Below are 55,898 nucleotides of genomic sequence, written 5' to 3' on the forward strand. Positions count from 1 at the left end.
GCATCCTGCCGGTAAGCGGTCATAATCGGGGCTCGGGAACCACCGCCGACCACAGGATCGCCGCGCCGGCGCCGATGCTCGTCCACAAGGCGCGATCTTCGCTTCGGGTCTCGCCTTGGCGGCAAGGCTGCCGGACTGAGCAGCAGTTCGACGTTGCCGGCGGAGCCAACCCCCAGAAGGCCGAAACCGAGCCGCCGGCAGAGGGCGCGGAACCGGCGATCGTGCTCGCGGCCCTTGCCGCGGGCCGACATCCTCGCCGCGAGCCAGACCTCATCGCATGCCGCGGCGCGATCGACACCTTGAAGTATGAGTTCGAGGTTGAACTGCAACTTCAATTCGCAAATGACGACCACGGGCGGCTCGCCGTCACGCAGTCCCACGACATCGCAACCGCCAACTTCACCTTTGACGGTGAATTCCAGGCTCTCAAGAAACCGCTTCACCGGGATGTAAAGAGACGTTTCCTGCATACCGGAGCCATAGCCGATTCGAGCCGGGTTCGCCCAGAGTTGCTGAAAAACACGCCATCTGGACGGGGAAAGCGAAATGGCGCTCCCAAGATCTTACCTTTGTAGAAATCCTTCCAAAAATTGACATCATCGCCAGAATTTGTAATTTCTCTATCAGCGGCTGAATACGGAAAGGGAGAGGTCCGGTGTCGATCCGCGAAGAGTTGGCGCATACCACCCTGGCCCTCACATCCGCGGAAGCCAAGATCGTGCAGGTTCTTCTGGCCGACTATCCGATGTCCGGGCTCGGCACCGCCACGCGCCTGGCAAAAGCAGCGGGCGTCAGCGATCCGACGGTCATGCGCCTCATGGTCAAGCTTGGCTATGGCGGTTTCGCCGCCTTCCAGGCCAAGCTCCTGGCGGAAATCGAAGCCCGGCTGCATTCCCCGCTGCTGATGATGGAGGCAAAGCGGCCTGCCAATTCGAGCGAAGGCACGGTCAACGACTACTTCCATTCGGTGTCCGATAGCCTGGAGCGGACGCGCACGGCGGTTCCCTCGCAAAGCTATGGCCGCGCCGCCAGGATGCTGCTCGACTGCAAGGGTCAGGTCGTGCTGCTCGGTGGACGCTTCAGCCGGCACATCGCCTCGATGCTCGCCGGTTATCTCGTGCAGTTCCGTCCCAACGTGCACGACATCGGCGCGCTGGCGCCGACGGATTTCGACCTGCTGATCGATCTCGGCAAGCGTGACCTGCTCGTCGTGTTCGACTATCGCCGCTACCAGTCGGACGTGGTGAACTTCGCCCGTCAGGCGCGCGAGCGGGGCATCGGCATCCTGCTGTTCACCGACCCATGGCTCTCGCCCATCTCCGAACATGCCGATCTGACGCTGATCGCGGCAATAGAGGCCAACTCGCCGTTCGACACGCTGGCGACGGCCGTCGTCCAGATGGAGACCGTGTTTGCCCATGCGCTGGAAAGCGAAGGCCAGACGGTGCGCAAGCGCATCGAGGATATCGAAGGGATGCGCCGTGCCAACGGCGTGACGCTCGACGCCTCCGATTTCACCGGCCGCCGCAGCGCCACCGCCGGCGATCCGGCGAAGTGGACGGCACCCTTCGTCAGGGGCAAACCCAAATCGACGTAACCCGCCGCCGACGTGCTCGGAGCAAGACGAGCGGCCGGCCCCCCGCAACACCAAAGACAATCACGAACGCCGCCAAGGCACGAAAGGACATCGATATGCAGGACAGGGATGCGGCCGTCGCCGCCGCGCAAGCCGAGATCGACAAGGATCGCGACTGGGTGATCGGCCTCACCAGCGACATGGTTCAAATCCCTTCGGTGAACCCCAAATTCGAGACCCGGCAAGGGCTGAACCGCGAGGCCGACGTGCAGGCGATGCTGGAGCCGGTCCTCAAGGCCGACGGCTTCTCGACCGAACAATGGGACGCCTTGCCGGGGCGCCCCAATCTGATCGGTGAATGGGCTGGCGAGGAAGAGCGCAGCCTGATCCTGTGCGGCCATATCGACGTCGTGCCGGTCGGCGAAATGAAGAACTGGTCGGTCGATCCGTTTGGCGGCGACATCACCAACGGGCGTCTTTACGGTCGCGGCGCGGTCGACATGAAGGGCGGCGTCGCCGCCTGCATCGCGGCGGCGCACGCCATCCGCAAGGCCGGCATCACGCTCCGGGGCCGGCTGGCGATCCACACCGTGGTCGACGAGGAAGCCGGCGGCTTCGGCGCCATGGACGCGGTCGCCAGGGGCAGGCTCGCCAAGGCGGTGCTGGTCGCCGAACCGACCTGGGGCGATGTCCTCCCGGTCGAGGGCGGGCTCGAATGGGCGCGGGTGACGATCCGCGGCCGCAACGCGCATTCCGCGCTGCGCTACAATGAAATCTATCCGCAGCGCCACGACAAGGACCGGCTGGAGCCCGGCGTCAACGCCATCGAGATCGCGGCGCGATTCATCGCGGCCGTGCGCCAGTACGAGCTCGACCGCACGCGGGCGAGATCGCATCCGCTGCTGCCACTCGGCATGAACACGATCAACATCGGGGTGATGCATGGCGGCACTGGACTTGGCGAGAACGGCCTGCCGACGGTGATGACCAATCCTGCGATCATCCCGGACGTGGCCGTTCTCGATCTCGACATGAAGTTCCTGCCTGACGAGAATTCAGCCGATTATCGCCGCGATTTCGAAACTTTCGTGCATCATTTCGCCGCCACCGACGCCTGGCTGCGCGAAAATCCGCCGACCATCCAATGGGAACTGGGCGGCCTTCACTTTCCACCGATGAACACTTCGCCGGACCATCCGCTGGTCAGGTCGCTCGTCGCCAACAAGGCGCGGATCGGCAAGACGCCTGAGGTGAAGGGCTTCGTCGCCGTGTGCGACGCCGCGCACTATGCCGGCGCCGGCGTCGACGGCGTCATCTTCGGTCCGTCGGGCGACGGTTTTCATGGCGCCGACGAATATGTCGAGGTCGATTCGGTGGTGGAGACCGCCAAGGTCATCGCCGCCTCCGTCATCGACTGGTGCGGCGTCCGCTAAACTCGAGTTGGTTAAGGCGTGTTGAGATTCAGGTCAGGCCGAGCCGAAAATGGTGGGTTCCGAGAACCGGAACGCAGCGTACTTTTGGGTACGTGAGCACCGGAAGCGCAGGAAGCCGCCATTTGCAGGCCGGCATCACCTGAATATCAACACGCCTTAGGCCGGGCGCTTGATGCGGTCGGCCACCGCCGTCCAGGCGGCGCGGATCATGCCTACCAGGCCGCTTGGATAGACGAGCATGATCACGATGATGAGCAGCGCCGAGATCATCAGCCGCCACGCGCCGAAATCGGCCATCGCCTCGGAAAAGACGGTGAGCACGAACGACGCGACGATCGCGCCGTAGATCGTAGCTGTCCCGCCCAGCAGCACCATCGACAGGATGATGGTCGCCAGGCTCATGCCGAAAACGTCGATCGAGGCGTTGCGCTGGTAGGCGGCGTAGAAGGCCCCGGCAATTCCGGTGAAAAAGGCGCTTGCCGCCAGCGTCACCATGCGCTGCCGGACCAGCGAGACGCCGCGGCTGATGGCGTATTCCTCATTGTCGCGCAGGGCCACGATGCTGGCGCCGGCGCGCGAGCGCACGAACAGGCGCAGGAACAGCGTGCTGAGCACCAGAAGCGCCAGCGCGATGTAGAAATAGGCGATCTTGCCGTCGCGGATCATGTTGTGATCGAAGATATAGAGGCCGGGCACCCGCACCAGGCCCTGCGTGCCGCCCGTCAGGTCCGACTGGCTGACAATGACCTGCATGACAAGCTGCGCGAAGCCGAAGGTGACCAGGATGATATAGATGCCCTTCAGCCGCAGGATCGGAATGGTCACCAGCACGGCCGCCAGGGTGGCGATCACGCCGCCCGCCACAAGCGCGATCCACGGATCGACGCCGGCCAGCTTGGCGAGCAGGCTGTAGGTGTAGACGCCGATGCCGAACAGTGCCAGGTGGCCGAAATTGAAGACGCCGCCATAGCCGAGGCTGAGATCCCAGTTCGAGGCGACGACAGCGTAGATGAAGATCATGATCAGCACATGCCGGCTGTAGCTGTCGCCGAAGACGAGCGGCAACAGGGCAAGCAGCAGGAAGCCCGCCACGAAGCCGATCGCCTCGCGGTTCCAGGTCACGCGGCCGGGAGCCGCCGGAATGGCAACGTTGAGGAGCGTCATGCGAGCCCCCTGGAACGGCTGGCGAAAATGCCCTCCGGGCGCACCATGAGCGTCGCGATGAGCACGAGGAAAAGCAGCGCCGGCGTCCAGTAGAGGCCGAAATAGTAGTTGCTCGCCGCCTCGAAGAATCCGATCAGGTAGGCAGCGAAGATCGGTCCTGAAATGCTTGAAATACCGCCGAAAACCACCACGATCAGCGCCTTGAGCAGCGGGTCTGCGCCCATCGACGGATTCATGAAGCGGTAGCCGCCCATGAAGATGCCGGCCAGCCCTGCCAGCGACGCGGCGATGGCGAAGGCAAGGCCGTAAAGCGCCGTGACGTTGAGGCCGACGAGATGGCTCGCATCCTCGTTCTGTGCGACCGCCCTGAGTGCAAGGCCGAGCCGCGTGCGGTTGAGGAACGACCATAAGGCCGCGAGGATCAGCGGCGTGATGACGATGATCGCGATCTGGTGCAGCGACACGCCGACGCCGGCGATGGTGGTGTTGCCCTCGATCAGGCTGGGCAGTTGCTTGGAGCGCGGTCCCCAGACGGTCAGCGCCCCGTTTTCGATCAGTGAACCGGCCGCAAGCGTGGTGATGACGACCACCAGAACGATGTTGGGACGGCCGATCAGCGGCCGCACCACCGAGGCCTGCAGGATCCACCCCGCACCCGCCATGACGATGACGGCCAGCGGAAAGGCGATCACCACCGGCAGGCCGAAGGCGACAAGCTGCCAGGCGAAATAGGCGCCCAGCATCATGAACACGCCATGGCTGAAGTTGAACACGCCGATCGTCGTCCAGACAAGCGCCAGCCCGACCGCCATCATGGCGTAGAGCGAGCCCTGGAACAGGCCACCGAAGAAGATATCCGAAAAGACGCTCATGCCCGAACCCTGTCCAATCCTGCCTTCAATGCCCGAAATACATCGCCATGATTTCGCTGTGCTCGATGCTCTCGCCCGGCCGAATCTCGGTCTTGACCGCTCCGTGATCGACAAGGAACAACTGCCGGCTGAGTTCGAGCAGGAACTCGATGTCCTGCTCGACAACGACGAGCGGCACGCCGCCCCTGGAGATGTCCATGACGGCGGTGCAGAGTTCGTCCTTGATCTTCGGCGCCAGTCCAAGCGTCGGCTCGTCCAGGATCAGCAGGCGCGGATGGCTCATCAGCGCCGTGCCGATCGACACCATCTGACGCTCGCCGCCGGACAGCGTGCGCACCTTTTGGCGCCAGCGTTCGGCCAGCTTCGGGAACAGCTTCACCACCTTTTCGCGGTTCTCGGCCTCGTGCGGCCGCGCGCGCGGCGAATAGGCGCCAAGCGCCATGCAGTCGCCGATCGTCAGGTCGGGAAACAGCTTGTTGCCCTGCGGCACGTGGATGAGGCCGGTGGCGACGATGGCGCGCGCGCTCAAGCCGGTGATGTCCTTGCCGTCGAAGACGACGCGGCCGCTTTTCGGCGCGACCAGGCCGGAAATGGTCCTCAGCAGCGTCGTCTTGCCGTGACCGTTCGGCCCGAACAGCCCGACATTGCCGAACCGGCCGGCCTCGAGCGTGATGTCGTGCAGAACGGTCACGCGGCCATAGCCGGCGGTCACCGCCTCGACGCTTAGGATCGGGCTTTCGCTCACGCCGCCGACCTCCTTGTGCCGAGATAGGCTTCCACCACGCGCTGATCAGCGATCACGCTCCTGGGCTCGCCCGCGGCAAGCACACGGCCCTGGTTCAGCACCAGGAGATGTTGCGACAGGCTCATCAGGAAGGTCAGCACATGTTCGATCAGCACCACGGTGATGCCGCGCGCAGCCGTCCGCCTGATCAATCCGATCGATGTTTCGATCTCCGGCTTGGTCAGGCTGGATGCCGGCTCGTCGAGCAGAAGCATGCGTGGTTCCGTGGCGATTGCCGTTGCGAGCATCAGGCACTTGCGGTCGAACACCGACAACTCACCGGCGAGCCTTCCAAAGGCGGCCGTCGAGAGGCCGACGAACTCCAGCGCCTCGGCGGCGCGGGCCCGTGCCTCAGCCGCCCCTCGCCCGGGCGTGCCATAGCTGGCGCCGATCAGCGCGTTCTCGAAGACGGTCAGCCCGTCGAAGCTGGTCTCGCGCTGAAAGGTCCTGAGAAGGCCGAGCTGTGCAATGGCGTTGCCTGTCTTGCCCTGGATCTCCATTCCGTCGAACCGTATCCGGCCCTTGTCGGGGCCGAACGGTATGCCGGTGATGACGTTGAACAGCGTGCTCTTGCCGCTGCCGTTCGGCCCGGCGACGCCGAAGATCTCCCCGGCCTCGACGGCGAACGAAACGTCGTCGACCGCCCTGAGGGAACCGAACGCCTTCGATACGCCCTCGACTTCAAGCAGCGGCATGCCGCTATTTCATCCAGGGCTGCGGCTGGAACTCGCCGGTCGCGTATTTGGCGGGCGAGATCAAGGTGCGCTTGCCGTCCCATATCTGGAAGAAGGTGATCGGGATGTAGTCGTCGCCCTGCATGGCAAGATGGGTGGCCGGATCGAATTTCAGGCGGCCTTCGGCGACCTGCTTGTCGGTCTCGGACAGCGCCTTCATGATCGCGGCATGGTCCGTCGGATCGCCGGCCTTTTTCAGCGCGTCGAAATAGACGTGGACCATCTCGTAGAGGCCGACGCCGTATGTGCCGCTCTCGACGCCGTATTTGGCCTTGAACTTGGCGGCCACTTCGTCGGCGCGCGGGTTCTTTGGCGTGGTCAGCGCGCCGCCGAGAAGGTTGTAGATGACGCCGTTCGATTTTTCCTTCGTCAGTTCGACGAATTCCGGAACGCTCGGCGCATACTGCAGGAACACCAGGCTTTTGGTCGGCTGCTCAAGGAACTGGTTGAGGAACGAGGCCGAATTGCCAGGCAGATAGTCGGTGTTGATGACCACGTCCGGCACGTCCTCGCGCACCTTGGCCAGGATCGAACGCCAGTCGGTCACCTCGCCGAAGGGCACGAGCTCTTCGACGGTGACGGTCCAGCCCTTCTCCTTGAAGGTCTTCTTCATGCCTTCGGAGATGGTCTTCGAATAGGCGTTGTCGGACGAGATGATCGCGACCTTCTTGGTCGGCAGCGTGATCTTGCCTTCAGCCGACAGCTTCTCGACGAAAATGGTGACATCGGTGTTGTAGGCATCGAAGGACGGGGTCAGCGACCAGCAGCAGGCGTAGTTCTCCGGATTGGGTGCGATGATGTCCTTGGTCTGCTGCGACGTGGCGGCGAGCATATACGGCATCTCCGCCTCGGCCATGTGGTCGATCTCGAAATTGGTCAGGCTGGCATAGCCGGTCAGCATGAAATGCACATCCTGATCGCCGAGCAGGCGCTCGACCGCGCTGGTGACATTCGCCGCCGACTGGTCCTTCACGTCGCCCACGACCAGTTCGAACGTATGGCCGTCGACGCCGCCCGCGCTGTTTGCCTCATCGATCGCCATCTGTGCGCCGCGCTGGAATTCCTGGCCGTCGGCTGCGGCCGGGCCGGTCAGCGGCGCCAGCAGGCCGATCTTGACGACGTCGGCGAATGCCGGCGCACTGGCCAGCATCACGCCGAGCGACGTCCCGAGCAGCATATGCCGGATACGGCGTTTCATCGACTTGGTCCTCATTGGTCCTGTTCCCTGTTATATCCCGACGATGGTTGGATGATTGACAAATTATGCACAGGCGGGTCAATTTGAAAAGATATTTTCATTGGTAGGCGGACAAATTTGGCCGCTAAGCAGTTTGCCGGAACTGCGGCGGCCAAACGAATCGAGATAGAGCGATTGGAGACAGGGCGAATGGAGACAGGGATGGCGACCACAATCAAAACGATCGAAACCAGTCACGGCACGATCGCCGTACGCGAAAGCGCCGGCGCCGGCATGCCGGTACTGATGATCCACGGCAATTCGTCGTCGGGCGCCGTCTTCCGCAATCAGTTCGACGGCAGGATCGGCGCAACCTACCGTCTGATCGCCGCCGATCTTCCCGGCCATGGCGAGTCCTGCAACGCGGTCGACCCGGATCGCAGCTACTCGATGCCGGGTTACGCCGACGCGATGACCGAGGTGATGAACAGGCTTGGCATCGAAAAAGCAGCGGTCTTCGGCTGGTCGCTGGGCGGTCACATCGGGTTGGAGATGATCGACCGCTATCCCGGCATGCTCGGTCTGATGATCACAGGCACGCCGCCGATCGCCGCCGCCGATCTCGGCAAAGGCTTCAAGACCAGCCCGCATATGAACCTTGCAGGCCAGGAGACCTTCACCGAAGAGGATATCGACGCCTACGCGCACTCCACCTGCGGCGAGCCCTATGACCAGCTGCTCCGCAATGCCGTCGCGCGCACCGATGGTCGTGCACGCCGGTTGATGCTCGGCAAATTCGCGGCCGGCGAAGGCAAGGACCAGAGCGCGATCGTCGCCGGCAAGACGCCGCCGATCGCGGTTCTCAACGGTGCCGACGAGCCGTTCGTCAACACCGATTTCGTCGACACGATTCCGTTCTCCAACCTCTGGGAAGGCAAGAAACACCTGATCAGCAATTCCGGACACGCGCCGTTCTGGGATTCGCCGGACCGGTTCGACCCGATCTTCGATCGGTTCCTCAAAACCCTCGAGCCCGGCTGGCGCGGCCTGCCGGGCGCCGTATAGGCAGTTGCCGGATCACGCAGCAGTTTTGCGAAAGGCTGCGAGGCTAAACCCTTAGCCCCCTCACCCCGCCTCCTCGCTTGCCCGGAACCATCATGTCCCTGGCAAGCAGGCCGCTCATCCGGCAGAACGCCATGAACGCCCGGCAAGCGTCCTCGGTCTTGACCAGGTCGACCGTGGCGCCGAAGCAGGCATTGAACGCAGCCTGATAGGCAGGGCCCTGTCGGCGAACCGGCCAGCCATGCAGGAAATCGAGCGCCTGTTCGACGCTGTATATCTCCTCGATCGGCAAACTGGGCGCGGGCGTGATGCGTACCGGCACCTCGAATTGCAGCCTGTCCATTCGCTTTCTCTCCCGAACGGCGTTCCCGCAGCAACGCCACCCGTCGCAAAAAGTTGCCTTGGCCGGCTTCGCGCCTTGGGCTCGACTTCTCGGAAGGGGCGAACGGCGAGTCACGTCGTGCCGCCCACCTCTACTCGGAACCGCGCCTGCAAAGGGATGACACCGACGCCTCAAAGAAAAACCCGCCTCGGCGGGCGGGTCATCGGCGCAAATCAGCACCATATTGGAATTACTAGCATAACTGCCGGCACAAAGCAAGAACAAACCACGAGCTTGCGTTTCCTCACTCCTCCTGTCCAGACGCACTCGATCCATGCGCTCTCAACAGGGTAGCTGCGGATACTGCCCTGATTTGGGCTGCACGCCTTCGCGCGACGCGCGTCGGACAGGCACGAGATGAGCCCGCAAGGCATGAATTTCGCCGGCTTATGCCCGTCGCCGGCAGTTCTTCCTTGAACCTTGCGCCGTCCGATGCCAAATCTGGGAGGATTTTCGCGCGGGCTCATCGGAAGCCCTTTCTCCGGCAAGACGGACACAATGGTCACCTATCTCGACGCCGCCACGGCACCACTCAGAAACACCGGCCAGATCCGTCTCTACGGCGAGGAAGGCTTCGCCGGCATGCGCAAGGCTTGCGACCTCACCGCACGCTGTCTCGACGAACTGGTGCCGATGGTCGCGCCGGGCGTCACCACCGAAGCCATCGACCGTTTCGTCTTCGAGTTCGGCATGGATCACGGCGCATTGCCGGCGACGCTCAACTATCGCGGCTACACGAAGTCGTCCTGCACTTCGATCAATCACGTCGTCTGCCACGGCATTCCCGATAACAAGCCGTTGAAGGACGGCGACATCGTCAACATCGACGTCACCTACATCCTCGACGGCTGGCACGGCGATTCCTCGCGCATGTATCCGGTAGGCACGATCAAGCGTGCCGCCGAGCGCCTGCTCGAGGTCACGCATGAATGCCTGATGCGCGGCATCGCCGCGATCAAGCCCGCGGCCCGAACCGGCGCCATCGGCGCCGCCATCCAGACCTATGCCGAAAGCGAGCGCTGCTCGGTGGTCCGCGATTTCTGCGGCCATGGCGTCGGCCAGCTCTTTCACGATGCGCCGAACATCCTGCACTATGGCAGCGCCGGCGAGGGCGTCGAGATGCGGCCGGGCATGATCTTTACCGTCGAGCCGATGATCAATCTAGGCCGGCCGCACGTGAAAGTGCTGTCGGACGGCTGGACGGCGGTGACACGCGACCGCTCGCTGTCGGCGCAGTACGAGCACACGATCGGCGTCACCGAAACCGGATGCGAGATTTTCACGCTGTCGCCAAAAAACCTCGACCGCCCCGGCCTGCCGGCCTAAGCATTTTGCAGCGGCGGCCGCATAAATGCGGCAAAACAAACGGCTAGAGCGGTTCACTGGGTTCAAGCGAACCGGAACAGCTCTAGTGCCTTGACAAGTTGGGCGGGCACCTGCCCGGCAAAAATGCTGGATGCGGGCGGCCTATGGGGAAAACCAGCGACGACGACGAGCGGGGCTTCTTTCCCGAGAAACCGATACAATCGCTGGCGAAAGCTGGGTCCCTCGAAAAGCCGCATTATCTCGGTCACCGCGACCGCTTGCGCCAACGGTTCGCCGCCGCGGGTCCCGATGCCCTCCCCGACTACGAATTGCTGGAGCTTTTGCTCTTCCGCCTGATCCCTCGCACCGACACCAAACCCGTCGCCAAGGCGTTGCTAACACGTTTCGGCACGCTGGCCGAGGTGCTTGGCGCGCCAGTCGCGCGGCTTGGGGAGGTCAGGGGTATCGGTCCGGCGGTGGCGCTCGATCTGAAGGTCATTGCCGCGACCGCCCAACGCGCGGCCCGCAGCGAGATCAAGGGCCGCGAGGTCTTGTCGTCGTGGACGCAGGTTCTCGAATACTGCCGGTCGGTCATGGCCTTCGAGGAACGCGAGCAGTTCCGCATCCTGTTTCTCGACAAGAAGAACGCGCTGATCGCCGATGAGGTGCAGCAGGTCGGCACCGTCGACCACACGCCGGTCTATCCGCGTGAAGTGGTCAAGCGCGCGCTCGAACTCTCCGCCACGGCGATCATTCTGGCGCATAATCATCCTTCAGGAGACCCTACGCCCTCGCGCGCCGACATCGAGATGACCAAGCTGGTCATCGCGACGGCCAAACCGCTCGGCATTGCCGTCCACGATCACATCATCATCGGCAAGAAGGGCCACTCGAGCATGAAGGGCCTGCTGCTGATCTGAGCAGCAGCCACCGGCCGCGCCACGCTTGTCGACGCGGCGGCGTCAAACCGCGACCGAAATGGTCGGCCACGCCCTCACGCATTCGCTGCTGGATGGAGGTCAGTCGTCATGGCTCATCATCAGGTTGGATGCGGTCTGGAAATCAGACACTGCGCCAATAGCACTCCGCAGATTGGCGGCCTTGCGAGCACGAGGAAAATGCTCCCGCCATGCGTCGACATACGCGAACACCTTTCCGGTCCGGTTGTCCAGGACCAGTACGTTTCGCCCAAGCTCATTCGACAATATGAAGGCATGCAACCGGTCGGTGATGACGGTCCGCGCCGGCCGCAGCAGCGACACCGCGCTTGCCACCTTGGCAGAGGTCACCCAGTCCTGCGTAGCAAGTTTTTTGGAGCGCGGAGCAACCGCGAGAGCGAGCTTGCCGAGGCGGTTCCAGGCGACCTGGGCCTTCAGATCGCGCCAGTCGAATAGCTGGATTGCCGACGCGTCCGCGGGCTGGGACGCTTCCCGATCGTTTCGCAGGACGGCGCGGAGGTCGGCGGTGGGCGCGGATGGTTCGAAATGCAACGCGTGGGCGAGATCCGGGCAAAGCGTGCTTTCGAGTCCAAGCAACCGTTCGAGATCGGCCCGCGACTTTTCCTCGCGCGCAAAGAAGACAACCGGCTCCCGGTTGCTCAGCATCCGGCGTGTCTCCTCGAGGATCGCCGCATCGGTCTCGGCCATCCATGCGCAGCTTGCAGGAAGTTGCACGACCGGATTCCTCGGAACGAGCGAAAGAACGCGTAGGCGCGCGCGGTGGTGCCTGGAATAAAAGTCCCCGAAATTTCCCCCACCCAGAAAATAGATCACTCCGTCGCCGATCGCAGAACGACACCTTTGCGCCGAAAAATTCTTCAGCGCCGAGGTGTAGGCCGGCGGCGTTCCGTTGAGTTTATCGAGGACGGCCCGGGTGCCGAGCCAGATCGCCGCATCGCCGGGATTTAAATAATCCGGATAGTCGATCAGGGCATAGGGCGCGTTGGTGCGAACGGGCATAAGCCTGTCGAAAAGAACCGATTTCAGAGATGTCGGGGGCCGTCTCTCAGATGGCGTCGAGTTCATCGCCTACCATTCTCGCGTGGCCGGATGTTTCCAGCCATCTCCGGCCTGGCGGCCTGTGTGCCGCATTGACATGGGTTCTATGCCTGAACTGCAGTTGGTACAGGCTGTTTCGGACGAAGCGCGTCAAGAAGCTCTGGTGGCACGATTGACCTCGACCAGCTTCGATCTCGCTGCTCGACAGGTGATCGGCGCGCCGCGACACCGGCGACGGCTGTACAAGCTTCACGCATGAACCGTGTTCCCACCAATGCTTCATAAAAAGATCGACGGGGCGCCCGAACGGTACGCTTGCCCTGGCAAGTTGCCTGGCGGCGGGTCTCGTAATGGCATAGGCGGCGGTCGACATCGGGATAATTCTGGGTGTGCCGTAGCTGTAGCCGTTCGGCAGGGTCACCGCATCGCCAAGGGTTTTCACCTTGTTGCTGTAGAGTTTCAGTATGTCCCAGTCCGGTTCTCTGCTGCTGATTTCTGAGAGCAGCTTGTTCAGCGACCCGTCGAATTCGACGTCATCCTCGAAAACGAAAGCGGCCGGAGATTTCCCTTCGCCGATTTGCGCCCAGACGTCGATATGGCTGAGAAAACAGGCGATCTCCGACAGCGCAAGCGCGCGCTTGCTGAACCGCGGGGGCGGATTTGCGACAAAGCGCCGCGCGTCGGCGTCGGTCAGCGTTTGCCAGTCGTGGGCGGCAACGCGGATGAACGGCAGCCCACAGCGATCCATCAGCGCTTGGGTTGCCGACATACGATCTTGTGCGCGGTCCAGATTGATGATGAAAATGGGCCACATACGTTATTATTCCCCCGCAAACCCGACGCGTTGGCCGACGGCGAGTTCACACAAAACAATGGCACAAACATCAGGCGCGAGGAAGCGGCACCGCGCGATCTTTGTTCCAGAAGCTGCCTGGGTTGCGGCGCACGTTATCCATGCCTGGCGAGCAGCGGGCAACGAGGTCGCCGAAATCTGGCGTTTTTGGCCTGAGGCCGTAGCCGTCATTGACAAAACAGGCGCGGCTCCGGCTGAGACGGCGCCGACAATTTGCAAGCCGGGCCACAGACGTTTGAAATGAATGTTGCGAAACGCGCCAGAGGCTTGATGCTGCCACCCCTTGAGCTTTCATTCGAAGAAAGCGGCATTTCGGATCCGTCCCTGCTGGTCGTCGCCATCAAGGGCGGTGGACTCAGGCGGAGCGTGATCTTCAAATCGTCCGGACCGGGCTTGCGGAAGTCCGGCGATGTTCTGCTTTGCCTCGGCCTCATCCCCGCGATGGAGCTCGGCTGCGACCTCGTCATAGATATGCCGGTCGATACGTCGCTGCTTGAAAATGCCCAAAGAATCCAGGCCATGCTCTGTGAGTGGTATCCTGGCTACCGGCCAGTGAATATCCACGCGGAACGGACGACCACGCAGTATCCGCCGTCGCGCGGCTCCGGCGTGTTCTTCTCGGCCGGCGTCGATTCGTCCTATTCCCTTGTGGATGCGCGATCCCGTCTCGACGGGCTGGTTACCCTGATCGGCGCCGATGTCGCGCTTTCAGATCGTCGCGAAGCCGACCATCTGAAAGCTATGGCTCGAAATGTCGGCGCCGCCTATGGCCTGGAAGCAATCATCATCGAAACCGATATCAGGACGGTATTCGACCGGATGATAGGCTGGGTCGAATATCACGGGGCAGTGCTTGGCGCGGTCCGCCATATGCTCGCGGATCGGTTCCAAAATCAGCTCATAGCCTCATCGGCGGATGAATCGTCATGGACCCGCCGATGGGGCTCGCACCCGGCTCTTGACCCTCTGTTCGGCACGGACGGCGCGAGGATCGAGCACCATGGCCTCGTTCACAGGTTGGCGAAAATTCAACGGATTTTGAGCGAGCCCATGTTGATGAACAACCTCAGGGTTTGCGACTACCAGCACGACAATTGTGGCGTCTGCGAAGACTGCACCTTCATGGTGCAGGCACTGGATACGTTGGGCGGGCTGGACCGGGCTCCGACGTTTCCCACAGGCGCTTCGGCTGGCGGACGGATCAAAGTGACCGGCGAAGGAAGCAAGTCGGACCTCTTGCATCTGGAGGCCGCGGCGTCCGCGACCGGTCGGTCGCGTCGCCTTGTCGATGAAATCGATCGGGCGATGCGTTCGTACGAGACAAAAAAGAAGATCAACGCCGTGCTGCAACTGCCTGAGCTGAAGCGACGTTTCAAGCGGCTGAAGCGCCGCTACCGATATTGGCGGGCGGCGCATCGGGATTGAAGCCGGTCCGTCTCGTGCGGCCGTGTTCGTACAGTTGCTTGCAATGATCGCAGGCGAACGCCTTCCCGCAACTCTCGGCCCAACATCGGATCGGCACTCGCCACTGATAGAGGATGCGCTCCAGATGATCGATGCCGGACGATTTGATGTAGATCAGTTCGCCCGCCAACGCAGTGGCCATCAGGAAATCGCTCGCGTCCTTGGTGCTCGCGAACACAAACAGCCGGTCCTTGTTGTCCGGCAGCATCCGCGCCACGCGTTCGCTGTTCCGGCCAACAAAAAGCACGCGATCGCACACGCCAAGCGCGGTTTGCGCAATTCGGCGATATTTTTGGCCCGATGCGCCTGCATAGTCGGAAATTGTCCCGAAAACCATCGTCCGCCGCAGCGACGTGGAATCGCATACGATGTCGATGCTCGACTGCATCGTCCACAGGGGCGCCTTGGCGGTGTCGAGAATAATGGTCGGCCCGTTTTCCATTTGATGGACGGAGTCCCTTCCGTGGGACGGCTCCTGCGATTCTACCGCCTGAATGCACGTCTGCAGGTCGATCCCAAGCGCTTGCCCGCAGGCAATGGCGGCAAGCACGGGCGTTATCCATCTCTCTCCGATGAGCCTTGTTCTGACGGGCAATGTCTGGCTCCCATCAGTAACGGTAAGACGCAGGCGTTCCGGAAATCTCGAACAATGATCCACAACGCGGATATCGGCGGCCTCGCTTTTGCCGAACGTTACCACGCGTTCGTTGGTCTTCTGTGCCATCCCCAGAACCAGCGGGTCGTCGGCGTTCAAGACCGCCGTCCCTCCGGGCGGCAGCATTGCCACCAGAGCTGACTTCTCGTCGGCGATCGCTTCCTTGCTCCTGAACTCCTTGTAATGGTCCGTTCCGATCGTCGTGACCACCGCAACCGTATGCCGAAGAAGGCGCGCCGTCAGCGTCACGGCACCGACCTCGTGACCGCTGACCTCTTGCACCCAGTAGCGGTCAGACCGGCGGGCCCGAACAATGCTTCTTGCGACACCGTACCTTGTGTTGAAGCCAACCCCGATCCGGGTCGGCCCGACCGCGGAAAGGATGTTTCCAAGAAGCGCCACCGTGGTCGATTTGCCGCCGCTGCCCGTCACTGCCACGAGATGTTGCGGTCGAAGGCTCCTTCGCCAGATCATTGCCACGGGAATCCACCAGCCACGCCTCATCCCGCGCACCAGCCGGCGCAGGGGCCTTTCCCTCCCGTTGATTTTTTTCCAGAGTCTCAAGTGGAACGGCCGCCTCCGCAAGCGACGATTTAACCGACACTCTCGGCGTTGCGCAATGTCTCCGCGCTGGTAAGACTGCGCACCGGGGCGCGACGTGTTTGCCGGGACGAGTGAGGCGGGAAGGATGCATGGCCAGTCGGCGGAAACACTCGACGCATATTATGCGAAAGATACATTTCTGGCCCCGCGCATCTGGGAAGAGGCAAGCCGCTGGTTTCCCAACGAACCTCACATGGTCGAGTTCATCACGGGGCATTCACTTTCATGCGCTGGCCGCCTGCCGCTGATCTGTCATCGCGGAACGGTTGCGCCGGATGGACTTGCCGCGATGCGCGATGCCGGGCTAGCGGTCGCGGACACGCGCCTGGTCTATGACACGCGTGCCCAGTATCGCGACCACGTTCTGTCGCTTGCCGGAAAAGCGCTCAAGGCCGTGACGATCTACTGGACGCCTCCTGAGGTAGCGCCACCGCGCATGACGTGGATTGACCCCGCGGTCCAGCAATATCTGAACAACAAGGGCAATCTCGCGGAGCTGGTGCCGGAACGGGCCGTTCCCCGGCGAAAACTGGCAGCCGTTGGAGCCGAGGTCACGGCGGCGCTGCACGCCATGCCGCTGCCAACGGTGCTGAAAGTGGCGACCGACCTGCCGAACGGCGGCGGGCAGGACGTCATGATCTGCCGCCGACCACGTCACCGAGCACGGGCGGACCGGCGCTTCGGCAATGGCGACACGCTGATTTTCGAGGAAGTGCTTGATATCGCCGAAAATTACTGCGCTCAGTATGCCGTACTCCCCGATGCGACGGTCGCCTATGTCGGCGCGTCTTCGCAACTTTGCCTGCCCAACGGCGTGCATGCCGGCAATCTCATCGACCCCGATCTCGCCCCTTCCGACGATGTGATCGCACTTGGGCGCGAAATCGCGCTGCGTGGAGCAGCGCTCGGCTTTCGCGGCATCGCCGGCTTCGACATCGTCGTCACCGGTGACGGCCGTCCGATGGCGATCGACCTCAACTTCCGTCTTGTTTCGAGCACCGCGCAGGTGCTGTTGCATCCCAGGCTTTCGCGCGAGCGGGGGCTCATTGTGTCAAGGCTCGCGTTTTGCGCGTTCGACGGCTCCCTGAACGAGTTGCTGCGGACATGCCGGCTTCACATCGATGCTGGCTGGCTGGTGCCGTTGGCGATGTTCGACCCCGTTTATGGACATGCTGGTCCCGGACCGGCACGCGGCCGCTTTCTGATCTTCGGCGAGTCGCAGGAAGCCGTCGCTGCCCGTGAAGCCGTTCTTGAAGCATCCGGCATTCAAATCGCCGGACGCAGACAGAGCTTCGCTGGGCGCACCGGCGCTCTCGTCAAGCGGCTTGTCGTGCGTTTGTCGCGTGGGTGGACGCCATGACGCCTGGACCTTCCCGGAATGATTGTTTTCAGGTGGAAATCATCGATCGTCCGGCTGAGTTCGCCCGTCTCGCCGACGAATGGGACGAACTCGCCAAGGGAGCGGCGGACCTAGCGGTCTTCCGCAGCCATGCGTGGGTTTCGCGCTGCTGGCAGCGCCATCAGGCGATGCACGGGCGCTCCATGTACATCGTCGTCATTCGCGACGGCGCAGAATTGGTTCTCGCCGCGCCGTTCGTGCGCATCGCTGACTGGTACGGAACAGCCACGCTTGCGTGGCTCGATTCGATGACGCCGCTTTACAACGATATCCTCGTCGTGAGCGACCAGCGTTCGGACGCACTGAAGCAAGCGCTATGGCGGCATATCCGGCGGCAGTGGTCGATCCGGGCGCTCAAACTGAATTGCGTTCGCGACGACGCCGAGATCGCACCGATTCTTGACAAGGCCGGCGCCATTCGCACATGGGAAACGGTTGCGCCTGCGCTGGACATATCGGCGTTCACAAGCCGGGACGATTTCCTGGCAAGCCAGTCTTCCAATGCGCGCTACAATCTTCGCCGCTACACCAGGCTGATGGAGCGCGAAGGTCCGGTGCGGTTCCGCGAGATAGGCTCGGCCGGGGACCTTGAAGCCTCGATACGTTGGATATTCGCTCACAAGCGGAAATGGGTCGAGGCGCGGTTCGGCGCGGCCAACTGGATTGCAGCCGCGGGTGTCGAGGAGATGTTTCTGGACGTAACCGCGTTCGAATCCAGGCGCGGCCGCGCTAGTGTCGTGGTGCTGGAGACGAAGCAGGAGATCATAGCGGCAGTGCTGCTTTTCCGGTGCGGCGGAACGATCTTTCCGTCGAAACTCGCCTATGACCCCGCGTGGCGAAAGGTTTCGCCCGGCTGGGTGCTGATGATGCACATCATTGGCGAAGCATGCGCGACAGGCGTGAGATCAGTGGACTTCATGATCGGGCGGGACGCGTGGAAAGACCGTTTCGGCGGTCAGTCCATTGCCGTCAGCAACTATCGCCTGCGCAATGGGCTGTGGCCGTGAAAATTACCGTCGCGCCGGCCTTACCCGTTCGTTTCGTGCCGCTGCGATGAGCCGACCATGCTGTGCGCCTGGCGCCCCCAGAGCATGTATTGCTCAGGGCATCTGCGCAGGTCGGCCTCGAACTGACCTCGGAAATCGAGCACGGCGCTGGCCAGTGAACTGAAAGCCTTCGCCGACGGCCGTTCACTTCCGGGGCCTGGCTTTTCGCTTCGAACGACCTGGATTTCGGCGCCGATCATCGCGTCGTAAGTCTCGAAGGGCTGTATTTCGAGCGTTGACATCGAAAACAAGGCGGCACCGCATCGCGCGGCAAAGCTCAGAGGCGTCGTGGCAAACTGCGCATGGCCGGACCCGCCAAGCCGTGTTTCAACGAAGGTCGATCCCGAATAGACATTGTTCGTCATCAGGACCACGCCATTGTTCTTCAGGATGGCGCTGATGCGCTTGGTGACCTGATACGCGTCGTCGCGATCGAAAACGATCCTGCCGGCCAAATAGCGATTCTCAACGCGCACCAGAAACGGATTCAGAAATCGTCTCGCGAAAGCTGAATTCGAAAATCCGTGCTCGGAAACGCTGACTTGATGGCAGGTGATGCCGGCTTCATGCAGCGCTCTTTTGCCCATCAGGTTCTGCGCGGTGAACTGGTTGCACCAGATGATGACGCCGTTGCCGCGTTGCAACGCCGCCTTCACTCCATCAACGCCGCTAACGCGGATGCGCGGTGCCCAGCGCAACCGCGTGAGTTCGCCAGCCAGCAGCATGATGCGGCGATGCCTTGCGTCGCGACCAGCGCGAAACAGCGCCGGAGCCTGCGGCTTGGCGGCACCGCCAATGACGCACGATACGCTCTCGACGAACCCGGCAAGATCCTTGCGGGCATGCTTGCGGAGCCGGACCCCGGCCTGGAAGTGGCAAAGGCGAGCCCAATACCGGCGCGGGACGATGACCGCGACCAGAATATCCAGGAGGATCAGCAGCGCATCGCGAAGATCTTTCTCCCGCACGACCCGCGGCTTTTCTTTCGTCACGGCGCGGCGGGAATAAAAAACGACGTCCTCGTTGGCCCCGTCGACAAAGACACGCTGCGTCACCTCTATTTTGAAGTATTTGTCGGCGGGTTTCTGATCGGCCAACTCCCCCTCCGGATCAGCAAGAATTTACGGGACTTCGCACCTGCCACGAAACGCTGAGAACGGCTTAACGCAGGCGCCGCTCAGAGCAATGTGAGAGCGGACAGTCCCGATGGCACGAAGCGGGGCTACTGTGAAGCTCTTCGTGTCACGGAGCGACAGATTTTGGGATCCGGACGTGGATCTTGGTGGCGATTTCGCAGTAGAGACGTGGAAGCATTTTGCGTTCGGACTACGCCTGGCTTGCGTCATGACGCGCCTCCAGGCAGCGAAGAACGTGCCGCGAGAGCACGGCCTCCGGCCGCGATGGCGAGCGCGACAATGATCAGAATCGCAGCAACCGCAAACGTGATCCGCATACCGGCGGCAACGGCCTCCGAGCCCGCCGTTGTAATGTCAATCGCCACTGAGGCGAACGCGAACACAGCCCCCATGACGGATGCGCCAGTGATGAGCCCGAGATTGCGCGACAGATTGAGCAAGCCGGAAATGACGCCCCGCTGGTCCGGACGGATATCCGCCATGACGACGCTGTTGTTGGCCGCCTGGAACAGCTGATAACCGGGGGTCAATATGGCGATGGCGACAATGTAGCCCGCAATCCCGAACATTGTCGGAAGCACGGACAGAGCAATTGAACCAACCGCCATTTCGATGAGTCCGACGATGACCATGAATGGCGCACCGAAACGATCGACAATGCGACCGGCGGGGACACCGCTCAGTGCGGAGATAACAGGGCCAATCGACATGACGATCCCGACAACAGCCGCATTGAGCCCGAGCGCTCGAGACAGATAGAACGGCCCCACCACCAGCGTCGCCATCATCACTGTCGCAACGAGCGCGTTCATCGCCAGGCTGGCACTCAGCAGCGCGTTGCGGAATGCGGCCAATCGGATCAAAGGCGATGCCACTCTCGCTTCCACAAGCACAAAGAACCCGGCCCCGAAGGTTGCAGCCACCAACAGAGCCATGTTGAGCGGACCGAAATTGCCATGCCCAATCGTCATCGCAAGCGCATAGGCGCCAAGCGCCAGGGCAAGCAGCAGCGTACCCACGACATCGAAGCCGGCCCGCGCCGTCCTCGGCTCCCGGCGGTCGGCCGGCAGATAGCGATAGGCGAGAACAACGGCCAGCAAGCCCAGTGGCACATTGACCAGGAAGATTGCCCGCCAACCGGCTCCGGCAATCAGAAGGCCGCCGAGCGATGGACCGAGAGCGGTGCCGATCGCCGACATCGTTCCGAGCAACCCCATGGCGCTGCCGGTCCTTGCTTTCGGAACCGTCTCACCGACAACAGCCATGGTGAGGGCCATCATGATCGCCGCCCCCAAGCCCTGCGCCACCCGGGCGGCAATCAGCAGCCAGAGCGTCGGCGCGACGCCACACAGGACCGAGGCCGCCGTGAACAGGAAGAGCCCGGCCAGCAGCAGCCGCCGGCGGCCGGCGATGTCACCGAGCCGTCCGACGCTGACGATCAGGGTGGTGATGGCGAGGAGATAAGCCAGCACGATCCACTGGACGTCCTGAAACGAGGCGTCGAACGCCTGCGCCAATGTCGGCAAGGCAACATTGGCGATGCTGATGCCGAGTGAGGACAGCAACATGGAGAGCGAAAGACCGGCAAGCGCCCAGCGAACCGAAGGTGCCCGTTCCACATTCCCAACGACTGCCTGTGCTGCATTGATTGGTCCTGCATTGATTGGCTTCAACATGAACTCCGTTTCCTGGCGACTCCCGAACGGAGCTGGCAGACACGTAGTCCTTTGCCTAACATGGCGGAAGATGCATCATTTGCACTCGATCATTGCGCTTGACGCCATGTCAGAACGTGCCGGCCATGCTATGATCCCATGATGCCGCATCCCGATCTCAATCTGCTTGTCACCCTCGATGTGCTGCTGACGGAAGGCAGCGTTGCGCGCGCCGCCAGGCGGCTGCGGCTGAGCCCATCGGCGACGAGCCGGGCGCTGGCGCGACTGCGTGAGGTGATGGGCGACCCGCTGTTGGTCAGGGCGGGACGCGGCCTCGTTGCCACACCCCGGGCGCTCGAGCTCCGAGAGCGCGTCGGTCAGCTTGTGCAGGACGCTGAAGCCGTTCTGCGTCCTGTCGAGACGCTCGACCTGAAACGGCTTGTACGAACCTTCACGCTCAGAAACAGGGAAGGCTTTGTTGAGAATTTCGGACCGGATCTCATCGCGCGCATCGGCGAACAGGCACCGGGCGTAAGGCTGCGTTTTGTGCTGAAGCCGGACAAGGACAGCACGCCGCTGCGCGACGGCAGCGTAGACCTTGAAACGGGCGTCGTCGGAAAGGCCACGGGACCAGAGGTGCGCGCGCAAGCCCTGTTCCGTGATCGTTTCGTCGGTGTCGTGCGGATGGGGCATCCATTATGCGAGGCCGCGATCACCCCTGCCCGCTATGCGGCTGGCCGGCACATCCTCATCTCCCGTCGCGGGCTCGACAGAGGATCGATCGACGATGCCCTTGAGCCTCTAGGGCTGACACGGGAGATCGTGACGGTGGTCGGCGGCTTTTCGGAAGCTCTGGCTCTGGCCCGCGCCTCGGACCTGATCGCCAGCGTTCCCGAACGCTATACGGGAAATCTGCGCGATGGACTGTTCTGTTTCCCTCTGCCGGTTCTCTTGCCGGAAATCACGATTTCACTTTTGTGGCACCCGCGGCTGGATGCCGATCCGGCGCACCGCTGGCTGCGGGGGTGCATTCGAGACGTTTGCACGGAGCATTCACATCGAAGCGTCGCTCCAGTCTGAACGACTGAACATCGCGCCATGACATATCGACCAGCCGTCAGCGCCTCCTCAAATTGAAACAATTTCAAAAAGAAACGACATGAAGGATGAGATTCCACAAAAACGGAATAAATCCAGAAAATGATAGGAAAATCCGCAACAATTGGAACTAAATTCTATTGAGGGGCGGTGATTAGGTTGCTAGCGTTGAAGCGCTTCAATTGGGTCGGACACCGTGCAGCGCAAGCGCCCCACCATTGCCGATGTCGCACATGCCGCCGGTGTTTCCATCGGCACGGTGTCGAACTTCATCAACGACACAGCGGTCGTCAAGGACACCACGCGCGAACGCATCCAAAAAGCCATTTCCGATCTGATGTACCGGCCAAGTGCCTTTGCGCGCTCGTTGCCGGGTCATGCTCCGCGCCGGCCGAAGGAAATCGAGGGATTGCCTCGGCTGCTGGTTGTAGGCCGTGTGAGCGTCGATTTTCTCTGCCGTGTCGATGTCCTGCCGCACCGCGACGATCGCATCACGGCCAGGCACATTGAAAAGGCCCTGGGCGGCCCCGCCGCCAATCTCGCCGTTGCTGCCGCTGGCATCGGCGCGCCCTTTGCCCTTGACGTCGAACTGGCGACGGCCGTTGGAGACGATCCCGAAAGCGACTGGGCGCTGGCCGAGCTTTCAAAGCTCGGCGTCCACGCTTTGCCGATCCGGCGCACATTCAACAACCGCCTCTCACAGGCAATTGTCATCATCGAACTCAACGGCAGCCGGACGATCATCAGCGAACCGTTCGAACTCAGCGAAGTCGATCTGACCGCCAATATGGATGTTCAGGCCGAGGTCCGCCCGGCCTGCCTTCACATCGAGGGTTTCCACTATGAAAGCATGATCGGTTCCATCGATCGCTTTCATCAGGCGGGTTGGAAAGTAAGCCTGCATTCGGCCGGCTTGCCCCGGAGTTCGAGAACGCCCGATGCCTTTGTAGACATGGTCAAACGGGTCGATCTGACCTTCATCAACGACGTCATGCTGCGCGAGATTTTCGACCTCCGTACGCCGTTGGCGACAATGATCCAGCAGATCCGCGACACGCTCGTCCGGGTCAAGCAACGCGGCACGGTCGTGCTGACGCTTGGCGAATTCGGCGCCGTTGTTTTTCCCAAAACCGGCGGACCGCAGATCGAGGTCCCGGCACTTCCCGTCGACAGGGTCGACGCCACAGGCGCCGGCGACAGTTTCGCCGGCATCTTTCTCGGCCTGTGGCTGCACGGGGCCTCCCTGGAAGAGGCCGCGCGTTACGCTGCCATCGGCGGCAGCCTGACAACCACCGCCGAAGGCGCGCAGGGGCACATTGCAAATTTCGAGGAACTGAAAGCGGCGCTCACGCCGAACAGGACCATGCCGGCCGACGAGGCCATCGACCACGCCTCAGCCGGCAAGAACAGCGAACGGATCAGCGCAAAACACAGGCGGCGCGGACAGGAGATCGTACAATGAGCAAGACAAAAGTCCTTCTGGTTGGAGAAAGCTGGGTCAGCGCGGCAACGCACTACAAGGGCTTCGATCAATTCGGCAGCGTGACGTTCCATCTGGGCGCCGAGCCCCTGGTCAAGGCGCTGAGGGACAGCGAATTCGAGCTTGACTACATGCCCGCCCATGAAGCGGTGGAAAAGCTGCCCTTCACCATCGAAGGCCTCTCCCAATACGACGCGATCATTCTCTCCGACATCGGCGCCAACTCGTTGTTGCTGCATCCCGACGTCTGGCTGCACGGCAAGACGGTGCCGAACCGGCTGAAACTGTTGCGGGACTGGACCAATGCCGGCGGCGGCCTGGTGATGGTTGGAGGCTATTTCAGTTTCCAGGGCATTGACGGCAAGGCCCGCTGGCACCGCACGGCGGTGGAAGACGCGCTGCCCGTGACCTGCCTTCCAAACGACGACCGCCTCGAGATACCGGAAGGATTTCGCCCTTCGATCACAGGCTCGAAGGATCACCCGATCCTTGCCGGCATCGAGGGGGATTGGCCTCTCCTTCTCGGCGCCAACGAGGTCGTCGCAAAGGATCGCGACGACGTCGAAGTGCTGGCTTCATTGCCGCAGGATCAGGGTGGACATCCTCTGCTCGTGGTCGGGCGCCATGGCAAGGGGCGCACGGTGGCCTGGACCTCCGACATCGGCCCGCATTGGCTGCCGAACAGTTTTGTCGAATGGCCCGGCTATGCGCGCCTTTGGAAGAACGTGCTGAGCTGGGTGAGCAAGGCAGTCTAGCAACCAACCCTCGGAATTGTCGCCATGACCGCTGCTTTTCTCGTTGCCCGGGGGATAGCCAAGCGCTTCGGCGCGCTGACCGCGCTGTCCGACGTCGACCTGGAAATCCGCCCCGGGGAAGTGCTGGCCCTCCTCGGTGACAATGGCGCGGGCAAGTCGACCTTCATCAAGATCCTGGCGGGCGCGCATCCGCCAAGCGACGGCGAGCTGATCGTCGAGGGCATGCCGGTCGCATTCTCCTCGCCGAAAGATGCGGCATCGTCGGGGATCGCGACGATCTTCCAGGAGTTGGCGCTTTCTGAAAACCTGTCGATTTCGGAAAATGTCTTCCTTGGCCGCGAACTCAAGCGCTCGGTTCTCGGCGTTCCGTTTCTCCGCCGCGCGGAAATGCGGCGGCGCGTAGACAGCCTGCTCAAGGAGCTCGACGCGCATATTTCCGACCCGGAAGCGCCGGTCGGCAGCCTCTCGGGTGGTCAGCGCCAGGCTGTAGCCATCTGCCGCGCGCTCAATCTGAACGCCAAGCTGGTCATCATGGACGAGCCGACCGCAGCACTTGCCGTGGCCGAAACGCGGAAGGTTCTGGCTTTGACACGGCGTCTTGCGGAGCGTGGCTGCGCCGTGGTGCTCATCAGCCACAACATCTCCGAGGTCTTCGAGGTTGCCGACCGGATCGTCGTCTTCCGGCGCGGCCGAAAAGTGGCCGAACGGCTGCGTGCCGAAACCGATCCCGAAGAAATCGTTTCGTTCATAACAGGCGCTCATCCCGGCGTGCGGGCGCTCGAAAAAACAAATTAGAAACGCGCGCCAAATTCCAGAGAGGTTCAAATCATGCTTAAGCACATCAGGAAAGCTCTTGCAGTCTCGGCGCTGTCTTTCGCCGTTTCAAGCGCCGCCTTTGCGCAGGACAAGCCGAAAGTTGCCTTCGTGCCGCAATTGATCGGCATTCCCTATTTCAACGCCATGGAAGCCGGCGGCAATCGCGCCGCGAAGGAACTCGGAGTCGACTTCATCTACAGCGGCCCCGTCGACACCAATCCGGTCGACCAGTTGCAGATCGTCCAGAACCTTATCGATCAGGGCGTCAACGCGATCTCGGTCAGCGTTCTCGACGCCTCCAGCATCGCCCCCGTCGTCGCGGCCGCCGAAGCCAAGAATATCAAGCTGTTCACCAGCGACAGCGATGCGCCCGACAGTGGCCGTGCAGTCTACGTTGCCCAGGCTACGGATGAGGGCCTGGGCGCCACCATCATCGACGAACTGGTCAAGCGCGTAGGCGAAGAAGCCAAGATCGGCATCGTTTCCGGTGAAGCGACGGCGTCCAATCTGAACGCCTGGATCGGCTTCATGCAGAAGCAGGCATCGGCGAAATACCCGAAGCTGCAGCTTCTGGAGCCGCAGTATGCCGGCGGCACGGCAGAGCGCGCCGCCCAGATTTCCGGCGACCTGATGGCCGCCAATCCGGACATCAAGGCCATCATCGCGGTTGCGTCCACAACATGCCCGGGCGTCGCGCAAGCCATCGAAACCGCCGGCAAGATCGGGGCCGTGATCGGTGCAGGCTATTGCAGCCCGAACACCGCGCGCTCCTACCTCAAGAGCGGCGCCTTTGGTTTCACCGTTCTGTGGGACCCGGCACAGCTCGGTTACCTCACGGTCTGGGCTGGAAAGCAGTTGATCGACGGAAAAGCATTCGAAGCGGAGAACAAGGTTCCGGGATTCGACAACCCCGTCACCTATGACGCCACCAAAGGCATTCTGCTGCTCGGCCCGCCGGCTGTGTTTACGGCCGAGAACGTCGACAAGTTTGATTTCTGAGCCGCGGCAAACGATGCGACAGTTCAGAGACGGTGTTTTCTCGATGACCGGGCGGGAGTGGTCCTTGCTCGCCGCCTGCGTGCTGGCAATCATCGTCTTTTCTGTCGCATCGCCCTACTACGCCACGTCAGGCAATGCCGGAACGGTCTTGCGCAACAGCATCGAGTTGCTCCTGATCGGCCTGGGAATGATGTTGCTCCTGGCCATGGGCGGCATCGATGTATCCGTCGGGGTCGTCATGGGCCTGGCGGCGATCGGGGTTGGCCGGGCGCTCGGAGCCGGTGTCGACCCGGTGCTCACAGCGTTTGTCGGCCCGCTCACGGGCGCGCTGCTAGGCCTTGTGGCAGCCACCGTCATCGTGCTTGGCCGAGTGCCGGCCATTGTCGGGACGCTTGGTCTCCTCGGTGTCTACCGGACGGCGATCTTCGTCCTGCTTGGCGGCCAATGGCTTTCCGGCCTACCGACCGGGCTGACGGTTCTGCTTGGAACGACCATTCTTGGCCTGCCGATCGCCGCCTATGTGATCGCCCTCGCCTATCTGGCCGTCTGGGTCGCCCTGCGGCGAACGCCCTTTGGCTTGCATCTGCTTGCCATCGGCAACTCGGAAGAAAAGGCCCGGTTGTCCGGCATCCCCGTCGTCAAGGTCAGATTTGCGACCTTCATCATCAGCGGCGCCCTCACCGGTCTCGCCGCCACCTTTTATGTCGCCAACTATCGCAACGTCGAGATGACCGTCGGCAGCACATTGGCGCTTGATGCGATCGCGGCCGTGGTTCTCGGCGGAACCAGCATACTGGGAGGAAAATGCAGCCTTGTCGGCACCGTCCTTGGCGTCCTGCTCCTCAGGATCCTCCAGAACGGTCTACTGCTGGTGGGGGTTCCTTCCCTGTGGCAACCGGTAGTGACCGGAGGACTGCTGATCGGCGTGCTCAGTTTCGAGGTTCTTTCCAACCGTCTGTCCCTCTTGCAGTTTCGGTGGGCCGGCAAATGAACCGTATCCGCAATCTACAGGGTTCGACGCTTGTCCTCACCCTGCTGGCGCTGTTGTGGGTCGTTGTGGTCTTTGTCTTGCTGGTCTTGAAGCCGTCCGTATTCAGTCTGGCAACGGTTACGACGATCCTCCAGTTTTCAACGATACTGGCGCTCGTCTCCCTGGGACAGGCTATCGTCGTCATGGCAGGCGGAGCCGGCATCGATCTCTCCGTCGGCGGTATTGTTTCGCTTTCGGCCATATTCGGCATGCTCGCTCTCAAGGCGGGCCTGCCGTCGTTTCTCTTGCCGGCAACGTGTGTTTTCGCCGGGGCCGTTCTGGGTGCTTTCAACGGCATCCTCGTCACAAGACTTTCCATCCTTCCGCTGATCGCAACGCTCGGCACGTTCTTCATCTACTCGGGCCTTGCGCTGGCCCTGACCGGAGGGGCGGCACAATCGGGCGTGCCGGGCTGGCTGCTGATCTGGGGGCGCAGCGTTTTCTCGAGCATTCCGGCTCCCTTCCTCACGATCGCAATTCCTGTCTTTGCAATCGCGGGAATCGTTCTGATGTGGACGGCCTGGGGCCGCTGGATCTACGCGATCGGGTTCAATGAGCGGTCGGCGCATCTGGTCGGCATTCCGGTCGATCGTGCACGGCTCATCCTGTACGGCTTGAGCGGCGCACTTTCCGGTGCCGCGGCATTGATCTCGCTGGCATGGCTCGGAAGCGGCCGGCCCAATATCGGGCAAAATCTCGAACTGGAATCGCTGACCGCCGCAATGCTCGGCGGCATTGCGATCTCGGGCGGTCGCGGCGGCGTAGGCGGCGTCTTTGCGGCCGTCATCCTGCTGGTGACGCTCAAGACCGGACTTTTGCAGCTAAACGTCAACACGGTCTGGCAGCTGGGTATCGTCGGCGCTCTTCTGGTGTTCGTGCTTCTCGCCGATCGACTTTCCCAACGTTGGAGATAATTCATGCCGTCTTTCGAGGACATCATTGCCGAGCGCGTGGAGGCGCAGGCCGAACGCATCGTCGAGACACTCAGCGACCTCGTGGCATTCCCGTCCATCGTCAAGTCGAATCCGAAAGAAGCCGGCCCCGGCGAAAGAGACTGCCAGCTGTATTTGCAGAAAAGACTGGAAAGGCTGGGCTTCACAACGGATCTCTGGGATCCTGACGGCCCGGCACTTTACGAAAAGTACAAAGGCCGGCCCGGCGCCAACAAGGGCCGGACGTTCGACGGCAGGCCAAATCTCGGCGGCGTCCTGAAAGGCAAGGGCGGCGGCCGGTCGATCATGCTCACCGGTCACATCGATGTCGTGCCGCCGGGAGCGCCGGAGCACTGGACGACCGATCCGTTCCAACCTGTTTTGAAAGACGGCTTTCTGCATGGCCGTGGAACCGTCGACATGAAAGGGGGCGTTGCCTGCATGCTGATGGCCGTGGAAATCCTGAAAGAGCTTCAAACGCCCCTTTCGGGCGACATCGTCTTTACGACGGTGGTTGACGAAGAGATCGGCGGCATGGGGTCGCTTGCGATGGTCGACCGCGGCTTTCGCGCGGACGCCGGCATCATGACGGAGCCGACAGCCAACCGGATCGCGCCCCTGTGCCACGGCATCCTATGGGGACGGATCGTCATCGACGGCATCGGCGGCCATGCCGAGCTGACCCCGAATGCCTGGTATTCGACCGGTCCGGTCGATGCCGTGCAACTGTGCAGGCAGATGCTCGACGGCATCGACATATTGAACCGCCGCTGGATGTTCGACCCGAGGAAGAACCATCCTCTGATGGATCTGCCGAACCAGATCATCGTGACCCAGCTGAACGCCGGCGAGCACCCCTCCTCTATGGCCGGCAGGGCCGAGATCATCATCGATGCACAATACCTGCCGAGTGAAAAAGACGAGTTCGGCCTCGGCGGCAATGTCAAACGCGAGATCGAGGAACATGTCCTCAACATTTGCCAGGCCGACCCCTATCTGCGCGAACATCCCGCCCGCGTCGAATGGATCCTCGATGCCGACTGCGCGGAAATCCCGGCCGACAATCCGTTCGTTGCCGTGTTCCAGGGCGCGGTCGAGAAAGCAAATCTGTCGCCGGCACTGTCAGGGTTCGGGGCGCACAGCGACATCGGCTTGCCGACGGGCCTGGGAAACACCCCGACCGTCAATTTCGGCCCGGGAGATCCGGCTCAAGCCCATCAACCCAACGAGCGCGTGTCGGTCCGCGATCTCGTCGATTGCACAAAGGCGATTGCACTGGCGATTGAGCACTGGTGCCGGTGAAAGCGATGGACGCCGACCTGCCGTCGCGTCTTAAGCCGCTGCTGGCTTGATCAAGGCAATTCGGTATTGCAGGCGCCGGCGATCTGGCCGACCGCCTCGCTGAACCCGGCGAGGTCGAAATCGGCCTCGCCTCGCCCAGACAGCAGCCCGAACCGCCAGGACAGCTGGAGTCGGTCTGCGGAAACCAGTCGCCTGATGCCGTCGGCACCCTCCCGAACCAGCGTCCTGCCTCGCGGGCCGACCGACCAGTTCTCGTTGACTCTGCTGGCCTTGTCGACAGTCACCGACACGGTGATGGTCCGACTGGCGGAGACGGCATCGTTCAACTGCAGCCATTCGCTCCAGCGCGGTTCACCATTCGGGCGGCAGGCAATGGTCAGGACCGGGCTGTAGCTCAAGGCGCCGCCGCCGGTGATGAGCTTGTTGGTGGCATGGAGCGAGGCGGTGACCAGACCATCGCTGCCCGTGTCGAACCGCCAATTATCAGGAGCGCTATTGGCCTGGGCGATACCGCAGACCGATGCAAGGAGGAACGCCGTGGTGACCACGCCTCCGGTACCGACGAATAGCTTCAACGATCCCTCCAACAACCCTGCACTTTGCAACACGGTGCAGATAATGATCAAAACCTCGCACCGCCAGCCGCGAAGCGCTGCCTGGGGGCACGAATCTGTTGCCTACCGCATCGCTCGAAAATTGGAATCGATTCTTGGATAACACAATGTGCAGACAGTAAGAGTTCAAAGCGTACTTTATGCGTCCAAGTGGACGCATGTGACTTTAAGGTCACAACGAAAAAGGCCGCATTGAGGGCGGCCTTCGCAAGTCGGCAGAATTTCCGTGTTGTTTGGCGCTCTGGGCAAGATTTTTCTTCCGGGCAGCCTTCTTCTTTTGGGTTTTTCCACACCATTGCCATTGCGTTTTGCGGCCGATCGGAAGACCGCACTAGAATTTCGACCGGAAATCGAGCTATGATGCACGCGGCATTTCCTGGGACGACTTCTCGCCCCTTGGAATGCCGGGAGGAAACGGGATATGGCCATCGCGCTTGTACTCGTTTTGGTAGTTGTGGGCTCGGTGTTGTTCCACTTCCTGAGCCCATGGTGGTGGACGCCGATTGCCTCGAACTGGGACTATATCGACAACACCATCATCATCACCTTCTGGATCACCGGCGTCGTCTTCGCCGCCGTCATCCTATTCATGGCCTATTGCGTCTTCCGCTTCCGTCATCGGGAAGGCAACCAGGCGGCATACGAACCCGAGAACAAGCGGCTCGAATGGTGGCTGACGATCGTCACCGCGATCGGGGTGACGGCCTTGCTGGTTCCCGGCCTGTTCGTGTGGAGCCAGTTCGTCAACGTTCCAAGCGACGCGACCGTTGTCGAAGTCGTCGGCCAGCAATGGCAGTGGAGTTTCCGCCTGCCTGGCAAGGACGGCAAGCTCGGCACGTCCGACACCAGCAACGTCACCGCTGAAAATCCGCTGGGCGTGATCGCCGACGATCCCAATGGCCAGGACGACCTCGTGGTCGAAGCGGCCGATCTGCATCTGCCGGTCGGCAAGCCGGTCAAGATGCTGCTCCGCTCGATCGATGTGCTGCATGATTTCTACGTGCCGGAATTCCGCGCCAAGATGGACATGATACCGGGCTCGGTCACCTATTTCTGGTTCACCCCGACCAAGACCGGAACCTTCCAGGTGTTGTGCGCCGAACTCTGCGGCCAGGGGCATCCTTTGATGCATGGCGTGGTCATGGTCGATACGCAGGAAGATTATCTCGCCTGGCTCGGCGAGCAGCAGACTTTCGCGCAATTGTCAGCCCCCCAGCAGGTGGGCTCGGCAGAGTAGACGCCGGGAAAGACGGCGACGTGGGTTGAAATTACGGCAGGGCTCGAAACCGTCGAGTCTCGCCGAAAAGGACACAGAGGTGTTCCTATGGTCGATACCACACCTGCAGATGCCATTCCGCCCGCCGAAGTCGCGGAGATGGAACTCTATCATCCGCACAGTTGGTGGACGAAATACGTCTTTTCGCAGGACGCCAAGGTCATCGCCATCCAGTATTCGGCGACGGCGACGGCAATCGGCATGGTGGCGCTGGTGCTGTCCTGGATGATGCGGCTGCAGCTCGGCTTTCCCGGCACGTTCGACTTCATCACCCCGGAAGCCTACTACCAGTTCATCACCATGCACGGCATGATCATGGTGATCTACCTGCTCACGGCACTCTTCCTGGGTGGCTTCGGCAATTACCTGATCCCGTTGATGGTCGGCGCTCGCGACATGGTTTTTCCCTATGTCAACATGCTGAGCTACTGGATTTACCTGCTCGCCGTGCTGGTTTTGGTGTCGAGCTTCTTTGCGCCCGGCGGACCGACGGGTGCCGGCTGGACGCTCTACCCGCCGCAAGCCATCATGACCGGCACGCCAGGCGGCCAGGACTGGGGCATCATGCTGATGCTCGTCTCGCTGATCCTGTTCATCATCGGCTTCACGATGGGCGGCTTGAACTATGTTGTGACGGTGCTGCAGGCCCGCACGCGCGGCATGACGCTGATGCGCCTGCCGCTGACTGTCTGGGGTATCTTCACCGCGACCGTCATGGCGCTGCTCGCCTTCCCGGCGCTGTTTGTCGCCTGCGTCATGATGTTGTTCGACCGTGCGCTCGGCACCAGCTTCTTCATGCCGGCGATCGTCGAGATGGGCGAGCAGTTGCAGCACGGCGGCGGCAGCCCGATCCTGTTCCAGCATCTGTTCTGGTTCTTCGGCCACCCGGAGGTCTACATCGTGGCGCTTCCGGCCTTCGGCATCGTATCCGACCTGATCAGCACCCATGCGCGCAAGAACATCTTCGGCTACCGGATGATGGTCTGGGCCATCGTCGGCATCGGCGCGCTGAGCTTCGTGGTCTGGGCGCACCACATGTATGTCAGCGGCATGCACCCCTATTTCGGCTTCTTCTTCGCCACCACGACACTGGTCATTGCCGTCCCGACCGCGATCAAGGTCTACAATTGGGTGCTGACGCTGTGGCGCGGCGACATCCACCTCACCATCCCGATGCTTTTTGCGCTGGCCTTCATCGTCACCTTCGTCAATGGCGGGCTGACCGGGTTGTTTCTCGGCAATGTCGTCGTCGACGTTCCGCTGTCGGACACGATGTTCGTCGTTGCCCATTTCCATATGGTCATGGGCGTCGCCCCGATTCTCGTGATCTTCGGCGCGATCTATCACTGGTACCCGAAGGTCACTGGCCGGATGCTGAACGAGGCAATGGGCCAGTTCCATTTCTGGGTCACCTTCCTCGGTGCCTATCTGATTTTCTTTCCCATGCACTACATCGGCCTGATGGGCGTGCCGCGGCGCTACAACGAACTGACCGACATGACGGTGATGACCGAGTCGGCCCACAATCTGAACGCGTTCATCAGCATCATGGCATTCCTCGTCGGCTTTGCTCAGGTCGTGTTCCTGTTCAATCTGATCTGGAGCATCCGCCATGGCCGAGAGGCCGGCGGCAATCCGTGGCGTGCCACGACGCTCGAATGGCAGACGCCTGAAACACCGCCCGCCCATGGCAATTTCGGCAAGGAACTGCCGATCGTCTATCGCTGGGCCTATGACTACAGCGTGCCGGGCGCCAAGGAGGACTTCATCCCGCAAAACGTGCCGGGCTCCTTCGGTTCCTCAAGGGAGCCGGCATGAGCGTCATTCTGGTCTTCCTTCTCGTGATCGCTGGCTTTGCCGGATGGTGGCTTTCCCACCAGCGGCTGATGGCGAAGCCATGGCTCGAGCAAGGTGTGATCGGGGATACTATCGGGTTGGAAGGATCGACGCTGCCGACCGCCAAGATCGGCCTCGGCGTCTTCCTCGCCGTCGTCGGCTGCCTGTTCGCGCTGTTCACCAGCGCCTATTTCATGCGCATGGCGCTGTCGGACTGGCAGGCGCTGCCGTTACCGCGCGTGCTCTGGTTCAACACCAGCGTGCTGGTGCTGAGCAGCATCGCACTGCAATGCGCCTCGGTCGCCGCGCGCCGAGGCCAAATCGACACGGTCAGGCTCGGCCTCGCCACGGCTGGGCTCACCGCGCTTGCCTTCCTGATCGGGCAGCTTGTGGCATGGCGAGACCTGACCGCCGACGGCTACCTGCTGACCGCCAATCCGGCCAACAGTTTTTTCTACCTGATAACCGGGATGCATGGCCTGCACATACTGGGAGGGCTGGTGGGGCTGAGCAGAACCGCTGCCGGCGCCTGGAACGGAGCACGGCCGGCGCGGCTTCGCCTCAGCGTCGAATTGTGCGCCATGTACTGGCATTTCCTGCTTTTCGTCTGGCTCGCGATCTTCGCGCTTCTGGCCGGCTGGGCCGCGAGTTTTATCGAGATTTGCCGACAGTTGCTGACCTAGGAGGGCCGGACGGATGGCAGAGACGACACTGACGCATATCGGCCAGACACAGCCGCGGCCGGCGGGCTTGCGAGGCGTCGCCGCCGACTGGTCCTCGGATCAGCGCGCGTTCAAGAACGTGTCCTGGGGCAAGGCCATGATGTGGATCTTCCTGCTCAGCGACACCTTCGTCTTCGGCTGCTTCCTGCTCTCCTACATGACAGCGCGCATGTCCACCCGAGTGCCGTGGCCCAATCCGAGCGAGGTCTTTTCCCTTCATATTGGCGGCTCGGATATTCCACTGATCCTTATCGCCATCATGACCTTCGTGCTCATCTCGAGCAGCGGAACGATGGCCATGGCAGTGAATTTCGGCTATCGCCACGACCGTCGCAAGACGGCGATCCTCATGCTTCTGACCGCAGCGCTCGGCGCGACCTTCGTCGGCATGCAGGCCTTCGAATGGAGCAAGCTGATCGCAGAGGGGGTGCGGCCCTGGGGCAATCCGTGGGGAGCGGCGCAGTTCGGGTCATCCTTCTTCATGATCACCGGCTTCCACGGCACCCATGTCACGTTTGGGGTGATCTTCCTGATCATCGTGGCGCGAAAGGTCTGGCGCGGAGATTACGACACCGGACGGCCCGGCTTCTTCACCAGCCGCAGAGGCCGCTACGAAAGCGTCGAGATCATGGGCCTCTACTGGCATTTCGTCGACCTGGTCTGGGTGTTCATTTTCGCGTTTTTCTATCTTTGGTGAGAGGCAGATATGGCTGAAGCAACCGCAAACGGTCTGGGGCAACACACGCTGCACGCTGGTCATCCGCATGACGCGCCAGCGACCGGCGTCGCCGATGCGGACGTTCATCAGGAGCACCCGATCAAGCTCTACCTGGTGGTCTGGGCCTGGCTGTTCATCCTTAGCGCCGGCTCCTACATGGTCGATTATGTCGGCCTGCAGGGCTACCTCAGATGGTCGCTGATCCTGATCTTCATGATGCTCAAGGCCGGGCTGATCGTCGCGGTCTTCATGCACATGGCCTGGGAAAGGCTGGCGCTGGCGTATGCGATCATATTGCCGCCGATACTGGTGCTGGTGTTCACGGCAATGATGGTGTTCGAAGCCGATTACACGCTTCTCACCCGGATGGTGTTCTTTGGGACCGGGTCCTGACGCGCAACCCGAACTCCGCTTTTCGTCGGCATTTCCCGTCAAGCGCCGGAGGTTTGCGCCCGCTCTGTCTGCCTTGCCTTGAAACGATCGGCAGCTGGCCCATTTTTGTCATCACCGGAACGACAGAAGGAGAACGATATCAGTCGTTTTCCCGTCGCGAACTCCAGCAAGGGAGGCTCAAGATGACCATCGCAAACAGACTGAAGGACTTTATCGACGGGAAAGGAGTGTCCTACGACACCGTCGCGCATCATCGCACATCGACAAGCAGACAGGCCGCCATAGCGGCACATGTGCCCGGCAGCATAATGGCCAAGTCGGTGGTCGTTCACCACGACGATGGCTATGCGCTTGCCGTGGTTCCCAGCACGCACAGGATCGAGCTCGGCACGTTGCAGGGCGTCATGGACAAACGTATCGGACTCGCCTCCGAAGATGAGGTCGTTTCGCTCTTCGAGGATTGCGACACCGGCGCCGTTCCGCCGATCGGCGCGGCCTACGATGTGCCGGTGATCCTCGATGAAAGCCTTGGTGATGCCGCCGACATCTATTTCGAGGGCGGCGACCACAGGACGCTGGTGCATGTCAGCGGCAAGGATTTCCGCAGCCTGACCAGCGACGCACACCAGGCCCGCTTTAGCTACCCGGCATATTGAGCGGTCCGCCTTGCCGCACCGGTGCTTTCGCCGATGCGGCAAAGGCAGGATCTTTCAGCCCACCGGCTTGGTGGACGTCGGCGATTCCACAACTTTCCGATAGACGTGCCAGGTGGCATGACCGAGGATCGGCAGCACGACCGCCAGTCCGGCGAACACCGGCAGCGAGCCTATGATCAGCGCCACGGCGACAATCAATCCCCACACAGCCATCACGATCGGGTTCGCCAGCACCACGCGCACCGAGGTGTGGATGGCCTCGTAGGCTCCGACGTCGCGGTCGAGCAATAGCGGGAACGCGACGACCGTGGTGCACAGCACGACCGCGGCGAAAACGAAGCCGATAGCGTGGCCGAGGACAATCAGCGTCCAGCCGCGTCCCGTGGCGAATATTTCACTGATGAAGCTGGAGAGCGATTCCGGCGGGGCTGGGCCGAACACCTGCTGGTAAAATGCCTGCGCGGTCAAAAGCCAGGCGATGAAGATCGCAAGCAGCATGATCCCGACCGCCGCGATGGCCGGCAGCGCCGGAGAATTCCTGACCTCGAAGGCGTGGCTCCAGGAGGCGTCGAGGCCGGCTTCCCGCCTCCGGCTGATCTCGTAGAGGCCGAGCGCCGCGAACGGACCGATCAGTGCAAAACCCGACACCAGCGGAAACAACAACGGCAACGCATTGTTGCCCGACGTCCAGACAGCGAGCACGACGCCGACAAGCGGATAGATCAGGCAGAGAAAAACGATGTGCGACGGTTTGACCATGAAATCGTCGACGCCACGCCTGAGCGCGTCGAAAAGGTCGGAAACGCCGATCTTTCGAATTCTGGTGTGCTCCAGCGTCTCGCTGGCACCTGCAATCACGTGAAAGCTTGCCATGACCATTCCTCCAGACCAGGTCCGGTGGATCGCGGTTTCGCGGTGCTGTCGTTCAGCGTGACTGGTCACGCAAAACCGCGACCTGCACCATGATCAACATACGCCTTCACACGGCGTTTGTCGCCCTTTGTCAGAACAGCGCCGCTCCGGTGATCAGGCTAGCTCTAATGGCCGTTCTTCGATATTCTCAAAATGGGTTGAAGGGTGAAGGTCATGGATGGAAAGACCGTTCTCATACTCGGCCTTGGCGTGGTTATTCTGCTGTTGCTGGGATTCTGTGCGCTGCCAACGTGAAGCCTGAGCCGGCTTTGGATGCAACGTCTTCATTGCAGCGGTCGGCGACCGGCCTTCTCAACCCGGCAGACGATCCGAAAACACCAGGCCCAATCGACGTTCAATGCGGCCACGAGACGGCACGCATGGCAATGGTGTCGGCAAGCAACACGGCAAAGATCGCGAAAAGATAGAAAATCGAATAGGCAAACAGCGCCTTTGCGCGTTTCATCTTCCACCCTTCAACCCAACTTTTGTCGGCCAGAAGCCGCCAGGCATTCCAGATGAAACCCGCGCCCAATGCGGCCGAAACAATCCCGTACAGTCCGCTCGCGAATCCGACAGCCCACGGGAGCACGCCGATTGGCGCCAGGATCAGTGAATAGGCGAAGATCTGCTTTCTGGTCGAAACCTGGCCGGCCACGTTCGGCATCATAGGGATGCCGGCCGCGGCATAGTCGCCGATCTTGAACAGCGCGAGCGCCCAGAAATGCGGCGGCGTCCAGAGGAAAATGATCAGAAACAGAACGAGGCTTTCAACCCCGACGGCGCCGGTGGCCGCCGCCCACCCGACCACCGGAGGAAGGGCACCCGCCGCGCCCCCTATGACAATATTCTGCGGCGTCGAGCGTTTCAGCCACATCGTATAGATGACGACGTAGAAGAAGATCGTGAAGGCCAGCAGCGATGCGGCAGCCCATCCCACCAGCACGCCAAGCGTCATGACCGAAAGTACGGAAAGCACCAGGCCGAAGCCGAGAGCTTCGCCTGGCGTGACGCGGCCTGATGGGATCGGCCGCTTTGACGTGCGCGACATCAACGCATCGATATCGGCATCGTACCACATGTTGAGTGCCCCGGCCGCTCCTGCTCCCACCGCGATTGCACCGATCGCAATCACCGCGATGACCGGATTCATCACCCCGGGCGCCACCATCAGGCCGACGAAAGCGGTAAAAACAGCGAGCGCCATGACACGTGGTTTCAGAAGCGCGAAGAAATCACTGACCGTCGCTTCCGAAATCTGGATACCGGTATCCTTGAGGCCGCTTTCCCGAGCCGACATTTCAGGCGACCACTGATGCAGGCAGGCAATCTGGCCGGCCCATCGGCCAGCGGAAGAGCCAGGTTACTTCCTGGCGGAAGAACCGGGTCATTTGGAGAATTGCTTCAGATAGGCGATGACGTTGGCGAGGTCCTCGTCCTTCTTGAGGCCGGGAAACACCATCTTCGTGCCTTTGATCATGGCCTTGGGATCTTTAAGGTAGGTCGTCAGCGTGGCGTCGTCCCATTTGACGCCGGATTCACCCGCCTCGGTCATGGCTTTGGAATATTTGAACCCCGGATGCGTGCCGGCCGTCCGGCCGATGACGCCGCTCAACGACGGACCGACCTTGTTCTGGTCCTTGTCCACGACGTGACAGACCTTGCATTTGGTGAAGACCTTCTCACCCGCGGCAGCATCCTGTGCCTGGGATTGGTTTGTGACAAAGGTCACAACGGACACGACGGCGAAAAACGCAGTTACGCGCATGGCATTTCCCTCCCCGATCGCCAAATCTGCCTTGGACGATCTGCGCCTGCCAACATTTTCGCCAGCATGCGCCCCTTGCACGAGAGGGCGGAAATTCCGCGTCTCCCGAATGGAATTGCGGCACCTACATACCACAGAATCTGGCTGGCAGATAGAAGAAGCCTACCAGCAAGATTACCCCGAGGGACGAAGCGGCTCGATCGGCGTGCGGTCGGAACGCATGCCGGTTAAAGGCGTTAGACCAGCTACGGTTCAGTGTCCGCAAGATCAAAGACCAGGGAAGCATCCATGAACGACAGGAGCGTCTTGGAGGTGCGCCACGGCACCCTCACGATCGACGGCGAGACGGTCTTTTACAGAAAAGCAGGTCCTGAGGCCGCGCCGGTGTTGTTGCTTCCGCACGGCTATCCCTGCTCATCTTTCCAATATCGCCGGCTGATGCCGGCGCTCGCCGATCGGTGGCGGACGGTCGCGCCGGATTTCCCCGGCTTTGGCTACAGTGGAACCCCCGATCCGGCACGGTTCGGTTACGATTTTGACGCCTATGCAACTTTCCTGGAGCGGTTCACCGACGCGCTGGAACTCGACAGCTACGCGCTATGGCTGCACGACTTCGGGTCGCAGATCGGCCTGCGCCACGCGATAGCGCACCCATCGCGGATCAGGGCCCTCATCATCCAGAATGGCGATATCTACGCGGATGCCCTTGGGCCTAAGTACGAAACGATCCGGCGCTTCTGGCGGGATCCCTCACCAGCGAACCGCGCGCCGCTCGAAAAGGCGGTGAGCGAAGACGGCTTTCGCGCCGAGTTCGTAGGCGAAGTCGATGACGACGTCGCCCAACGCGTTCCGCCCGATCTGTGGAAATTGCATTGGCCGCTGATGGATACGCCTGTGCGCCGTGCGCTTTCAGTCGGGCTGATGGAGAAGCTCGAGGCCAATCTCGACTGGTTCCCTCATTACCAGAGATACCTGCGCGAGCATCGGCCTCCGGCGATGATCCTTTGGGGACCGAAGGACGAATACATGCCCGAGCCGGCAGCACGCGCCTATCTGCGCGATCTTCCCGACGCCGAACTGCATTTGCTGAACGACGCAGGGCACTGGCTGCTGGAGACACATTTCGAGGTCGCCCTGCCGTTGGTGCGACGGTTTCTCGGTGAGGTCCTGCATTGATCGGCCCGCACGACACCGCAGCGGATTCCGCCATCGCCGGCCCATCCCATCCCAACGCATCGAGAGGAGCACTTCATGACCGACAACGCCACAATTGCCCGGATCTGGCGCGGAAGGACACGCCGGGATTTGGCGGACGCCTACGAGCCGTATCTACGCCGCGAAGGCATTCCACCGCTTCAGGAGAAGGCACTCGGCGTACAGTTGTTTCGCGAAGATCGCGAAGAAGAAACAGAGTTCGTGACGATCTCGTACTGGCCTGACGTCGAAGCCATGGCGAGCTTCACTGGCGGCGACCCGAACCAGATTCACCACCTGCCGCGCGACCAAGAGTTTCTCGTCGAACTGCCCAAACGAGTGACCGTGATGCGAATCCTCGTCAATCAATTGCCTCGCGCTTAGGCGGCGGCAAGCTGGGCAGCGATCAACGAAAAAGGCCGCCTCGGGGGCGGCCTTTCAAATTCAGCACAACGCCGTGTTACTCAGCGTCCTTGGCAGCCTTTTTCTTCGGCGCGGCCTTCTTCTTGGGCTCTTCCGCACCGTCGGCCTTCTTGGCGTCGGCCTTCTTGGCAGCGGCTTTCTTCGCCGGCTTGGCCGTCTCGGTGTCTTCGTCGTCGGCCATCAGCTCTTCCTTGCTGACCTTGACGTCGGTGACGGAGATCTGGCCGAGCAGATGGTCGACCACCTTCTCCTCGAATATCGGCGCACGCAGCGTGTTCAATGCTTCGGGATTGCTGCGGTAGAATTCGAAGGCTTCCTGCTGCTGGTTGGCCGGATAGCGGCGCACCTGCTCGAACAGGCCGCGCTGCAATTCCTCGTCCGACACGGTAACGCCGGCCTTCTCGCCGATTTCGGCAAGAACCAGACCGAGACGCACGCGGCGCTCGGCAAGCCGCATATATTCGGCGCGCGCCTCTTCTTCCGTCGTCTCCTCGTCGGCGAAGGTGCGGCCGGCGGCTTCCAGATCGCGGTTGACCTGGTTCCAGATGTTGTTGAACTCGGCCTCGACGAGCTTCGACGGCGCCTCGAACGAGTAGGCGGCGTCGAGCTGGTCGAGCAGCTGGCGCTTGACCTTCTGGCGCGTCATCGATCCGAACTGATTCTCGATCTGGGTGCGCACCACTTCACGCAGGCGCTCCAGCGACTCCAGGCCAAGAGTCTTGGCCATTTCATCGTTGATTTCCAGCGCCCCGGGCTTGGACACTTCCTTGACGGTGACGTCGAAGGTGGCTTCCTTGCCGGCAAGGTGCGCCGCCTGGTAGTTTTCCGGGAACGTGACCGTGACCTGTTTCTCATCGCCGGCCTCGCTGCCGATGAGCTGATCCTCGAAGCCGGGAATGAATTCCTTGGAGCCGAGCACCAGCGGCTGGTCCGTGCCGGCGCCGCCGTTGAAGGCTTCGCCGTCGATCTTGCCGACATAGTCGATCGTCACGCGGTCGCCTTCGGCGGCCTTGCCGGCCTTCGGCTCATAGGTGCGCGCCGATTCGGCGACACGCTGGACCTGCTCGTCGATCTCGGTGTCAGGCACGTCGAACACCTGACGCGTCACCTTGATGTCGGAGAAATCCTTGATCTCGATCGGCGGGATGATCTCGTAGTTCAGGCGGAACTCGAAGTCGGCGCCGCCGGCCAGGATCTTCTCGGCCTCCTTCTCGTCTTCGGTCATGATCACTTCGGGCTGCATGGCAGCCTTTTCGCCGCGCCCGGTAATGATCGAACGGGTCGAATCGTTGAGGATCTCGTTGACCACTTCGGCCATGAACGACTTGCCGTAGACCTTGCGCAGATGCTGCACCGGCACCTTGCCGGGGCGGAAACCGTTGATGCGGACCTTGCTCCTGGCGTCGGAAAGCCGCGCCATCAGCTTGGCTTCCATGTCACCGGCCGGCACGGTGATCTTGATCTCGCGCTTGAGACCGGAGTTGAGCGTTTCGGTGACCTGCATCATAAAACCTTTGTTTTCATCAATGGGGCCGCCAAACGGCTCCTGCCGTTTACAGCCTGCCGGTATGATCTCGCCGGGAATGGCTTTTGGTGCGGGACTTGGCGATTTGTCCGCCCAACGCGGGTCAAATCGTCCAAAAATACGCTCCAAAATGTGAATAAGTCTTTGTTTTTCCTACTTCTTATCACATCCTGCAGAAGCGGATCGTCGCGTCCCGTCACATTCGACACGCCTTTTGTCACAGGCGCGGCTAATTTTCAACCATCTTCGCGTCTACAGCGCCGCGCGTCCTCTTGGACGCGCAAAGGACGCTGTAGCACCCTGATTTTGGCGTATGATCCTTTCCGAAAATCGATCTTCGATTTTCGGAAAGGATCATACGCCGGCGAACGAACCCGATGTTGGCCCGGACATTGACAGAATGATGGCTACATGGGATTGCCGGACAGCGCGGATGTGGCGGAATTGGTAGACGCCCTGGATTTAGGTTCCAGTGCCGAAAGGCGTGGGGGTTCGAGTCCCTTCATCCGCACCACTTTGGTGGCCCTACGCCTCAAACACCTGCCTGATGAACCACTCACTCAAATTCGCGAGTTCAGGCCCCAGCACGCGGTCGTCACCGACCGGCGGCACGATGCTTCTGATGTCCGTGACGAACGACTGAAGCGCCGGTGGCGCCACGCGCTCGGTAACGTGCAATGCCTGCGAAGCGATCACAGCCAGCATCGCCATCGCGGCATCGAGGCAGCGGCCGGCGCGCGCTTCCTTCGTCCATGCGAGGAAGACCGTCGTTGCGACATCGTCCTGGCCGGCGCCAGCCGATTCGGTTCCTGGGATGAAAGTGCGCTGGGCCGCGAGTTTCGCCTGCTCCAGATACCCCGTGATCGCCATCGGCACATAGCCAACATTGCCGTGGCCGTCGCTGTCGCTCCAGTCCCGCCCGGTCAAAAGCAGATCGGGCAGCAGCGATACCTTGCCGTTCAGAAGCTTCGAGGCGTGGCGGTCGCACAATAGGCAGATATCGGCCCATATCGCCGCCAGATCATCCAGAGCGGGTGTTGCCATCGCATTGTGATAGCCGCCCGTGCTGATGCAGCGCCCGAGCGGATGCATGTCGTCAGGCGGGATATAGACCGGGTTGTCCGAGACCGAAGCGAGCGACACGGTGGCCGCCCGCTCGGCGCAAGCCAGCGCGCGATGCGCGTGCCCCAGGATGCGGGGGACGATACGGTAGCTGACTGGCGCCTGATAATTGCGGCGCCCCGTGCCGGCGCCGCCAAGAAACGCTCTCAATCCCCGCAGGGCCGCTGCTTCATGTTCATCGCCCCAAAGCGTGTCGAGCGCCGGGTCGTAATGTTCGAGCGGCGCGCGAAACGCTTCGATCGAAAGCGCAAAGACCTTTTCGACAAGACGAATGCGGCGGCGAGCCGCCAAGGCCGCGTCGGCCACGAGCGCGGCACCGCAGGGCGACCCATTGATGAGGGATCCCCGTTCCCTGACTTCCAGGTCGAAGCGCGTCGAAAGTTCCGCAAAGAGCGGATAGAGGGCGAGGATTTCACCGGCTCCGCCCTGGCCGGAGGATGGCACCATGGGCATGGGTCCGCCGTCCAGCATCGCGGCGACGGCGAGCGCCATGCGTGGCGTGGTCGCGGCATTTCCTTCGAGGAAATTCGCCAGGCGGGCGAGCACGATCGCCCTGACCACGCGATCTGGCAAAGGCTCGCCGAATGATGTGGCGGCTGCGAACGCCTTGATGCGCGCGTGGCGATCCCGCTCGCCAAGTTCGAGCCGCCTGCTCGCCAGTTCTCCCATGGCGGTGGTTACGCCATAGATGACCGGCGCGGGGTCGGTTTCAATAAGACGCAGGAACGACGCGCGACACTCTGCGATGCGCTGCAAGGCCTCGCCGCTGATTTGCACCGCGTCTTTTTTCCAGGCGACGCGGAAAACGGCGTCGAGATTTATGTCTTCTCGTGTCGTCAGGATAATTGTCATGTCTGATGCTGCCCGGACCGGCCATGCTGTCAAATTCTAGTAAAGCGGCTCCTCGAACAGCGTCTTGTCGCCGTCCATCAGCGCCTTGATCTGCGCGGTGCCGTTGGCCGCGATTGCGACGCGCACACCGAACGGCCGCACCCGCATGTCGTTCTGGATCGCCATCCCCTCGCCTTCCGGCAGATAGAAACGTTCGATGCCGTAATCCGGTGCAATCGTCGTGGCCGCGCTGAGATCCCAGCCCTCGGCCACATGCCCGACGATATCGGTTTCGTCGGATGCCGCCGGCGCCGGCGCTTGCCCGAACCAGGCCGCAGCCGCCCGCCAATAGCCGTCGGCCCCCTGCTTCAGCCTGACCACAATCGATGTGTCGTCACTGGACAGCTTGCCGGCCGGAACGTTTGCGATCAGCTTCACCGGTATGCGCGAAATCTCGTAGCCAAGGCGAACATAATCGCCGCGCAGCAGATCGCGCGGATCGATCGGTTCGACCCTCAGCAGCACTTGCTTGCCGTCGCGCAGGATCGCCGCCCGACCGGCGATGATCCAACTCAGGAAGCCGATCTGGATGAGCCCCAGCACCAGCGCCGAGATAATAAGTCTTTTACCGGTCATCATGCCGCCGCTCCTTCCACGTTCGGGGCCCTCATGCGCTTTTCCACGCGGATGATGACAAGGGCAAGGATGCCGAGAAGCACAGCGGCCGCAAGGAAGAAACCTGCCGTGCCGAGCATCGATTGCAACATCACCACATAGATGATGGCGAGTTCGAAGGCGAAGCCGGCATAGGCAACCCAGCGCAAGCCCCTGCTCTCGCGGCCGCCAAGCACGATTGCAGCGACAATGCCGGCAAGCGCAACGGCCGAGGCAATGGCAAAGCCGCTGTTGCTGCTTTCATCGGCCAGTTCGAACTGGATCATGGCCAGGCCGGTAAGAAACCCGATCAGTGCATGCAAGGGCAGACGGCCGCCAAGCTGCACGATCCTGTCGACGGGCTCGGCCGCGAAGACCGCGGCCGCGAAAAGCAGCGCCGACACGACGACGAGCGGGACAGCGACTTGCAGCGCTTCGTATTCCGTGGCCGTCAGCACGAGATAGAAGATGACCGACAGGATGATGAGGTGCCGCGCCGCCCGGCTGCGCGTCCAGAACGAAATGGCAAACAGCACCAGCGCCATGACGACGAAGAGGTGCGGAAATTCCGCGCGCCCGAAATAGTCGAACCCTTTCAGGAACAGCCAGGCGTCGGCAATGCCGACGGAAGCGATGGTCAGCGGGTTCGAGCGCAGCGCAACCGCCGCCAGGGCCGCGCCAGCGCCCCAGGTGATCAAGGCCGACGCCTCGTCGCCGGACAAATGATACATCTGGCCGATCAGCGCGATCGATCCGCCGAATGCCGCCGCGGCAACGATCCAGAGTGCCTCGCCGATCGCCGCATGGTCGCGGGTCTTCAGCACCGCGCCGCCGACATAGCCGGCGAGGATGATCGCGAAGAGCGCTGCCACCCGCGCCAGCCGCGGGATGGCTTCCCAATTGGCGGCGACGAAGATCAGGAGGGCGGCGCCAAACAGCAGCGCCGCCATCATCGCCAGGATCGAACCGAAGCTCAGCGATCTGCGTTGATTGGCCTCGACGTCGCGCGTCAGCGCGTCGGCCGTCGAGGCATCGATCAGGCCGGTCTGCAGCCATCGTGCGATATCGGCCCTCACCCGTGACGAATAGCTCGCCATGCCTTTCTCCCCCAGCTTGGTCTTTTTTTCAGCCGATCCGGCCAAACCGTTGACGTCACGGCATTTTCCTATTCGGGTTTATCTATGTCGAAGACGTGAGCGCGCGGTGATGGTGCATTGCACAATTTGCATTGCTGCCATGCACCAATAGCGCTTTTAAATCGATATGACCCCACCTATCTTCAGTGCGTACACAAAGACGGAATGATCCGAAAGAAAGACGAAACGAGAAATACCATGAACCTGATCCGCAACTACCGCAACTGGCGCCGCTACCGGGACACCGTTTCCGAGCTGAGCCGCCTGAGCAACCGCGAACTGACCGACCTCGGCATCAGCCGCAGCGACATCCACTACGTCGCCCGCAAGGCGGTCTAATCCTCTTCGGACCGCAAATGGTCCGAACCAGTTTTGAAAAGAGAACGACAATGAACCTGATCCGCAACTATCGTAACTGGCGCGTTTACCGCGACACCGTTAACGAGCTGGGTCGCCTGTCGAACCGCCAGCTCCATGATCTCGGTATCGTCCGCGACGAGATCAAGACCGTCGCCCGCAAGGCGATCTAGTTAAGGAATTTCGCCAGGGTCGACCTCCTCCCCGACCCTGACGGATACGGTCAGCCTTCACCTCCTCCCGAGGGTTGACCACAAAAACGGCGCCCGCCGCACCTCCTCCCGCGGCGGGCGCTGTTAAAAAAGGCGAAACGAGTTTCGTCCCGGGGTTTCGCCCCCCTTCATCAGGCGAAAGGAATTTCGTCAAAGCCGACCTCCTCCCCGGCGATGACGAATACGGTCGATCTTCACCTCCTCCCGAGGATCGACCAGCAAAACGACACCCGCCGGACCTCCTCCCCCGGCGGGTGTTGTTGCTTTTCGGGGTCGAAGCACTCTGAGAGCCGTTTTGGCGGGACGTCCCTGTCGTCAGTTCAGCGCACCGCTTTCCAGCACGCCCCGTTTCTTCCACTGGCTCAGCGGAAAAATGTCCGGTGCGCCGCCCATCGGCGCATACCAGGTATCCACCACCCATTCGGTGCCCTCGCGGTCGCTGATCACCGCCGTCCAATGGGGATAGCGCCCATCGACAAAAAGGCCTCGCGAGGCATTGCCCTCGACCTTGTGAAACCTGAGCAATTTTCGCTCGGCAAGATAGACCAGCAGCGCATGCGTGTTGGTCGATTCGTCGACACAATCCATCTGGCCCCTGATGCGCGATGCACCGAATTCCGACTGCGGCAGATCGCGAACGCCGGTGGCCCGGAAAATGCGCTGCTCGAAATAGCGGACAGCCTTCGAAATGGCGGAGCGCTCGGCTTGAGGCGAACCCGCGCCCGCACGCAGGATAGAGCGGAAACGCGCACCGTCGCCGGGGCCAAGCGCGAGTATCGTGCGGTAGTTGCAACTGTAGCCGTGGCATATGGGGATCCGCTTGGAAGCCGTCGCGGCCAGCTCGCCGGCGGCCGCTGATCCGCCCATGGCGATCACGACTGTCAGAAATGTCGCTCTGGCAAAGCCCCCAAGACTCCCGTCCATTCTTCGACAGTAGACGATTGCAGCACTTGGCGGCAACAGCGCGGCTAACTCGTGCAATTGCAATCGCAGCTACAAGAGATTATTTCGGCGCTCATGAACAAGAATCCCATTCACATCGTCGGCGGCGGCCTCGCCGGTTCCGAAGCGGCATGGCAGGCGGCCGAAGCTGGCGTTCCGATCGTGCTGCATGAAATGCGTCCCGTCCGCGGCACCGATGCGCACAAGACGGATGGGCTGGCCGAGCTCGTCTGTTCCAATTCGTTCCGCTCCGACGACGCGCAAACCAATGCCGTCGGCCTGCTGCACGCCGAAATGCGGCTGGCCGGTTCGCTGATCATGAGCGCCAGCGACGCGCACCAGGTGCCGGCCGGCGGCGCGCTGGCCGTCGACCGCGACGGATTTTCGCAAGCGGTGACCAGAAAGCTCGAAGCGCACCCGCTCATCACCATCCAGCGCGAGGAAGTGCCCAGCCTGCCGCCGGCGGACTGGGACCAGGCGATCGTCGCTACCGGCCCGCTGACCGCACCTGGGCTCGCCCAATCGATAGCGGAAGTGACCGGCGCCGATGCGCTCGCCTTCTTCGACGCCATCGCGCCGATCGTCCATTTCGACACGATCGACATGGACATCTGCTGGTTCCAGTCGCGCTACGACAAGGTCGGCCCCGGCGGCACCGGCAAGGACTATATCAACTGCCCGATGGACAAGGAGCAGTATCTCGCCTTCGTAGAGGCGCTTCTGGAGGGCCAAAAGACCGAATTCAAGCAATGGGAAGGCACGCCCTATTTCGACGGCTGCCTGCCGATCGAGATCATGGCCGCGCGCGGCGTCGAGACGCTGCGCCATGGGCCGATGAAGCCGATGGGGCTGACCAATGCGCACAATCCGTCGGTGAAGGCCTATGCTGTCGTCCAGCTTCGCCAGGACAATGCGCTGGGCACGCTCTACAACATGGTCGGCTTCCAGACCAAGCTGAAGCATGCCGAGCAGGTGCGCGTGTTCCGCACCATCCCGGGCCTCGAGAACGCCGAATTCGCCCGCCTCGGCGGCCTGCACCGCAACACCTATATCAATTCGCCGACGCTGCTTGACGCCTCGCTGCAGTTGAAGTCGCGGCCCGGCCTGCGCTTCGCCGGCCAGATCACCGGCTGCGAAGGCTATGTCGAAAGTGCGGCCATCGGCCTGCTTGCCGGGCGCTTTGCCGCCGCCGAGCGGTTGGGCCACGCGCCGGCGCTGCCGCCGCTGACCACGGCTTTTGGCGCGCTGCTCAACCATATCACCGGCGGTCATATCGTTTCCGACGACGAGCCGGGAAAGCGCTCCTTCCAGCCGATGAACGTTAATTTCGGCCTGTTCCCCCCGGTGGAAGCGCCGAAAGCCGAGGGAAAGCGCCTTCGCGGCAAGGACAAGACGGTCGCCAAGCGGCGCGCGGTGACTTCGCGCGCGCTGGCCGACTGCCGCGAATGGCTCGGACTGGCACCATTGGCGGTGGAAGCGGCGGAGTAGCAGTTGCGTAGCGCGTGCAGCCTTCAGGCGTCCGGCCAGCCTCGTGTCGCACGCCGGAACAGCAGCCAATGCCGGTGCATAGCCGAGAGGCGCGCCGCGCCGTCGAGAGGAAAATGGCGGCCACTTTCCATCTTGCCGAGATAGGCGCGCGACAAGGCCAGCGGCAGAAATGCCGGGCGCAACGAAACCGGCAAAGCCGACGCACCCTGCTCGAAAGCAGACAAGTGCTCCCGCGCCAGCGCGATCATCGCGGCGACAGCGCGTTGCGCTCCAGGCCCACCATCGCCTGCAACGAACGCCTCCGGCGACGACCCTGCCGCCGCCAGTATATCGGCCGGGACAAAGCATTGCCCGCGCTTGCGGTGCAGCGGCAGCAGGAGCAAAAGGCCGGTCATCGCCTGTGCACAACCCGCCCTGCCCGCAAGTTCGGCAAACCGCGGCGCTTCGACGGGATCAAGCACCATCGCCGCAAGCTGGATAAGTGCCGCTGCGGTCTCGCCGCAATAGCCCTCCAGATCGGTGCGCGACGGCATCGGGTCGTCATAGAGATCGAAGACGCGGGCTTCGAGCATGTTCTCGAACGCGGGTTTCGGCAGACGGTAGGCGGAAATCGTGGCCTTCAGAGCATCCGCGACAGGATGGCCGATGTTTGCCCCGTCGTCCTCGGCTACGATGACATCGCGCCACCATTGCAGCCGCACCTCGCCAGGCAGCGCCTCGCGGATACGGTCACGAATGCCCGATATCTCGGCATTGAAGGCATAAAGCGAAAAAAGTGCCTCACGCTTGTCTTCAGGCGCATAGAGCACGGAAACATAGCGGTCACGGTCGGCGGCTCGCACCGTTTCCATGACGATTTTAGCGTTTTCGCTCACGTCACTCGACGGCGATAAGCGCAGCGGCCACCGCACGGTTTTCCGCCAGAAGAACATTGTAGGTCCGCACGGCTGCGCCGGTCGACATCGGATCGGACGCAATGCCCGCCGCCTTCAGCGTGGTACGCAACGCCGCCGGCAACAGCCTGAGATCCTTGCCGGCACCGACCAGCAGGATCTCGACCTTGTCGGCCTCGTCGAGCAGCTTGGCGAAATCCGCCGCCGTCAATGCCAAGGGATCCGCCGGCTCCCAGCCGTAGATGCCCGACGGCAGGCACAGAAGCGAGCCGCGATGCGACATGTCGGCGAAACGGAACCCGCCATTGCCATAGGCCTCGATCGGCGCACGACCGGGGAAATGCGCTTCGCGGATGACGATGCCTTTTGCCACGGGCGCGGAAATCGTCAGGTTGCCACGGCTTTGCCGCCGCTCACCGGCTTCTCCTCGTCGGCCGTCGCGGCCTGTGGCCGCAGCTTGAACAGGATGAGCAGCGGGGCGGCAATGAAGATCGACGAATAGGTTCCGAAGACAACGCCGAACAGCATCGCCAGCGTGAACGAACGGATCACCTCGCCGCCGAACAGGACCAGCGCCAGCAGCGCGAGCATCGTTGTCACCGAGGTCAGCGTGGTTCTGGACAGCGTCTCGTTGATGGCGTTGTTCAGCAGTTGCGGCAGCGGCATTCTCTTGTACTTTCGCAAGTCTTCGCGAACACGGTCATAGACGACGATCGTATCATTGAGTGAATAGCCGATGATGGTGAGTATCGCCGCAAGCGACGACTGGTTGAATTCAAGGCCGGTGATGACGAAGAAGCCGATCGTCATGACCACGTCGTGGACTGTGGCGATGATGGCGCCGACCGCAAACTGCCATTCGAAGCGGAACCAGACATAGATCAGGATTCCGAGCAGTGCGATCAGCATGGCGATGGTGCCTTGCTTGGCGAGCTCGCCGGAAACCGTCGGCCCCACCACCTCGACGCGGCGGAAATCGTAATTGTCCTGCAACTCGCCGCGCACCTTGTCGATGACGGTCTGTTCGGCGTTCTCGCCGCCCTCCTGCGTGCCGACGCGAATCAAGACGTCGTTCGGGTCGCCGAACTGCTGCACCTGCACTTCGCCGATGTTGAGCTCCGAAAGCCTTGCGCGGATGTCGGCAATATCGGCGGTGCCATCCTTGGCCTGGACCTCGATCAGCGAACCGCCCTTGAAGTCGATGCCGTAATTGATGTCGACGGTCATGAACAGCACGACCGACAGGATCGACAGCACGCTGGACAGCGCGAATGTCCAGCGACGGATGCCCATGAACGGAATTCGCGTGCCCGGCGGGACGAAGGTCACCGGCGCGCGCGGCAACTCCTTCGGGCGGGCGCGGCGAAGCCACATCGACACCAGCAGCCGGGTGAAGGTGAAGGCGGTGAAGACGGTGGTCAGAATGCCGATGGCGAAGGTTACGGCAAAGCCCTTCACCGGCCCGGTCCCGAGCCAGAACAGCACCACGGTCGCGATCAGCGAGGTGACGTTCGAATCGACGATGGTCGCCAGCGCTTTCGAAAAACCCGTGTCGATCGCCTGGATGACCGAGCGGCCGTTTCGCCGCTCCTCACGGATGCGCTCATAGATAAGGACGTTGGAATCGACCGCCATGCCGATGGTCAGCACGATACCGGCAATGCCCGGCAAGGTCAGCGTCGCGCCTAGCAACGACAGCACCGCGACGATCATCGCCACATGCACCGCCAGCGCGATGTTGGCTATGAAACCGAGAAAGCCGTAGGCCACGAACATGAACACGACGACGAGGATGGAGCCGATCACGCCTGCAATCTTGCCGGCGCGGATGGAATCCTCGCCGAGGCCCGGGCCCACAGTGCGCTCTTCGATCACCGTCAGCGTCGCCGGCAGCGCGCCAGCACGCAACAGCACGGCGAGGTCGTTGGCGCTTTCGGCGGTGAAATTGCCCGATATCTGGCCGCTGCCGCCAAGGATCGGTTCGCGGATCTGCGGCGCCGAAATCACCTGATTGTCGAGGATGATGGCAAACAGCTTGCCGACATTCTGCGAGGTGGCTTGGCCGAAGCGCGCCGCTCCCTTGGAATCGAAGGTGAACGAAACCACCGGCTCGTTGGTCTGCGAATTGTATGTCGCCTGCGCATCGACGAGATTTTCGCCCGAAACGATGACGCGGTTCTCGATCAGATACGGAACCGGCGGATCATCCTGCGAATACAGAATCGAGGACCCCGCCGGCGGACGGCCGTTGAGCGCGTCTTGCACCGGCATCGACTGGTCAACCATCTGGAAGGTCAGCTTGGCGGTCTGGCCAAGAATGTCCTTCAGCCTTTGCGGATCCTGCAGGCCCGGCACCTGGACCAGAATGCGGTCTTCGCCCTGGCGCTGCACAATCGGCTCGGTGGTGCCGAGTTCGTTGACGCGGCGATCGACGACCTCGAGCGACTGCGCCAGCGCGGCTGACGTGCGGTATTTGATGCCGGCATCGGTGACGGCGAATTTGAGCAGGCCGGGCTCGGAATCATCCAGCGACATCTCCTGGACGGAGCCGCCGCTGAACAGGCCGGCGGCCACCGGGTCGGTCAATGTCTTCAGCGCTGTCTTGGCGGCATCGACCTGACTGGGATCGGTGATGCGGACCTGCACGGTCCGGCCTGATCCGGAAAGGCCGGTGTAACCGATCTTGGCGTCGCGCAGCCGCGTCCTGATTTCGTCGCGCGTCGTCTCCAGCCGATCCTTGATCAGATCGTTCGGATCCATCCTGAGCAGGATATGCGAGCCGCCCTGCAGATCGAGGCCGAGCGTCATCTGGCGCTTCGGCACCCAGTCGGGAAGCCTGGCGAGGGTGCTTGCCGAAAAAAGGTTGGGCGCAGCGAGGATCACAGTGGCGGCCACGGCCAGCCAGATCAGGATCATCTTGAAGCGCGAGAAGTAAAGCATATGGCGTCGTCCGTCAGGGCGTTCTAGCGGATCGTTCCGCCGACAATCCGGTTATTTCTTGGCGTTCTGGTTCGCCACCGGCTCACCCTTGACACGCACATCTGCGATCGTCGAGCGCAGCGCCGTTACCTTTGTGCCACCGCCGAGATCGATCTCGAGCTCATTGTCGTCGATCACCTTGGTCACCTTGCCGACGAAACCGCCGCCAGTGATGACCGTGTCGCCGCGGCGGACCGCCGCCAGCATCTCGCCGCGCTTCTTCAACTGCGTGCGCTGCGGCCGGATGATCAGAAAATACATGATCACAAAAATCAGGACAAACGGCAAAATGCTGATGAACATATCCGGAGAGGTGCCGACGCCTTGGGCATATGCCGGTGTCACGAACATTGAGGTACTCCTGAATTTTGAAAAACAGCCGCCAAACCGTATCCTGTGAAATTTGGCGGCCCCGTGAAATTTGGCCGGAATATAGTCGGTAACGTTGCCAATGCAACTGCGGCCAGGCATTTCAGCTGCTTTTCCGGCTGGTTGAGCCGTGTTAGAGCATGGTCCCGAAAAACAACGCCGATTTTCGGAAAAGATCATGCTCTAACAAAAGGTTGGAACCGGTTCCGAAACCGCCGGAACCAAACAGGTTCCGTCTCATGCCCTCCCGAATGCAAAACAAAAAAGATAAGATGAGCGACAGCACAATCGAAGCCCTGAACAAGAAACTCGACCGCCTGATCGAGGCGGTCGCCCGCCTCGCCCCGCCGCCGGTACCGGAAACCGACCTCGGAGAGGCCGACTGCTTCGTCTGGCAGGCCGATCCCGGCTATCTGGAGCCGGTGCGCAAGGTGAACCGCGTCGACATCGGCCTGATCCGCGGCGTCGACCGCGTCCGCGACATATTGGTCGACAACACAGAGCGCTTCGCCTTCGGTTACGCAGCCAACAATGTGCTGTTGTGGGGCGCACGCGGCATGGGAAAATCCTCGCTGGTCAAGGCCGTGCATGCCGCCATCAATGCCTCGACGAAACTGGACCTGCCGCTCAAGCTCATCGAGATCCACCGTGAGGACATCGACACGCTGCCGAAGCTTATGGCGCTGCTGAAGGCGGCACCTTATCGTTTCATCCTGTTTTGCGACGACCTTTCCTTCGACCACGACGACACATCCTACAAGTCGCTGAAGGCGGCACTCGAAGGCGGCGTCGAGGGCCGCCCGGCCAATGTGATCTTCTACGCCACGTCGAACCGGCGCCACCTTCTGCCGCGCGACATGATCGACAATGAGCGCTCGACCGCTATCAACCCGTCGGAGGCGGTCGAGGAAAAAGTTTCGCTGTCCGACCGTTTCGGCCTCTGGCTCGGCTTCCACAAATGCTCGCAGGACGAGTATCTCGACATGGTCGACGGCTATGTCCGCCATCACGGCCTTGCCGTCGATCCCGAGACGCTGCGGGCCGAGGCGCTGGAATGGGCGACGACGCGCGGCAGCCGGTCAGGCCGCGTCGCCTGGCAATTCACCCAGGATCTGGCAGGCCGGCTCGGCAAATCGCTCAAGGATTAGACCATGATGCCGAGCCTTCGGTTCGGACAAGATCGTGGTCCAGAAAAGCAACTGAAAAAGCCCGCCCCTTGCGGAGCGGGCTGAGCCGGCGGGCCGGACTGGAGGTCAGGCGGCCTGCAAACGCTTTTCTTGTTCTATTCGAGATAGGTCGAAGGGTCGACTTCTTCTATTCCAGATAGGTCGAAGGATCGACCGGCGCCGAATTCTTGCGCACTTCGAAATGCAGTTTCGGAGAGTCGGTGGTGCCGCTCATGCCGGACTGCGCGATTTCCTGACCGCGCTTGACCTTCTGGCCGCGTTGGACCTCGATCGAACGGGCGTGACCATAGACCGTAACCAACCCGTTCTCGTGGCGCACCAGCACCGTATTGCCGAATTCCTTGAGGCCATCGCCGGCATAGATGACGACACCGTTCTCGGCCGCCTTGACCGGCGTTCCTTCCGGCACGGCGATGTCGACACCATCCTTGCCGCCGCCAAAGCCGGAGATCACGCGGCCGCGCACCGGCCAGCGCATCTTGCCGATACCGGTGGCGTCAGGCGCCACCGCGTCGTCGTCCTCGGCCTGCTGGATGAGCTTCGTATCCTTCTTCGGCGGCGTGTAGGCGGCGAGTGTCTCCGACGGAGTGGTCTTTGCCGCGGGCTGGGTGGTGGCCGTCGTTACCGGATCGACTTTTGCCGGCTTGGCGCTGGCAACCGTCGCGGTTCCGCCGGCCGGCACCTTCAGGGTCTGGCCGATCTTGAGCAGACCGTCCTGCATGCCATTCGCCTGCTTCAACGCAACCACGCCGACGCCGGTCTTCCTGGCGATGGCCGTCAGCGTATCGCCCTGCTGGACCGTGTAGGTGCCACCGGCGCCAGCCGGCTTGGGGGCGGCTTTTCCGTCCTTCGGCTGGCTTGCTGCGGCCGATGCATCCACCTGCGCAGCGGACTTGCCCTCCTTGAGCTTCGGCTGCTGCGGCAGCACGGCCACCATCTCCGGCGCCTTGGCCGGCAAATCATGCTTGGTGTCGTTGGCAGGCTTTGCGTCGGCAAGCTTCGGCGCCGGCTTCTTGCTCGAATAGGCATAAGCCGGGATGACGAGCTTCTGGCCGGCCTTCAGCCCGTTGGTGGCGCTCAGCCCATTGACCCTCATAAGCGCATCGGCGGGCACGCCGTAGCGCCGCGACAGGCCGGAAATGGTCTCGCCGTCCTTGACGACGATCTCGGTGGCACGCGGTTCGCCGCCTGCCGTCGCCACGCGCGGGGCGTCAGGCTGTGCATCCTTGAACGGCTTTGCCACTGTCCCGGTCGCGGTCCGGTCGACCTGGGAGGCAGGCGCCAGCGCGGGGGCTGGCTGCGCCTGGCTGACAGGCGGCAATTGCTGCGTCGTCACCGGCGGTTCGAGGCTTGAGCGGGTGACCGACTGGGTGTGGCTGCCGTCGAGCGGCGCGGCCGAAACCGGGGCGTCGCCGGGATAAGGCTGGGCGGTGTCCTGCTTGTCGATAATCGTGCGCTGGTTGTTGGTCGAGGAGGTGAAAACGTCATCGACGCTGTTGAACCGCGAGACCTGGGAACTGCATCCCGCCGCGGTGCCCGCAACCATGAGGACGGCGAAGCTACGCGCCAGGTTGCGTCCGTTTGCCTTCAAAATACTGAATTGCATCGCATTTACCCGCAGATACCCGGTACAGACTGACCGTGATTAAAGCGCGTTAATGTTACTGGTCGGTTAAACCGCTAGAATCAGACGCAAATTTTCTTAAAATATTTAAAGCTGGGCTTGGGCGGGTTGCGGCTCAGGTCAGGCCGAGCGGAGTCGGAGACGGGTGAGAAGCGACCAGACAGGTCGGTTGCGGGAATCACCTGAATATCGACATACCCTAGATGACCGCGGCTACGCTGCGCAGGATCGGCTGCAGGCGGACGAGGCCGATGTCCTCGCGTTCGAAGCGGCTGCCGACCTTGGTCAGTTTAGCCAGCACCTGCTCGCCCTCCTCGGGTCCGATCGGTGCGATGACGATGCCGCCACTCGACAATTG

Annotated in this window: 56 protein-coding genes and 1 tRNA gene (2 of these 57 running past the window's edge); 30 read left to right on the forward strand and 27 right to left on the reverse strand. The window is 62.0% G+C overall.

Going from position 1 to position 55,898, the window contains the following annotated elements; translation table 11 throughout:
- Positions 1-470: the 5' portion of a DUF2161 domain-containing phosphodiesterase gene (locus E5X88_RS00305; protein ID WP_292157078.1), read on the reverse strand. Its footprint begins 190 nt before the window's first position; 470 of the gene's 660 nt are visible here — the first part of the coding sequence; its start codon is at positions 468-470; the stop codon falls past the left edge of the window.
- 185 nt (positions 471-655) lie between these two features.
- On the opposite strand from E5X88_RS00305, the gene E5X88_RS00310 reads away from it, so the two are divergent.
- Both E5X88_RS00310 and E5X88_RS00315 read left to right on the forward strand, forming a co-directional pair.
- A complete protein-coding gene (locus E5X88_RS00310) occupies positions 656-1,597 on the forward strand; it encodes a MurR/RpiR family transcriptional regulator (protein WP_292157080.1) in 942 nt (313 codons plus the stop codon).
- A 95-nt stretch (positions 1,598-1,692) separates the two neighbouring features.
- Positions 1,693-3,009 (forward strand): M20 family metallopeptidase, encoded by a 1,317-nt coding sequence (locus tag E5X88_RS00315; protein WP_292157082.1) that lies wholly within the window; start codon positions 1,693-1,695, stop codon positions 3,007-3,009.
- Between the two features lie 156 nt (positions 3,010-3,165).
- Here the strand turns inward: E5X88_RS00315 and E5X88_RS00320 are convergent, their stop codons facing one another.
- From E5X88_RS00320 to E5X88_RS00340, 5 genes are read right to left on the reverse strand one after another with little or no spacing between them, the layout of a single operon-like run.
- Positions 3,166-4,173 carry a branched-chain amino acid ABC transporter permease gene (locus tag E5X88_RS00320; RefSeq protein WP_292157084.1) on the reverse strand — a complete coding sequence of 336 codons (1,008 nt, stop codon included), beginning with the start codon at positions 4,171-4,173 and terminating at the stop codon, positions 3,166-3,168.
- On the reverse strand, positions 4,170-5,045 hold the full coding sequence (locus tag E5X88_RS00325) for a branched-chain amino acid ABC transporter permease (RefSeq protein ID WP_292157086.1): 876 nt from the start codon (positions 5,043-5,045) through the stop codon (positions 4,170-4,172). The genes E5X88_RS00320 and E5X88_RS00325 overlap by 4 nt, the downstream gene beginning before the upstream one ends.
- Before the next feature lie 25 nt (positions 5,046-5,070).
- Positions 5,071-5,790, reverse strand: a complete 720-nt coding sequence (locus E5X88_RS00330; protein ID WP_292157088.1) for an ABC transporter ATP-binding protein — start codon at positions 5,788-5,790, stop codon at positions 5,071-5,073.
- A complete protein-coding gene (locus tag E5X88_RS00335) occupies positions 5,787-6,524 on the reverse strand; it encodes an ATP-binding cassette domain-containing protein (RefSeq protein WP_292157090.1) in 738 nt (245 codons plus the stop codon). The genes E5X88_RS00330 and E5X88_RS00335 overlap by 4 nt, the downstream gene beginning before the upstream one ends.
- A gap of 4 nt (positions 6,525-6,528) precedes the next feature.
- Positions 6,529-7,761 (reverse strand): ABC transporter substrate-binding protein, encoded by a 1,233-nt coding sequence (locus tag E5X88_RS00340; protein WP_292157092.1) that lies wholly within the window; start codon positions 7,759-7,761, stop codon positions 6,529-6,531.
- A gap of 201 nt (positions 7,762-7,962) precedes the next feature.
- On the opposite strand from E5X88_RS00340, the gene E5X88_RS00345 reads away from it, so the two are divergent.
- Complete coding sequence (locus E5X88_RS00345; RefSeq protein WP_292157094.1) at positions 7,963-8,805, forward strand: alpha/beta hydrolase; 843 nt, start codon at positions 7,963-7,965, stop codon at positions 8,803-8,805.
- Between the two features lie 43 nt (positions 8,806-8,848).
- Here the strand turns inward: E5X88_RS00345 and E5X88_RS00350 are convergent, their stop codons facing one another.
- Positions 8,849-9,145 carry a DUF982 domain-containing protein gene (locus E5X88_RS00350; protein WP_292157095.1) on the reverse strand — a complete coding sequence of 99 codons (297 nt, stop codon included), beginning with the start codon at positions 9,143-9,145 and terminating at the stop codon, positions 8,849-8,851.
- Between the two features lie 537 nt (positions 9,146-9,682).
- On the opposite strand from E5X88_RS00350, the gene map reads away from it, so the two are divergent.
- Complete coding sequence (gene map, locus E5X88_RS00355) at positions 9,683-10,510, forward strand: type I methionyl aminopeptidase (RefSeq protein ID WP_292157096.1); 828 nt, start codon at positions 9,683-9,685, stop codon at positions 10,508-10,510.
- Positions 10,511-10,653: 143 nt separating this feature from the next.
- Positions 10,654-11,409 carry a DNA repair protein RadC gene (gene radC, locus E5X88_RS00360; protein WP_292157098.1) on the forward strand — a complete coding sequence of 252 codons (756 nt, stop codon included), beginning with the start codon at positions 10,654-10,656 and terminating at the stop codon, positions 11,407-11,409.
- A gap of 99 nt (positions 11,410-11,508) precedes the next feature.
- Here the strand turns inward: radC and E5X88_RS00365 are convergent, their stop codons facing one another.
- On the reverse strand, positions 11,509-12,447 hold the full coding sequence (locus E5X88_RS00365; protein WP_292157099.1) for a polysaccharide pyruvyl transferase family protein: 939 nt from the start codon (positions 12,445-12,447) through the stop codon (positions 11,509-11,511).
- A 46-nt stretch (positions 12,448-12,493) separates the two neighbouring features.
- Positions 12,494-13,300, reverse strand: a complete 807-nt coding sequence (locus E5X88_RS00370; protein WP_292157101.1) for a glycosyltransferase family 25 protein — start codon at positions 13,298-13,300, stop codon at positions 12,494-12,496.
- Between the two features lie 309 nt (positions 13,301-13,609).
- On the opposite strand from E5X88_RS00370, the gene E5X88_RS00375 reads away from it, so the two are divergent.
- Positions 13,610-14,764, forward strand: coding sequence for a hypothetical protein (locus E5X88_RS00375; protein WP_292157103.1), 1,155 nt, complete (start codon positions 13,610-13,612; stop codon positions 14,762-14,764).
- Here the strand turns inward: E5X88_RS00375 and E5X88_RS00380 are convergent.
- Positions 14,712-15,932, reverse strand: coding sequence for a Mur ligase family protein (locus tag E5X88_RS00380; RefSeq protein WP_292157617.1), 1,221 nt, complete (start codon positions 15,930-15,932; stop codon positions 14,712-14,714). The two genes, E5X88_RS00375 and E5X88_RS00380, sit on opposite strands and share 53 nt — an antisense overlap.
- 322 nt (positions 15,933-16,254) lie before the next feature.
- Between E5X88_RS00380 and E5X88_RS00385 the strand changes: the two genes are divergently transcribed.
- Both E5X88_RS00385 and E5X88_RS00390 read left to right on the forward strand, forming a co-directional pair.
- The gene (locus E5X88_RS00385; RefSeq protein ID WP_292157104.1) at positions 16,255-17,421 is read left to right on the forward strand and encodes a hypothetical protein; all 1,167 of its coding nucleotides are present in this window, start codon (positions 16,255-16,257) and stop codon (positions 17,419-17,421) included.
- A 32-nt stretch (positions 17,422-17,453) separates the two neighbouring features.
- Positions 17,454-18,467 carry a GNAT family N-acetyltransferase gene (locus tag E5X88_RS00390; RefSeq protein WP_292157106.1) on the forward strand — a complete coding sequence of 338 codons (1,014 nt, stop codon included), beginning with the start codon at positions 17,454-17,456 and terminating at the stop codon, positions 18,465-18,467.
- Between the two features lie 20 nt (positions 18,468-18,487).
- Here E5X88_RS00390 and E5X88_RS00395 read toward each other — a convergent pair whose 3' ends face one another.
- The gene (locus E5X88_RS00395) at positions 18,488-18,961 is read right to left on the reverse strand and encodes a hypothetical protein (RefSeq protein ID WP_292157108.1); all 474 of its coding nucleotides are present in this window, start codon (positions 18,959-18,961) and stop codon (positions 18,488-18,490) included.
- A gap of 90 nt (positions 18,962-19,051) precedes the next feature.
- Between E5X88_RS00395 and E5X88_RS00400 the strand changes: the two genes are divergently transcribed.
- Positions 19,052-19,660 (forward strand): hypothetical protein, encoded by a 609-nt coding sequence (locus E5X88_RS00400; protein ID WP_292157110.1) that lies wholly within the window; start codon positions 19,052-19,054, stop codon positions 19,658-19,660.
- Positions 19,661-19,848: 188 nt separating this feature from the next.
- On the opposite strand, the gene E5X88_RS00405 is transcribed toward E5X88_RS00400, so the two are convergent.
- Complete coding sequence (locus tag E5X88_RS00405) at positions 19,849-21,318, reverse strand: MFS transporter (protein ID WP_292157112.1); 1,470 nt, start codon at positions 21,316-21,318, stop codon at positions 19,849-19,851.
- A gap of 141 nt (positions 21,319-21,459) precedes the next feature.
- Between E5X88_RS00405 and E5X88_RS00410 the strand changes: the two genes are divergently transcribed.
- The 8 genes from E5X88_RS00410 (at position 21,460) to E5X88_RS00445 (ending at position 29,709) form a co-directional block, all read left to right on the forward strand.
- A complete protein-coding gene (locus E5X88_RS00410; RefSeq protein WP_292157619.1) occupies positions 21,460-22,377 on the forward strand; it encodes a LysR family transcriptional regulator in 918 nt (305 codons plus the stop codon).
- A gap of 214 nt (positions 22,378-22,591) precedes the next feature.
- Positions 22,592-23,857, forward strand: a complete 1,266-nt coding sequence (locus E5X88_RS00415) for a PfkB family carbohydrate kinase (RefSeq protein ID WP_292157114.1) — start codon at positions 22,592-22,594, stop codon at positions 23,855-23,857.
- Positions 23,854-24,630: a glutamine amidotransferase gene (locus E5X88_RS00420; protein WP_292157116.1), complete on the forward strand. Its 777-nt coding sequence runs from the start codon at positions 23,854-23,856 to the stop codon at positions 24,628-24,630. Before E5X88_RS00415 ends, E5X88_RS00420 begins: the two co-directional genes overlap by 4 nt.
- Positions 24,631-24,654: 24 nt before the next feature.
- Positions 24,655-25,425 (forward strand): ATP-binding cassette domain-containing protein, encoded by a 771-nt coding sequence (locus E5X88_RS00425; protein WP_292157118.1) that lies wholly within the window; start codon positions 24,655-24,657, stop codon positions 25,423-25,425.
- Between the two features lie 33 nt (positions 25,426-25,458).
- On the forward strand, positions 25,459-26,445 hold the full coding sequence (locus tag E5X88_RS00430; RefSeq protein WP_292157120.1) for an autoinducer 2 ABC transporter substrate-binding protein: 987 nt from the start codon (positions 25,459-25,461) through the stop codon (positions 26,443-26,445).
- Between the two features lie 13 nt (positions 26,446-26,458).
- A complete protein-coding gene (locus E5X88_RS00435; RefSeq protein WP_292157121.1) occupies positions 26,459-27,436 on the forward strand; it encodes an ABC transporter permease in 978 nt (325 codons plus the stop codon).
- Entirely contained in the window at positions 27,433-28,389 is a 957-nt protein-coding gene (locus E5X88_RS00440) for an ABC transporter permease (protein WP_292157122.1), read from the forward strand. The genes E5X88_RS00435 and E5X88_RS00440 overlap by 4 nt, the downstream gene beginning before the upstream one ends.
- A gap of 3 nt (positions 28,390-28,392) precedes the next feature.
- Positions 28,393-29,709, forward strand: a complete 1,317-nt coding sequence (locus E5X88_RS00445) for a M20 family metallopeptidase (RefSeq protein ID WP_292157124.1) — start codon at positions 28,393-28,395, stop codon at positions 29,707-29,709.
- 50 nt (positions 29,710-29,759) lie between these two features.
- On the opposite strand, the gene E5X88_RS00450 is transcribed toward E5X88_RS00445, so the two are convergent.
- Complete coding sequence (locus E5X88_RS00450; protein ID WP_292157126.1) at positions 29,760-30,284, reverse strand: hypothetical protein; 525 nt, start codon at positions 30,282-30,284, stop codon at positions 29,760-29,762.
- A gap of 460 nt (positions 30,285-30,744) precedes the next feature.
- On the opposite strand from E5X88_RS00450, the gene coxB reads away from it, so the two are divergent.
- From coxB to E5X88_RS00480, 6 genes are all read left to right on the forward strand, one after another.
- Positions 30,745-31,560: a cytochrome c oxidase subunit II gene (gene coxB / locus E5X88_RS00455; RefSeq protein ID WP_292157127.1), complete on the forward strand. Its 816-nt coding sequence runs from the start codon at positions 30,745-30,747 to the stop codon at positions 31,558-31,560.
- Positions 31,561-31,647: 87 nt separating this feature from the next.
- Positions 31,648-33,417 (forward strand): cytochrome c oxidase subunit I, encoded by a 1,770-nt coding sequence (gene ctaD / locus E5X88_RS00460; protein WP_292157129.1) that lies wholly within the window; start codon positions 31,648-31,650, stop codon positions 33,415-33,417.
- Positions 33,414-34,118 carry a cytochrome c oxidase subunit 3 gene (locus tag E5X88_RS00465; protein WP_292157131.1) on the forward strand — a complete coding sequence of 235 codons (705 nt, stop codon included), beginning with the start codon at positions 33,414-33,416 and terminating at the stop codon, positions 34,116-34,118. Before ctaD ends, E5X88_RS00465 begins: the two co-directional genes overlap by 4 nt.
- Before the next feature lie 13 nt (positions 34,119-34,131).
- Positions 34,132-34,854, forward strand: a complete 723-nt coding sequence (locus tag E5X88_RS00470; RefSeq protein ID WP_292157133.1) for a heme-copper oxidase subunit III family protein — start codon at positions 34,132-34,134, stop codon at positions 34,852-34,854.
- A 9-nt stretch (positions 34,855-34,863) separates the two neighbouring features.
- Positions 34,864-35,268 carry a cytochrome C oxidase subunit IV family protein gene (locus E5X88_RS00475; protein WP_292157136.1) on the forward strand — a complete coding sequence of 135 codons (405 nt, stop codon included), beginning with the start codon at positions 34,864-34,866 and terminating at the stop codon, positions 35,266-35,268.
- Positions 35,269-35,450: 182 nt separating this feature from the next.
- Positions 35,451-35,924, forward strand: coding sequence for an aminoacyl-tRNA deacylase (locus E5X88_RS00480; RefSeq protein ID WP_292157138.1), 474 nt, complete (start codon positions 35,451-35,453; stop codon positions 35,922-35,924).
- Between the two features lie 54 nt (positions 35,925-35,978).
- Here the strand turns inward: E5X88_RS00480 and E5X88_RS00485 are convergent, their stop codons facing one another.
- The 3 genes from E5X88_RS00485 to E5X88_RS00495 all read right to left on the reverse strand — a co-directional run bounded on the left by E5X88_RS00485 (position 35,979) and on the right by E5X88_RS00495 (position 38,604).
- Entirely contained in the window at positions 35,979-36,797 is an 819-nt protein-coding gene (locus E5X88_RS00485) for a DUF2189 domain-containing protein (RefSeq protein WP_292157140.1), read from the reverse strand.
- A gap of 394 nt (positions 36,798-37,191) precedes the next feature.
- Entirely contained in the window at positions 37,192-38,136 is a 945-nt protein-coding gene (locus tag E5X88_RS00490) for a heme o synthase (protein ID WP_292157142.1), read from the reverse strand.
- Positions 38,137-38,223: 87 nt separating this feature from the next.
- The gene (locus E5X88_RS00495) at positions 38,224-38,604 is read right to left on the reverse strand and encodes a cytochrome c family protein (RefSeq protein ID WP_292157144.1); all 381 of its coding nucleotides are present in this window, start codon (positions 38,602-38,604) and stop codon (positions 38,224-38,226) included.
- A gap of 288 nt (positions 38,605-38,892) precedes the next feature.
- Between E5X88_RS00495 and E5X88_RS00500 the strand changes: the two genes are divergently transcribed.
- Positions 38,893-39,780, forward strand: coding sequence for an alpha/beta hydrolase (locus E5X88_RS00500; RefSeq protein ID WP_292157146.1), 888 nt, complete (start codon positions 38,893-38,895; stop codon positions 39,778-39,780).
- Between the two features lie 75 nt (positions 39,781-39,855).
- Complete coding sequence (locus E5X88_RS00505) at positions 39,856-40,182, forward strand: hypothetical protein (protein WP_292157148.1); 327 nt, start codon at positions 39,856-39,858, stop codon at positions 40,180-40,182.
- A gap of 76 nt (positions 40,183-40,258) precedes the next feature.
- Here E5X88_RS00505 and tig read toward each other — a convergent pair whose 3' ends face one another.
- Positions 40,259-41,725 (reverse strand): trigger factor, encoded by a 1,467-nt coding sequence (gene tig, locus E5X88_RS00510; RefSeq protein ID WP_292157621.1) that lies wholly within the window; start codon positions 41,723-41,725, stop codon positions 40,259-40,261.
- A gap of 450 nt (positions 41,726-42,175) precedes the next feature.
- Between tig and E5X88_RS00515 the strand changes: the two genes are divergently transcribed.
- A tRNA-Leu gene (locus E5X88_RS00515) sits at positions 42,176-42,260 on the forward strand.
- A gap of 11 nt (positions 42,261-42,271) precedes the next feature.
- Here E5X88_RS00515 and E5X88_RS00520 read toward each other — a convergent pair.
- Genes E5X88_RS00520 through E5X88_RS00530 form a run of 3 tightly spaced genes read right to left on the reverse strand, consistent with a single transcriptional unit; the run spans position 42,272 to position 45,450 of the window.
- On the reverse strand, positions 42,272-43,720 hold the full coding sequence (locus E5X88_RS00520) for an aromatic amino acid lyase (RefSeq protein ID WP_292157149.1): 1,449 nt from the start codon (positions 43,718-43,720) through the stop codon (positions 42,272-42,274).
- A gap of 36 nt (positions 43,721-43,756) precedes the next feature.
- A complete protein-coding gene (locus E5X88_RS00525; protein ID WP_292157151.1) occupies positions 43,757-44,338 on the reverse strand; it encodes a GDYXXLXY domain-containing protein in 582 nt (193 codons plus the stop codon).
- Positions 44,335-45,450 (reverse strand): DUF2157 domain-containing protein, encoded by a 1,116-nt coding sequence (locus E5X88_RS00530; protein WP_292157153.1) that lies wholly within the window; start codon positions 45,448-45,450, stop codon positions 44,335-44,337. Before E5X88_RS00530 ends, E5X88_RS00525 begins: the two co-directional genes overlap by 4 nt.
- A 237-nt stretch (positions 45,451-45,687) precedes the next feature.
- On the opposite strand from E5X88_RS00530, the gene E5X88_RS00535 reads away from it, so the two are divergent.
- The gene (locus E5X88_RS00535) at positions 45,688-45,828 is read left to right on the forward strand and encodes a DUF1127 domain-containing protein (protein WP_006335194.1); all 141 of its coding nucleotides are present in this window, start codon (positions 45,688-45,690) and stop codon (positions 45,826-45,828) included.
- A gap of 50 nt (positions 45,829-45,878) precedes the next feature.
- Positions 45,879-46,019 (forward strand): DUF1127 domain-containing protein, encoded by a 141-nt coding sequence (locus E5X88_RS00540; RefSeq protein WP_006203482.1) that lies wholly within the window; start codon positions 45,879-45,881, stop codon positions 46,017-46,019.
- Positions 46,020-46,373: 354 nt separating this feature from the next.
- Here the strand turns inward: E5X88_RS00540 and E5X88_RS00545 are convergent, their stop codons facing one another.
- A complete protein-coding gene (locus E5X88_RS00545) occupies positions 46,374-46,925 on the reverse strand; it encodes a hypothetical protein (RefSeq protein ID WP_292157157.1) in 552 nt (183 codons plus the stop codon).
- Between the two features lie 150 nt (positions 46,926-47,075).
- Between E5X88_RS00545 and trmFO the strand changes: the two genes are divergently transcribed.
- The gene (gene trmFO / locus E5X88_RS00550) at positions 47,076-48,488 is read left to right on the forward strand and encodes a methylenetetrahydrofolate--tRNA-(uracil(54)-C(5))-methyltransferase (FADH(2)-oxidizing) TrmFO (RefSeq protein WP_292157159.1); all 1,413 of its coding nucleotides are present in this window, start codon (positions 47,076-47,078) and stop codon (positions 48,486-48,488) included.
- 23 nt (positions 48,489-48,511) lie between these two features.
- Here trmFO and E5X88_RS00555 read toward each other — a convergent pair whose 3' ends face one another.
- From E5X88_RS00555 to yajC, 4 genes are read right to left on the reverse strand one after another with little or no spacing between them, the layout of a single operon-like run.
- Entirely contained in the window at positions 48,512-49,363 is an 852-nt protein-coding gene (locus E5X88_RS00555) for a phytoene/squalene synthase family protein (protein WP_292157161.1), read from the reverse strand.
- Position 49,364: 1 nt separating this feature from the next.
- On the reverse strand, positions 49,365-49,754 hold the full coding sequence (locus E5X88_RS00560; protein ID WP_292157163.1) for an Mth938-like domain-containing protein: 390 nt from the start codon (positions 49,752-49,754) through the stop codon (positions 49,365-49,367).
- 14 nt (positions 49,755-49,768) lie between these two features.
- Positions 49,769-52,321: a protein translocase subunit SecDF gene (secDF, locus tag E5X88_RS00565; protein ID WP_292157165.1), complete on the reverse strand. Its 2,553-nt coding sequence runs from the start codon at positions 52,319-52,321 to the stop codon at positions 49,769-49,771.
- A 51-nt stretch (positions 52,322-52,372) separates the two neighbouring features.
- Positions 52,373-52,711 carry a preprotein translocase subunit YajC gene (gene yajC / locus E5X88_RS00570; RefSeq protein WP_065007771.1) on the reverse strand — a complete coding sequence of 113 codons (339 nt, stop codon included), beginning with the start codon at positions 52,709-52,711 and terminating at the stop codon, positions 52,373-52,375.
- Between the two features lie 290 nt (positions 52,712-53,001).
- Here yajC and E5X88_RS00575 point away from each other — a divergent pair, with 290 nt between their 5' ends.
- Positions 53,002-53,877, forward strand: coding sequence for an ATP-binding protein (locus tag E5X88_RS00575; protein WP_292157167.1), 876 nt, complete (start codon positions 53,002-53,004; stop codon positions 53,875-53,877).
- A gap of 166 nt (positions 53,878-54,043) precedes the next feature.
- Here E5X88_RS00575 and E5X88_RS00580 read toward each other — a convergent pair whose 3' ends face one another.
- Positions 54,044-55,522: a peptidoglycan DD-metalloendopeptidase family protein gene (locus E5X88_RS00580; protein WP_292157169.1), complete on the reverse strand. Its 1,479-nt coding sequence runs from the start codon at positions 55,520-55,522 to the stop codon at positions 54,044-54,046.
- Between the two features lie 217 nt (positions 55,523-55,739).
- Positions 55,740-55,898: the 3' end of a protein-L-isoaspartate(D-aspartate) O-methyltransferase gene (locus E5X88_RS00585; RefSeq protein WP_292157171.1), read on the reverse strand. The gene runs 507 nt beyond the window's last position; only the last 159 of its 666 coding nucleotides appear in the window; its start codon lies beyond the right edge, outside the window; the stop codon is at positions 55,740-55,742.

Origin of the sequence: Mesorhizobium sp. (assembly GCF_004962245.1) — a bacterium.
Lineage (GTDB): Bacteria > Pseudomonadota > Alphaproteobacteria > Rhizobiales > Rhizobiaceae > Mesorhizobium.

What these genes read in the sequence shown, in the direction of transcription:
- E5X88_RS00315 (WP_292157082.1), top strand. Translation starts at nt 1,693, where the DNA reads ATGCAGGACAGGGATGCGGCCGTCGCCGCCGCGCAAGCCGAGATCGAC.
- E5X88_RS00320 (WP_292157084.1), bottom strand. Translation starts at nt 4,173, where the DNA reads ATGACGCTCCTCAACGTTGCCATTCCGGCGGCTCCCGGCCGCGTGACC.
- E5X88_RS00325 (WP_292157086.1), bottom strand. Translation starts at nt 5,045, where the DNA reads ATGAGCGTCTTTTCGGATATCTTCTTCGGTGGCCTGTTCCAGGGCTCG.
- E5X88_RS00335 (WP_292157090.1), bottom strand. Translation starts at nt 6,524, where the DNA reads ATGCCGCTGCTTGAAGTCGAGGGCGTATCGAAGGCGTTCGGTTCCCTC.
- E5X88_RS00340 (WP_292157092.1), bottom strand. Translation starts at nt 7,761, where the DNA reads ATGAAACGCCGTATCCGGCATATGCTGCTCGGGACGTCGCTCGGCGTG.
- E5X88_RS00345 (WP_292157094.1), top strand. Translation starts at nt 7,963, where the DNA reads ATGGCGACCACAATCAAAACGATCGAAACCAGTCACGGCACGATCGCC.
- E5X88_RS00350 (WP_292157095.1), bottom strand. Translation starts at nt 9,145, where the DNA reads ATGGACAGGCTGCAATTCGAGGTGCCGGTACGCATCACGCCCGCGCCC.
- map (WP_292157096.1), top strand. Translation starts at nt 9,683, where the DNA reads ATGGTCACCTATCTCGACGCCGCCACGGCACCACTCAGAAACACCGGC.
- radC (WP_292157098.1), top strand. Translation starts at nt 10,654, where the DNA reads ATGGGGAAAACCAGCGACGACGACGAGCGGGGCTTCTTTCCCGAGAAA.
- E5X88_RS00365 (WP_292157099.1), bottom strand. Translation starts at nt 12,447, where the DNA reads ATGCCCGTTCGCACCAACGCGCCCTATGCCCTGATCGACTATCCGGAT.
- E5X88_RS00370 (WP_292157101.1), bottom strand. Translation starts at nt 13,300, where the DNA reads ATGTGGCCCATTTTCATCATCAATCTGGACCGCGCACAAGATCGTATG.
- E5X88_RS00375 (WP_292157103.1), top strand. Translation starts at nt 13,610, where the DNA reads ATGCTGCCACCCCTTGAGCTTTCATTCGAAGAAAGCGGCATTTCGGAT.
- E5X88_RS00380 (WP_292157617.1), bottom strand. Translation starts at nt 15,932, where the DNA reads ATGATCTGGCGAAGGAGCCTTCGACCGCAACATCTCGTGGCAGTGACG.
- E5X88_RS00385 (WP_292157104.1), top strand. Translation starts at nt 16,255, where the DNA reads ATGGTCGAGTTCATCACGGGGCATTCACTTTCATGCGCTGGCCGCCTG.
- E5X88_RS00400 (WP_292157110.1), top strand. Translation starts at nt 19,052, where the DNA reads ATGGCAGGTGATGCCGGCTTCATGCAGCGCTCTTTTGCCCATCAGGTT.
- E5X88_RS00405 (WP_292157112.1), bottom strand. Translation starts at nt 21,318, where the DNA reads ATGTTGAAGCCAATCAATGCAGGACCAATCAATGCAGCACAGGCAGTC.
- E5X88_RS00410 (WP_292157619.1), top strand. Translation starts at nt 21,460, where the DNA reads ATGCCGCATCCCGATCTCAATCTGCTTGTCACCCTCGATGTGCTGCTG.
- E5X88_RS00420 (WP_292157116.1), top strand. Translation starts at nt 23,854, where the DNA reads ATGAGCAAGACAAAAGTCCTTCTGGTTGGAGAAAGCTGGGTCAGCGCG.
- E5X88_RS00425 (WP_292157118.1), top strand. Translation starts at nt 24,655, where the DNA reads ATGACCGCTGCTTTTCTCGTTGCCCGGGGGATAGCCAAGCGCTTCGGC.
- E5X88_RS00430 (WP_292157120.1), top strand. Translation starts at nt 25,459, where the DNA reads ATGCTTAAGCACATCAGGAAAGCTCTTGCAGTCTCGGCGCTGTCTTTC.
- E5X88_RS00435 (WP_292157121.1), top strand. Translation starts at nt 26,459, where the DNA reads ATGCGACAGTTCAGAGACGGTGTTTTCTCGATGACCGGGCGGGAGTGG.
- E5X88_RS00440 (WP_292157122.1), top strand. Translation starts at nt 27,433, where the DNA reads ATGAACCGTATCCGCAATCTACAGGGTTCGACGCTTGTCCTCACCCTG.
- E5X88_RS00445 (WP_292157124.1), top strand. Translation starts at nt 28,393, where the DNA reads ATGCCGTCTTTCGAGGACATCATTGCCGAGCGCGTGGAGGCGCAGGCC.
- coxB (WP_292157127.1), top strand. Translation starts at nt 30,745, where the DNA reads ATGGCCATCGCGCTTGTACTCGTTTTGGTAGTTGTGGGCTCGGTGTTG.
- ctaD (WP_292157129.1), top strand. Translation starts at nt 31,648, where the DNA reads ATGGTCGATACCACACCTGCAGATGCCATTCCGCCCGCCGAAGTCGCG.
- E5X88_RS00465 (WP_292157131.1), top strand. Translation starts at nt 33,414, where the DNA reads ATGAGCGTCATTCTGGTCTTCCTTCTCGTGATCGCTGGCTTTGCCGGA.
- E5X88_RS00470 (WP_292157133.1), top strand. Translation starts at nt 34,132, where the DNA reads ATGGCAGAGACGACACTGACGCATATCGGCCAGACACAGCCGCGGCCG.
- E5X88_RS00475 (WP_292157136.1), top strand. Translation starts at nt 34,864, where the DNA reads ATGGCTGAAGCAACCGCAAACGGTCTGGGGCAACACACGCTGCACGCT.
- E5X88_RS00480 (WP_292157138.1), top strand. Translation starts at nt 35,451, where the DNA reads ATGACCATCGCAAACAGACTGAAGGACTTTATCGACGGGAAAGGAGTG.
- E5X88_RS00485 (WP_292157140.1), bottom strand. Translation starts at nt 36,797, where the DNA reads ATGGCAAGCTTTCACGTGATTGCAGGTGCCAGCGAGACGCTGGAGCAC.
- E5X88_RS00490 (WP_292157142.1), bottom strand. Translation starts at nt 38,136, where the DNA reads ATGTCGGCTCGGGAAAGCGGCCTCAAGGATACCGGTATCCAGATTTCG.
- E5X88_RS00495 (WP_292157144.1), bottom strand. Translation starts at nt 38,604, where the DNA reads ATGCGCGTAACTGCGTTTTTCGCCGTCGTGTCCGTTGTGACCTTTGTC.
- E5X88_RS00500 (WP_292157146.1), top strand. Translation starts at nt 38,893, where the DNA reads ATGAACGACAGGAGCGTCTTGGAGGTGCGCCACGGCACCCTCACGATC.
- E5X88_RS00505 (WP_292157148.1), top strand. Translation starts at nt 39,856, where the DNA reads ATGACCGACAACGCCACAATTGCCCGGATCTGGCGCGGAAGGACACGC.
- tig (WP_292157621.1), bottom strand. Translation starts at nt 41,725, where the DNA reads ATGCAGGTCACCGAAACGCTCAACTCCGGTCTCAAGCGCGAGATCAAG.
- E5X88_RS00520 (WP_292157149.1), bottom strand. Translation starts at nt 43,720, where the DNA reads ATGACAATTATCCTGACGACACGAGAAGACATAAATCTCGACGCCGTT.
- E5X88_RS00525 (WP_292157151.1), bottom strand. Translation starts at nt 44,338, where the DNA reads ATGATGACCGGTAAAAGACTTATTATCTCGGCGCTGGTGCTGGGGCTC.
- E5X88_RS00530 (WP_292157153.1), bottom strand. Translation starts at nt 45,450, where the DNA reads ATGGCGAGCTATTCGTCACGGGTGAGGGCCGATATCGCACGATGGCTG.
- E5X88_RS00535 (WP_006335194.1), top strand. Translation starts at nt 45,688, where the DNA reads ATGAACCTGATCCGCAACTACCGCAACTGGCGCCGCTACCGGGACACC.
- E5X88_RS00540 (WP_006203482.1), top strand. Translation starts at nt 45,879, where the DNA reads ATGAACCTGATCCGCAACTATCGTAACTGGCGCGTTTACCGCGACACC.
- E5X88_RS00545 (WP_292157157.1), bottom strand. Translation starts at nt 46,925, where the DNA reads ATGGGCGGATCAGCGGCCGCCGGCGAGCTGGCCGCGACGGCTTCCAAG.
- trmFO (WP_292157159.1), top strand. Translation starts at nt 47,076, where the DNA reads ATGAACAAGAATCCCATTCACATCGTCGGCGGCGGCCTCGCCGGTTCC.
- secDF (WP_292157165.1), bottom strand. Translation starts at nt 52,321, where the DNA reads ATGCTTTACTTCTCGCGCTTCAAGATGATCCTGATCTGGCTGGCCGTG.
- yajC (WP_065007771.1), bottom strand. Translation starts at nt 52,711, where the DNA reads ATGTTCGTGACACCGGCATATGCCCAAGGCGTCGGCACCTCTCCGGAT.
- E5X88_RS00575 (WP_292157167.1), top strand. Translation starts at nt 53,002, where the DNA reads ATGAGCGACAGCACAATCGAAGCCCTGAACAAGAAACTCGACCGCCTG.
- E5X88_RS00580 (WP_292157169.1), bottom strand. Translation starts at nt 55,522, where the DNA reads ATGCAATTCAGTATTTTGAAGGCAAACGGACGCAACCTGGCGCGTAGC.